The sequence below is a fragment of the bacterium genome (genome assembly GCA_026416715.1).
In the GTDB taxonomy this organism is placed as follows: Bacteria; UBP4; UBA4092; order JAOAEQ01; family JAOAEQ01; genus JAOAEQ01.
In genome coordinates, this window is the sequence record JAOAEQ010000001.1 from 173,014 (window position 1) to 230,684 (window position 57,671).

Genomic DNA, 57,671 nt, shown 5'->3' on the forward strand with positions numbered 1-57,671 from the left:
TTCGCAATCGCTACGAACCGAAACAACGATTTCAATTCTGCATACATCGGCTGAACCGCAGCAATTTCATCATATCGGTTCGTGAACTCTTGCACGAACTGTTGTGCGAGTGGCGATTCTTTTCCCGAACCGATAAGTTTCCCTTGCGTTGAAAAAAACTGTTGTTCAGTCAATAGTTGCACTTCACATTCGGCTAATCGCACAATTTCATCCCCTGGTTCGAACCTAACTTTTCCCGGGGTAAACCAGAAACGATTATACATCGTTAACTGCGGATTTCTACCGGCAGCTACATCTTGTTTTAATTTTTCAATAGCAATCGCGAATAAACTTTTGAAATCTTTCAGTTCAGTTATTGCGGTTCCGTTAGAAATCCGTTTGGTGAAATAATCTGCTGCCACCATAATCTGGGCGAAATGGGTGTTACGCGGAACTGACATAACTCGCACAGCTTGCGGCTCAGCGCCTATTTTCGGAAAGTCTTTCAGAATCTCTTCTGCATGCGCGATTGACGTTGTCTGACTGAACTGCTGACTAAACTGTCGGAATGTTAACAATGTTTCTTCCTTCGGGTCAATCGAACATCCCGGAGGTTCTGTATTTTTCCAAACGCTGCGGAATGCGATTACCAAATCATCTAGCTGCAATGCTGGAGCGGAACCCGTTGTTGTCCCGAATAAAATCACATCCTGATTTTTCTTATCGAGAATGAATCCGTCAATCCGCTTAAGTCCACCAAGTTGCATTAGCTCTGGTGATACCGAACCCGCTTGTAATTGTTGCTGAAGTACTTTTAGCGAAAGAGCAGTAATAGGTGAATTGGTTTCTTGTGCGATTGTATGAAAAGCGAATAATAAGCAGAAAATAGATATCAAATGTAATGAAAGACAGTGAGAACTTAAGAACTGAAAACGTGATGTATCAAAAAATTTCAGGTTCTTTCGTCCTAACGTTTCTCGGTTTTTACATTGGGGTTGACTTTGAAATGGTGCCATTTGGAATTATGGTGATTCTATCCGGATATATTGCTCGGTTATTTCTTTAACGATTCCAGCGATACTGGAATGGATACGTGCACCACGCGCTCCTTCGGGAATATCAGCAATACACTGCCCTTTACTCACTCGTTGCCCGCGTTGAACAATTGGCGCGCTGGGGGCACCAAGATGCTGACGTAACCGTATCGTAACCGATTTCGGTTGATATTCTGTTTCAATGAACGGAGCGGAAGATTGATATCGCGTTAACCCGAGTCGCAGGATAAGCCGTTTCAGCGGTGTTTGCCGTCCATTCCGAGTCCAACGCGGCTGTAAATCAGTGCGGTTATGCGGATTCGGAATTTTCTTTTCAGCCATGAGCTTTTTCAGCATCGCATTGATTTCGCGCGGAACTAAATCCATCGGGCAGGCGTATAAATCGCAAACTCCACATTCACAGCATAACCACGCTTGCGTAATAATTTCCGCTTCAGTATTAATTCCATAACTTACCCCGCGCATAATCATATGCGGCTGCAAGTTATGGCCAAGCAGATATCTCGGGCATAAATCGGTACACATCAGGCAGGTTTCGCATGCCGCTTTAATCTGCTGGAGCATCGCTATCGGTCGTTGCAATTTCCGTTTAACAACCACATTATCCGCAGGAAGGATAACCAATCCTTTCGTCGTTTTCGTTACCGGTGTATCGAGGTCGAACACGACTTTCCCCATCATCGGGCCGCCTTCCAGAACGATATCTGCATCATTGTTCATTCCGCCAGCTAGTCGGATAACTTCTCGAATTGGAGAACCGATAGGAACTCGAACCGTAACCGGCTTTTTTACATTACCAACGACGCTCAAATAGGTTTCGGTTACCGGGATATCTTCCAGCGCATAACTGACATTTAATAACGTCTCAACATTAATGACTACGACACCAACCTGCAACGGAATACCACTTTCTGGAACAATGCGACCGGTAACTTCATAGACGAGGATATGTTCATCTCCCGCAGGATATATATCCGGAAGTTCGAACACCTCAACGTCTGATTTCTGGTTAATCGCAAGGCGTAAAGTCGCGCAAGATTCTTTCTGTTTCTTTTTAATCCCGAAGGTGACTTTTTTCGCACCGGTATATTCTCTGATTTTAACCACTGCATCTACCAGCCGGTCAGCATATCGGCAGACCAATTGCGGGTCAACGTTAAGCAGCGGTTCACATTCCGCCCCGTTAACGATTATCCAATCAACTTTGGTATCGAGTTTAATGTGCGTTGGAAATCCGGCGCCACCAGCGCCAACAACTCCCGCAAATTTAATTTTATTAATCAGACTATTAACCATTAAAAATCAATCGTTGCATGCGTAACAATTATCATTCCGTTCTCTGCGAGAGATATTCTTCTGGGTTCTCGCGAGGTCTACTGCGAAATCATTCGGACATAATACATTTACAACAATCTCTTTTCACCTTCGAGTTTTTTGATTTCAGTAATATCCTGACTGACCTCAAGACACCCGAGATATTCACCGGTTTCATTACGCACCGCAAAATATCGGATATATATCAGTTTCCCGCCAAGGTTAATCCAAAACACGGCAGAATCACGTTTCCCGGATTTGAATTCATCTAGAATCTGGTTAACCACATGAAGACTTTTCTGCGGATGGCAGTTTTTAACATTGCGACCAAGCACTGCGGTCGTTCGAACGAAAATCCTATCTTTTGCGTTACTAAAATATTTCACTTCGTCGTTCTTATCAACGAACGTTATATCTACCGGTAACGAATTCAAGATACATTCAAGTTCTTCCGGAGATAAACTTCCAGTAGTAAATTTGATTGAACCGGCAGCTGGTTGCGAGACCGCAGCAGGTTTACCGGTTTCTGGTATCGCAAACGATATCGGCGATTTCGCGAGTTCGGGAGTAAAACAGCAATACCCGATTTCATCAAACTGCGTTCGGATTTCTGGCCATTCTGGCATCGAGATAACTCGTAATGCCGTCGGAAAAAGAACGTTATTCTCCTTATAGAAATGGCTGGATAGCATATCCGCTAATGCACGCGCGTTTTCACCGAGCTTTTCAACAAATTCCGAATAGTTCACCTGCGGTTGATTATCTACGATTTGATAGAGCGCTTTTTCAATCTCGCGAATCTGGTCATGTTCCTGCCACATGATCGCTGGCGGCTGCGTTATTCCATGTTTTTCGAGATATGGGAATAAAACATTCTCTTCCCGGAGATAGTGTTTCGCTGAATCTTTAAAATGAGCAATTAAATGGGTAACCTGTTGCATCGGTTCGGATGCAGCAGAGAATTCATTAACCTGATTCAGCTGGTTTGCGGTCTCCCGCAGTTTATTCGTATAATCCAGCAGGAGTTTATGCTCTTCCATCAGGATATATATCGGATGCCCAGGCGGCGCAATCGGTTTCGCTTGTTCCAACGATTCCTTAAATACTGCCAGATGTACATCACATAACCGCATGATTTCTTCTTTCGACATCCCTTCTTTTATCAACTCTTCTTCAATTTGAGCAATATCCAGCACATCGGTTCCTTTCAGAATCTCTTGAAATTCAGATTTGACTTGTTGCGGGTCAGCGCCATCATGCAGTTTCCTGATCAACTGTTTAATCTTTTGCTTCTTGATTTCTGGTATACCCATAGCACCCTCCTCTTAAAAGATATATTTAACCGTACAGTTCGCAGAAACTACAAAAATTAACAATCTTATAAACCTTTTTACACTGCATGCACTGCGCACTCTGCGGTTTACAATATTTTACAATGAATGACCGGAATGCCCGACATCTCGATGGCAACGGGTGCATGATTTCAGCGAGACTGGGCTCTCTTGAAACATCGAATGCGCAATATTCTGATGGCAGCGGATACAATTCTGCTGGATATATCTCAGATTACGCTCGGTGATTGTTAACACCTGCACATTCTTGAACGTAAACGCATACGAATGCCGGAATCCATTATCAGCTTTGGCGATATATTTTCCAATCAAATGATGTGGAACATGACAATCGTTACAGGTTGCGCTCCGATGCGGGGAAACTATCCAGCTATCATAATTCTCGCGCATAATATGGCAGTTAACGCATATTTCCGGATCGTTGAATATATAGGAATACCCCCGAGCGTAAATGAACGTATATGCCCCAACTCCTGTCAGCACACCAATAGCAATTATTGATAATAGTAACCACAAATTAAAATTTCGGATTTGATTCATCATTTCGTCATTGCCTTATATGCCGCTAATTCACTCTGTCGCGCAAAATCAATCGCATCTCCAAGCACACGAACGGTTTCTTGCGGGCTATGAAACCCCATACTATTCTCTGCGCTAACGAAATCCCAGCGGATATATGCGCGCCGATGTAGCTGTTGCGCTTCTTTCAGCTTTTCGATAGGAACCCCTTGCTTTTTCGCCAGGATAATCGCATCTTGCGCCGCGATGATTGCTTTTTCTGCTCGGGTTAATAAGCTGAACGTTCGGTCTTGGATTTCAAGTACACGAGCGCGCAGTTCTGCTTCATTTATCGGATGACAACTCCGACAGGCATTATTGAGATTTACGAGTGGCGTTCGAACCCAATGGTCAGAAATTTTAATCGCTCCCTGCCGCAGATACGGCATATGACAATCCGCACAGGCTACCTCCGCTCGCGCATGGATTCCGCTAGACCAGATTTCAAACTCCGGATGTTGCATTTTCACTAATGGTGTGCCGGTTTCTTCATGTTCCCAATCTTTAAACTTAATTTCATCATAGTATGCTTCGATATTATCAATCAGCAACCCTTTATCCCATGGGAACGTCAGATATTTTCCATCGCCTTTAAAATAATATTCGACATGACATTGCGCACAGACATACGTTCGCATTTCCTGCCGAGTCGCTTTCGTAACATCAATTCCACGACGTGACATCGCTTCAACAAACGCTGGTCGAGTTATTTTCAGCGCCATTGTTTTTGCATCATGACAATCCGCACAACCGATTGAATTCGATATGGTATATTGTGACATTAACTCTTTAACCGGCGTGGCATAGAATTTTTCTGCTCCTATAGTTTGGAGTAACTGCGGGATATTACTGCTTTTACAGCCATACAACTACCCGGTTTTTTATCTCCGAGCCGTTTTGACGATAGCATATCAGCGAGCGCATTCGCATGACCGCGATCTTCAGTATACTGAACTGAAAACGGATACCCAGCAAATAACCGTTTCAGTTCCGGATATTTATCCAGCCGCGAGAACGCTTCCGACCCGCCGTACCGGCCGTAGGTACTATAATACACCAGTTCGGAGGTTTTCATTGTTTTCATCAGCCCTTCATATTCTCGTGGGAAATTTTTACCCCAAATAGCCGAATCCGGTTCGTTCTCTTGGATATCGACCAGTTTAAAATAGGTTAATTTCGCTTCCTGCTTCCGGTTGAAAATGTTGATTAACAACGCTACTACTAACATCGTTAAAATTACGGTTACCACGAAAACAAACACGAGATATCCTACTTTTCTCATAGTATCCTCCGAAATTAAATAAACGCAAATTTTGTTATCTGAAATATTCTTCTGGTATCTCAATCTCAATCGCAATCAAACTCAGGTCTATCCACTTTCTAGAACCGACTCGTCCCTTATCCGCAGATATAGGAAACAAGATTTATTATGAAAATCAGATTTTAGTCCAGAATCCGCTTTAGGTATAGTCAAAATTCGAAAGAGAGATAATGTTATATCCAAAAAATTGCGTATTGTTCTGATTACGGAGAGGAACAAGAACAAGAGCGGCTTTAACCCGCTCTTGTTCCTCTCCGTAGATTAAACAAATGGTAACGAAGACTATCAGCCTGTTAACCTAATATATTTCTGCTTAACAGACATTGATAACCTTGCTTAAAATTGCCCGGTTTACATCGCGGGTCAACAGAAGTGTGACTCCGCGTTAAACACTATTTCGCTAGTTTCGCAGCGATTGTTGCCACATGTTTCCCTTGGAACCGCGCGCCAGCAAGCTCGTTCTCACTCGGGAACCGTTCACCCTTTGTGCCGGCAATCGTTGATGCGCCGTACGGTGAGCAACCGGTAATTTCATCATTACGCATCTGCCCTTGAAAACTATACGGTAGACCAACAACTACCATTCCATGATGTAACAGCGTGATGATGAAACTTAAGATAGTTGCTTCCTGCCCGCCATGTTGTGTTGCGGCACTAACGAAAATACTGCCGACTTTCCCGATCAATGCGCCTTTCGCCCAGAGTTGACCGGTTGCATCGAGAAACTGCCGCATCTGCCCGCAGATATTCCCGAATCGCGTCGGAGTCCCGAAAATAATCGCATCCGCAGTCTCGAGTTCATCAACCGTACATATCGGAACATGCGCGAACGATTTCTGCGCATCTACCGCACCCATCATCTGCAGAACTGCCGGTGGTAAAGTTTCCGGTACCCGACGCAAGACTACTTCCGTTCCTGGGACTTCTTTCGCCCCTTCAGCAACCGCTTCCGCCATCCGATAGGTATGCCCATACATCGAATAGAAAACTATCAGGATTTTCATAAGCGATACCTCCAGAAAACTTGATTAAACGCTAATATAACAAATTTCAACTATAGCATTATAAAATTGGTCTTCCTGTCTCTTGAATTTTTTGTACAACAGACAAAAATTCAACTTGATAGAATAACTTCAATTAAATAAGCAAATTACCCAAATTTTAATCTTATTTGGAATACTTAGTCTATGATTTATATCACATCATTAATTACCCTGAACTTGGTATAAGTCAATTTATTACAGTTAAGGCAAGCCACAAATAATACGTTTACTTCAAATATTTTTGAACCCATCTCCAACGACTATATGCAAAATTCATGCTGCGTTCATAAGCCTTATTAGCACGCAAGAAACTATAATTTCCTTCTGCAACTTTATCCGCATAAAATTTATCCTCTACTACACTTGAAATAATCGGTCTACAACGAGTAGAAGCAAGGTTTGCTAAGTAATCAGTATATTGTGCTGACATACTCATATCCTTACCATAATTTTCAGCCAGAGAATTAATATCAGGACTATTTAATAATCCCTGACAGAGTAATGCCCACAAGAGATTTCTGGCGCGATAAATAAACCAATACTTATTTGGTCCTCTCTCTTCAATTTCTCTTAGCAACCTATGCAAACGGAATTGTATTTTATAACAAAGTACTATTAAACGAACATCTGAACGCAAACGACCTTGATTGAAAACCTGATTGTAAGCCCTGTCATCTTCAAATATTCTACGCATATTAGATAAAGCTGCAATATTTCCATCACTTACCAAGAATGTTTGAGCAAGTTTTACTAATTGAATAGCTCTAACTTCTTCTGTAATTCCTTCCTCTTCCATTTCTTCGGGACTAAGATTTTGAAATGCGGCTTCTTGCCGTTCGTAATAGATTCCTAATTCATCTCTAAATCTGTCTTGCAGTTCAAGTTGTATTAAATCGTTTGCATGTAGATTCCATGGTTCTATAGGATTTTGACGATTATTATTTATAGTTACTGATGTTACAAATTCTTGATCTGCTTGTGTTATTATTTTACACGGTACAAAAAGTTTATTTAAAATCTCTCTGTTCTCTTCCAAACGCTTATTATCTTTATTATTGTCAATAAACTCTCTAAAAGTGGTTATGGTTTGAGCTCCGTTAAGAAGTCGAGGAGCAGTTATATGACAATGTTCATCTTTATATTCTACTTTTTCAGCATAGAGAGTAATTCCATTATGATTAAAAGTAAAAACTTCAGGGCGTTCTATATTATCTAATACTATATGTTTTAGAGCTTTAGAAATTGCACGATTTACAGCCTTACTACTTCCAAGACCGTATCTAATATTTCTTTCAAAAAAGCGTTGTCCCATTTCTCTATACATATCCAATAAATCAACAAGTCGTACAAAACTGAAGTACATCTTTTCATCTTTTGGTCCAACACGAGAAAGTATATCTTTTAAAGGTGTCTTATAAGTATATGTTCTTGTTATGTCTTTAACTGTCCCCACTTTACCTGTTACAGATCTAAATTCTACTACCATATTAACCTGTCTTCCACTGAAAAATTGATCGATCAAGTATTTCTTATTTTCTAGATCTTCTCGAAGTTTATCCAAGACTTCACTCAGTTTTGCTTCTTGGGGATCTCCAGTAAACACAAATCGGAAACAAACTTGTTCAATAATTGCTCTATTATCAACCATACAACTTCTAAGCTGAAGAATTATCTGATTTTTCTCAACATCAACATTAGGTGATGAAAAAATACGTTCCATACCCTTATCGATCAATCTTTGAAGAGAATCTTTAAATAAATGATATGAATTAGAATATTTAAATTGAAATAGATATAAATTACGCTTATTCTTATCAAAATGAAATCCATCGATACCATAATCATTTCCACCAAAAGCTATTTGATTAATAGCTTCTTCTCTTTTCAAATCAAATTCATGTTCAAGGTATACTAAACCAAAATAATCATTTTTCACTCCACCATGAATATTTTTTAAGTCTGAGTACGCTTGATCAATTAATCGATCGAGATTCGCCATATAAATTATCCTCCTATTGATTTCTCTTAAATCCTTAATTTATCAGATTACAAAAATTACATCTGATTTTTATTTTATAGCCTTTATATGTTCTAGAACCAGAAAAGATTGTTTATAATACTTCCTGAATTCATAATAATTTGCAGAATCTTAACTTATTTCTAGACTCTTTCTAAGCACTAACCGTCGGGCACGAGTAAAATGCCGGGCGGTAGTCGGTCCTTCCCCAGTTGGTCCGGCAATCGTGAACGAAGTCGGTCCATCAGCTTCATAACCGAGCGTTGACCCGCAATGCGTATTCGCAGCGAATAACGTGCATTGGATAGCTTTCGCAAACGCGGTTATCCGGTCGATATTCTTCGAATGAATTAATGCGGTATGCCGGAACCCATGTTCAACTTCAACCGCAACTCTGACTGCTTCATCGAAATCGGTAACGCGAACTATCGGTAGTATCGGCATCATCAATTCTTCCTGCACAAACGGATGGTCTTTGTTCGTTTCAACTATTATTAGGATAATCTCATCACTAACAGTTATCCCGAGTTGCGCAAGTATCAGTTTCGCATCTTTCCCAACCCAGTTTTTGTTCAGGGTATTATCCGGATTCAATACTACCCAAGCTAACCTATTCAATTCACTTGGCTGAAGTAAATATGCACCGTTTTTCTGCATTTCATCAATTAGTTTATCCGCAACGGTTCGGATAACAATCAGCTCTTTTTCGCAGACGCACGGCATGTTATTATCAAACGAACTCCCTTGAACGATATATTTCGCTGCCGATGCGATATCCGCAGTTTCGTCAACGATAACCGGCGGATTCCCCGGACCGGCGGCGATAACTTTTTTCCCAGCGGTCATCGCTGCACGAACCACACCACCGCCGCCCGTTGCCGCAATCATATTCACTTTCGGATGTTTCATTAATTCTGCAGAAGTGCGTAACGTCGGGTCCGCAACGGAAGTCATTAGATTCTCCGGACCGCCAGCAGCGACTATCGCGCGGTTCAACCGCTGCATCGTTTCAATGGTACAATTTTTAGCGCTCGGATGCGGATTGAATACCACCGCATTTCCTGCAGCAATCATGCTAATCCCGTTATTGATAACGGTCGCGGTCGGATTGGTTACCGGAGTTATCGCTGCAATAACGCCTATCGGTGAATAGAGCGAAAATTCCGTAGTTTCATCGCCGCTTCGCGAGAGTAACGGTAAATCTTCTACACCGGGAGTTTTAGTCGCAACCAGAACATTTTTTATCTTTTTATCCGCAACACGACCCATTTTTGTTTCCGCAACCGCTAGTTCAGCTAGCGATAACGCATTATCGAGCGCGCATTTGCGCATCGCAGCAATGATTTCTTTCCGTTTCTCGAACCCGAGTTTGATAAGCTGTTTCTGCGCTCTTGCCGCAGCTTCAACTGCAGAATCTATATCTGCAAAAACGCCGTCTTTTTGCAGCGGGCGAGTTGCGACATCGCTTCCGGTTCCTTGAACTGCAGAAACGATTTTTTCCTGCTGGATATTTTTTAAGACCTGGTTAACAATTCGGTTAAGTTCTTGTTCGCTAATAGCCATAATAGGTTACCTTTTCACTCGCTCCTATCGGAGCGTCTTTATTGTTGTCTTATCGTATCCAGCGCTTCTGCGCTGGGCTATGGTCATCTTGTTGCTACCAGAACTAAAAATTGACTAGTAATCTGAGCTGGGGCTAACGGGACGAATTGATAGTATCTGTTAAATCCATTCTAATTCGATATTTAATTCTTTTGCGGTATCGCGAGCGAGCGGTGTAACGATACTTCCTTTGCGAACCCTAATTTTTTTATCACCGCTACTCGCTGCGGATTTGATATCGTATTCAGTTATGATTTTTTTCTCCGGTCCTTTCCGTGGGATTGATTCTAGTATAGAAACTGTCTCTTCAGCGAGATCGTCTACCGGAACCAATCGGATACCATATTGGATTAATTTATCTAATTCGGTATGAATCGATTGGATGATTGCCGGAGCCATTTCCGGTGTTCCGCAACGCGGGCAGTTAGCCAGCATCGGGTCAGCGCCGTTCCGCGCTGCGATAATCGGTTTTTTATTAACTAATGCGGTATATAATAAATCCGTAACTAAGGTATCAGTTATCGTGGAAGCGAGTTTAATTGCGGTAGTCCGACTTAAAGTAGCTACCAAAACAAGCTCTTGCTCCTGAATAAACGATAAAACGTTCTCAGCCGGAATATCGGTTAAAACCTGATATCCGGTGGTTATGGGAAGAAGTTTATCGGTGCCGATAATTTTTTGTGCGGCGTGACTTAATAGAAAGGTAAATGTATATTTTTTCTGCTGCTGGAGTTGTTTGATTTGGTCAATTGCCGGAACGAGTCCGACATCAGACCCAGTGAAAATAACTAGGATATTCCGACCACCTGGGTTCGGGATATTTTCCGGTATATTCATCGGCCGGCTGGAAAGATATTTTTCTATTTCTTCCCGAACGATTTTAGCGATTTGCGTAGAATCGAATTCCATTAGAGAAAACTTAACCGCAGAGTTCGCAGAGAAATTCTCTGTTCGCGCTGTGGTTTATTTTATGATTTCAGCTACGGAATTACAATGGACGCCGGCAGCGTTGGCATCATCAGTATCAAGATGGAGTTCAAGCCGGAAATTCGGACTAACCCGAATGAGCACGTTATCAAATACAACTCCGGTTTCGCCCGGGATTCGAACTCGAACTACGTCCCGGTCTTTAACTCCAAACCGTTTCGCGTCATCCGGATGCATATGGATATGCCGAATTGACCGGATCACCGCATTGATATGAACCGACCCTTTCGGCCCGATAATAGTTACCGCAGCACCGCCTTTAACTTTGACCGATTCAGCGACCGGCGGGTCGATTCCTAACGGAATCGCATCCGTTCGCGCGAGTTCAACCTGTGTCTGGTCACGTTCCGGACCAAGGATACGAACCTCAGGTAACGCCCGTAATTTCGGTCCGACTAGCGTAACCACTTCTTTAGCGGCAAACTGTCCCGGCTGGGATAACTCGTTCCGTTTCGTGAGCGTATAACCTGAACCGTAAAGGATATCCAAATGTTCCCGGCTAATATGGATATGCCGAACGGAAACTCCAATTGGAATTCGTAACGGCTCTTTCACAACACGACTAACAGCTATCGGCTGGACAGACGGTTCTTCCGGAGCAACGGTGATACCGGCTTTCTGCAATTCCGCAATGACGCGCTGGCTGATAATATTAACCAGCGTCTCCCATTCCATAGAAAACACTGATTACACAGATTAAAAGAAATCGATTCCACCGCTCTAAAATCGGTGGTTTCATTCTCAATCTGTGTAATCAGTTTTTATGTTTACTTTCCGCTCGGTAGAATTTTATCCAGTTCCTGATGCGGTCGCGGGATAACATGCACGCTCACCAGTTCCCCGACGCGTTTCGCTGCCGCAGCTCCAGCATCAGTTGCGGCTTTCACCGCACCGACATCACCACGAACCATAACGGTTACATACCCGCCCCCGATTTTTTCTTTTCCAATCAGGGTAACGTTCGCAGCTTTAACCATCGCATCTGCCGCTTCGATTGAAGCGACGTTTCCTTTCGTTTCAATAAGTCCTAACGCTTCACCGACCATGGTATTTCTCCCCTCCTTTATATAATTTCGAATAAATCAAATATTAGCGAATATATACCGACTGACATCTGTTTGCGCGCAATTCGCGCTATATAATTCGGATAATTCGATTCTATTTTTTCGGTTTTTCTGATTTCGGTTGGAGAACATCCGGCGCTCCGGTTTCCTGACTGACTACCGGAACCGAATTGATTAACGGTTCAATCTGGTCATCCGGTCGTGGAATAACATGCGCACCAACCACTTTCCCGACTTTTTGCGCAGCAACAACTCCAGCTTCAACCGCAGATTTTACCGCACTCACTTCACCAACAATTTTAACCGTCGCTAATCCCGCCCCGGGAAAAGATATTTCTTGTATGGTTACCAACGCTGCTTTAACTGCGGCATCCGCAGCTTCTAAACTCCCAACTAAACCGATCGTTTCAATCATGCCTAGCGCTTGGAGTGCCATGGTCTTCCTCCATTAAACTATCGTTAATAGTTATCTTCGCTTAGCGGTTATTGTATAGTTCACGCTATGTGTGTAAAAAACAGCTGAACTGAACTTTGCAAACTTTATAAAATCTAGCGAGCTTTGCGGTCAATTTTTTATTTCGATATTACTATGCGTCGAACGACTTCTTCCGTTATTTTAGCTATTAAATCATTCGCATCTGTTTGGTTGGTTTCCGTGGTAACCGATTTCGCCTGGTGCCATAACTGCTGCTGTTTCTGCCGTAACCTTTCCTGCATCTCTTCGGTATCGCAGATACCGCATTCTGCACATTCCGCTCCTTTACACGTTAGAACCGGACCGGTTATTCCCATCTGCTGTCGAACCGCCATTAATTTTTCTACTTGCGGTGCGGTTAAAACTTTTTCTCCGCCAAGTTGTCGCGCCGCAAGACTGATTTTCGCAAAATGCTCTAATGATTCCATTTTATAATATGCGTTATAAACATCTTTTCCAACAGTTAACGCACCGTGGTTCGCAAGCAAAACCGCATCGCATTGTTTAATCAAATCGCGAATTGAGTTCGGCACTTCTTCAGTTGATGGAGTGCCATATTGTGCGAGCGGTATACTTCCGATAGTCAGGATTATCTCCGGAAGAACGCATTTTTCGAGCGGAATGCCGGCTACCGCAAATCCGGTAGCTACCGGTGGATGCGCATGAACAACCGCAGTTATATCCGGTCGTTCCATATATACAGCGCAATGCATTTTGATTTCTGAAGATGGTTTCAAATTCGGGTCACCAGCGATTTTATTACCTAGCATATCGCATTTGATAAGCTGGTCAGGGGTTAAAAACCCTTTCGATAAACCACTCGGTGTCGCTAGGATTTCTTTCTCCGATATCCGAATGCTAATATTGCCATCATTTGAAGCAACAAATCCTTTACTATACATTCGTCGACCGATTTCAACGATATCTAATTTCGCTTGGTATTCAGTTACCATATAGAACCCAAAAGTGGTAGAGTCCAAATAGTGAAAATTTTCCTAGCTTAACTTATTTTTCTTTGTTTATACATTTATTGAAGATAATCAGATTAAAAATAAACTTTAACGTAACCATATAGCTGTTGTCAAGAGCAAATGTAGGAAAACTAGCAATAAAATCAATCGCTTAGCTACGCTTGCGACAAGTTGTTTTCCTTGACGAACTCCGAACGGTTTTATGCATAAAATTTATGTAATTTACTTGACGGTATAACCGATTTTACCGTAGCATACTTGGTTAAACCATTAATATTGTACTATATATTGCAGTATTTAGAATATTAGGGAGAATATATTATGGAAATATTTATATTGGGTTCAGGTACTTGTGAACCGAATCCGAATCGAGGTCATTCGGGAATAGCGATTCGATTACTTGATGGACAGATTATACTATTCGACAGTGGAAGCGGAACAATTCAGAAAATGGCTCAGATGGGGTTAGACTATCGTCAGGTAGATTATTTATGTTATTCGCATATTCATGCTGACCATACCACCGACTTAATAACTTTTTTATTTGCCACGAACTGTTTACCCCAGAATCCGCGGGTGAAACCGTTGCATATCGTTGGGCCGAAAGGATTCCGCAAGTTTATCAAACAGCTGGTTAAATCATTTCCGCAACTTGAACCGAAATCGTATGAAATATTACTCCATCAGGTGGCAAGTAGCCGGTTGCGGTTCCCAAATTTCATCATTCGGACGAAACCGATGGCACATGGAGAACTTCCAGCGGTTGGATATCGGCTTGAATACAATCATAAAGTGCTGGTTTATTCCGGAGATACCGGATATTGCGATAATATCATTACATTAGCGCAGAATGCGGATGCGCTTATTCTGGAATGTTCTCTTCCTGAAGAATACGCTGTGGATACGCATCTGTGTCCAAGTTTAGCTGGTAAACTTGCTAACCTAGCTAATGTTAAACGTCTGGTATTAACTCATCTCTATTCGGTCTGCGACCGGTATCCGATTCTAGATCGATGCAAACAAGAATATTCAGGTGACGTACAAATAGCATCAGACTTAATGACCATTCAGGTTTAAGGAGGATATGTAGATATAATTACGGAGCGAACTTTGCGGTAATAGAAATTTTTTAAATTATGCGTACCTGGCGATTTTGGCTCGGAATCATTATCAGCGTGATATTTTTATATCTCGCATTTAATAAGGTTAACCTCCAGCAGATGTTCGGCGCATTTCGTACGGTTCAAGTATGGTATATCATTGGAGCTGTGGTAATTTATCTTATCGGACTGTGGATTCGAGCGTATCGCTGGAAGTTTCTGGTTGACCCAATTAAACTAATCCCCAATACCCGGTTATTCCCGGTGCTCATTATCGGATATATGGCAAATAACATTTTCCCGTTGCGAATGGGAGATGTCTATCGCGCATACATCCTGGGGAGAAAAGAAAATATAAGTAAATCGGCGGCGTTGGCAACTATTGTCGTCGAACGAATTTTTGATGGCTTATCAATGATTATCTTTTTAGTGGTTGGACTTTTAGCGCTGCAATCGCATCCGCTATTCACCCCACAAGAACAAACGATCATCTGGATGGTAACCATTATACTTCTAACGATATTATTCTTTTTCATCCTAATGATATGGAAACGGGATTTCGCCGAGCCTATGTTCCATGGGGTAAGCCGGTTTCTTCCGGCTCGGCTTGGGAGCAAATGCCAGCAATGGTCAAGCGCATTTCTCGATGGATTAACTGTTCTTAAAAGCGGAACGGTAGCAAGTATTGTTCTCGGATTATCAATCGTATCCTGGTTGATTGAAGCGGTAATGTATCTCCTCATCGGGTATGGGATGCAACTTGCGGTTCCTTATCATGCTGGACCGATTATTTTAGCAGTATCCAATCTCGGGATGATCATTCCTTCATCTCCAGGCGCAATCGGTACCTTTGAATATTTTTTCGCGAGAAGTGCAGCGTTATTTGCGCTCGATTCAACGGGTGCATTAAGTTATGCGATTTTAGTTCATGCGTTATGGTGGTTCCCGATAACCATCCTTGGTTTTATCTATATGGCTAGAGAACATATCTCATTTGCAATGAGGTCAACAGAAGAATGATATAAAACATGTTAAAAGTCAATCTGCTCCAGCGGATTAAAAATATCAAAACAATTCCTATGGAATCTGGTATTTGACTTAAGTAAACATGTGAATCAATTTAATTAATGGTACTGGGGGAATAAAAACTATGGCAATCAAGATTATAGACCATCCTTTAATTCAGCATAAACTAACGAATATGCGAGATAAAAATACCGGGTCGAAAGATTTTCGAGAATTAGTCGATGAAGTTAGCAATCTGCTAGCGTATGAAGCGACCCGGGAGATGGAAACGATACCTGTTGAAGTAGAAACCCCATTGAATATGTTCGCAAAAGGGAGAATTCTCGCTGGGAAAATGCCAGCGATTATTCCGATTCTCCGTGCAGGACTCGGAATGGTTGATGGTATCCTGCGGCTTATCCCCATGGCGAAAGTAGGACATCTAGGGATATATCGCGACCACGAAACACTCCAGCCGGTAGTATATTATAACAAAATGCCGAAAGATATCCAGGAACGGGACGTGTTTATTGTTGACCCGATGTTTGCGACTGGCGGGTCGCTTATTGCCGCCTGCGATTTGATTAAAGAGTTACGCCCGAAATCGTTGAAAGCGATGTGTATCATCGCATCGCCGGAAGCGTTATCCGCATTTGAAAAAACCCATCCGGAAGTAACGGTTTATACCGCAGCAGTTGATGAACGGCTGAATGAAAAGGGTTATATTCTCCCCGGACTTGGTGATGCTGGTGACCGGTTGTTTGGAACGAAGTAACCCACTAAGACTCTATGGCACCGAGAGAAAATATAATGTCGCATTATCAATTATCAAATAATTGTACTGGATGTTTTGGTGTTCGTGGTAAGATTTAGATTTAAGGATTAGCTTTTACTTAGCTCTTCGTCAATCAAACTGTGGAGTAACGCAACTTTCTTTTGAATTTCCGGAGAAGATTCTTTCTTATCTTTAATCTCGGTAATAACCTCTTTTGGTTCTTTTGTTTCTTTGATTTCTTTAGTTGGTTTGGGAAGAGTAGGTTTATGCGCCGGTTTCTCTGGTTCAGCCGGTGTCCCCTCTATTCTCTCACGAAGACTGAATAGTTCATCTGCTATTGCTAACGCGGTGAGAACCGCAACTCGAGATGTGGTTACTGTCCCTGATTTCTGGGAGATATCATGCATTCGCTGGTTAACAAACTGAACCAGTTGTTTCGCTTGGTCGATTTTACTCGGCGGAACTCGGAGCGTATATTCCTGCCCGGCGATTTGAACAACCAATGGCACGAAATCTTCTAACATACCAGAATTTCGAATATCACGAATGATATCGAAAGAACTGAAAATTCGATATATTCGCGCGATTCGTTTCGGTTTATTCGATTTCTAATGAAAATTTATCCAGAACGTTGAGCAACGATTCTATCCGTGATTTGATTTCTTTCCGTTCTGCGACAAGATTATTATATTCTTCTTCGAGTTTCGCCAGTTCTAACTCTTGCGATTTTGCGGTTTCCTTAGCTTGTTTTTCTAGCGTGGTAATCTGTTTCTGCAATTCTTTATTTTCTTCCGCTAATTTATCACGTTCACTACGGAGTTTTTTTATCAGCGCTAACATCGCCTGGATTTTCTCTTCGAGCGCAGCGAGTTCAGTTGAATCCATATTTTCTTGACGGATGAACTAAAGAACGAAAGAACACTCGAACAGCAATCGTGTACTACTCACGATTCTTTCTTTTCTCCGTTCTTTCGTTCCGACGTTATCACGTTATCTTATTTTGATTTCTAATGTTTCTATTAATGTTTGGAGTACTTGCTGGTTGAGCTGGTTCACTTCTTCATCGGATAACGTGCGGTCATCTGCACGATAGGTTATCCGATATGATAATGACCGAAACCCAGCCGGAATTTTATCTCCGGAATATACGTCAAACAGTTCAATCCCGGCAATATTTTCTTTAACCACTGATTGAATTAACGATGTGATTTGGATTGAACTAACGGAATTGGGAACCAATAACGAAACATCTCGAATTACTGCCGGATATTTCGGTAATGGCTGATATTGCCGCTGTCTTTTCGGTAAATTATATATTGCATCCAGATTAAGTTCAAACAAAAACGTCTCTTTTTTAATATCCAGTTTCCCAGCGATAGAATTTGCTAGTTGTCCAATTAAACCGATGCTTTGCTTCCCGACTTTAATCTCAGCGGCGCGTGTTGAATGGAGAAACGTTCGCTGAATAGCATGATAATTCAACCTGGTACTATCTATCTCTAATGCTTCTAATACCGATTCGATTACGCCTTTCAAATAATAAAAATCTGGATAGGTGAATGGTTCATTCCAACTTTGTCCGCTCAGTTTACGATACAGTACTGCTGCAAGGTTGGTTATCTGACGGTAAGGATTGGATTTCTTAATTGGAACATTCGTTTGCGGAGGATTCGTATCTTCTTCATAGACATAATTTAACTCAAATAACGCAACTTCATTTGCCCCTTGTTTGATGTTATCTGCAAGGTTGCGCAGTAAACTCGGGAGAAGCGATGTTCGAACGATTGATTGTTCAACGCTCATCGGATTTTTTAACGAGATGGCAGCGGTCGAATCCCAACCGAGTTTTTGCCATTCAATAGGGTCAACTAGGGAATGGTTAACCGCTTCATAGAATCCAGCGGATATCATCTGGTTCCGAATAACCCGTTCCGTTTTCCGATGGTAAGTATCGGTATACGGCATAATATGGATCACAGGAGTAGTTGTCGGGATACGATTATAACCATAAATCCGAGCGATTTCTTCAATTAAATCTATTTCTCGGGATATATCTCTGCGGAAACTTGGGATTCTCACCTGCAACGTATCCACATCAATAATTGTTGGCGAAAGCTGTAATCGAACGAGAATATCTTGAATTGCATCTAATTCTAATTTAGTACCTAGAATATGGTTGGTTCGCGAAACGCGTAAAGTAATACTTGTAGGAGATACGATTGGTTTCGGATAAACATCAATAATTCCTCGGGCGATTCGCCCCCCAGCTAACTTTTGAATTAGCTGGATTCCCCGATTCACTGCTGGAATGGTTCCTTCCGGATCAGCTCCGCGTTCGAACCGATACGATGCTTCTGTTTTCAATCCTAATGCAGAAGCGGTTTTCCGCGTTGAAACTGGATTGAAATATGCTGATTCAAGTAATATATCGGTGGTAGAGTTAACCACCTGCGAATTCGCTCCGCCCATAATTCCAGCTAACGCTACCGGTTTCTTCCCATCTGCGATAACCAACATCTCCGGAGTTATCAATCGTTCCTGTTCGTCAAGGGTTTTTAATGTTTCACCAGGGTAGGGAGTGCGAACGACTATGTTATGTCCGTCTAAACAATTTAAGTCGAACGCATGCATCGGATGACCATATTCCATAAGAACATAGTTGGTTACATCAACGACATTATTAATCGTTCGAACTCCAACCGCTGTAAGCCGTTTCACGAGCCAATCCGGTGATGGACCGATTTTAACACCGGTGATAACTCGAGCGCTATATCTCGGACAAAGCTCGGGAGCCAAGATAGTTACCGTTGCTAAAGTTTCTACCGGCGGATCACTTTCAATAATTTTTATTTCTGGTTCTTTCAATGGACTACCAGTTAACGCGCTAATCTCGCGAGCGACCCCAATAACACTTAACAAATCCGGTCGATTCGCTGTGATTTCTAACTCAAGAACAAAATCGTCGGAGTCATACGGATTCGAGGTTACTGAAACCACTTCAATCCCTGCGTCGGTTAGCTGTTCCGCTAATTGTTCCGGGGTTAAGGAAAAATCAACATATTCTTTCAGCCATTGAATCGTAACTTTCATAAATAATAATGATTATAAAAATCTTCTTAACGTTTACGGAAACACCTAATCACCGCCATCTGCGGGTTAATCGCCTGATATACTTAAAATTTAATAATATCACAAAATCCAAAAAAACAAAAATTTACCATTGTTTCTCAATGTCGCAAAGGTTCATTCAAGAAAAATATATTGCCAAATGCTGAACAATAAATTTCAGCATACATCTTTGACCTGCTGCTATAAGGTTTGAATTAATTCTATGGAAATCGCATCTAGCGAATCAACTATGATATCCGCTCGCGAAAAATCCTGGTTTCGTGTATGTTGATGCGGAACAATGATACATTTCATCCCTGCATCTTTCGCGGCGCGAAGTCCAGGGTTACTATCTTCTATTGCTACACAATTCGATGGCGGAAGATTCAATCGACTCGCAGCTAGGAGAAACAATGCTGGATTGGGTTTTCCTTCTTTAACCTCATCTCCACTAGCGATAACTTCAAATTTGTCCTTGATATTTAACCCGGTTAAGACCATATCAACATCTGTTCGAACTGAACTCGATGCGACGGCTAATCGAAACTTTGCGGCTAATAATCGTTCTAATAATGGCGATAATCCAGGCATTTCAACTAGATTTTTCGCTAAAATCGAATGATATGCTGCTCTTTTCTGCTGGGCAAACGTAGCATAATCTACCGGAATATGATATTGCCGTTGTATTTCAGAAAAATCATCCGCTAATTTCCGACCTATCATTTTCTGGAATTCTATCTCTGACAATTGGATATTCCATTGAGCCATAACCTGATTAATTGCAATCATTTGTAACGGTTCGCTATCAATAATAATACCGTCCATATCGAAAATCACAGCTTGGATCATAATCGTTTGTTACACTTTACTCCTTGTCTCACCAGAATTTATGTAAAGATAACAAAAAATCTCCAATATCCATAGTGTTATCTTTTCAGTATTAGCTAAATATCGTAGCGAAAGATAGTTAGTCTCGTCAACTTAAGCAGGATAAGTAGCTAAATCTCAAAAAATAAAGTAAAATAGAATGTTATGTTAAATCCAACAAATGACCTTTAACCATGGAACTGCCAATAACTGAAACACCTAATGAATTAACGAGCAATATCGATATCGCTGACCCGACAGGTATTGTTCGGCTTTTTCGACAAACCGATAGTCAGATTTTTAATGGATATTCAATTTATCCTGGATTAAACGATACGGAGATCCTGAATAGAATTGAAGTAGCAGTTGATAGAATTGTTCCCGTAGTAAAAGCAAAAAGAAAGAAAGCGATTGTTATTTCCGGAGCGGGAACCAGCGGTCGATTAGCGATGTTTATCTCACGAACGTTTAATCGGATACTCAAACAATCCGGTCATCCGCCGATATTCAATTATCTAATTGCTGGCGGGGATAAAGCGTTAATTCAAGCGCAGGAAGGAGCTGAAGATGACCCGAACCAGGCGGTAACCGATTTAACCTCGATTATTTCAGATGCTGAACTTGTAGCATACTTCGGAGTCACCTGCGGGTTTTCAGCGCCCTACATCGCCGGACAGTTGAATTATACTGCCAACCGTAAAAATATTTTCAGCGTTCTGCTCGGATTCAATCCGACAGAAGCAGCACGAAATGTTCCAATTGAAAACTGGGATAAAACCTTTCTCGATGTCGTCCATTCTATTCATCGGAAAAAGAACTGTTTAATTCTCAATCCCATTATCGGACCGGAACCGATAACCGGGTCAACGAGAATGAAAAGCGGTTCGGCAACCAAAATTATTTTAGAACTGATTTTTACTTTAGCGTTTGAAAAAAGTGGAATATTAGATAAAATACCCTATTCCAAAACTCAAATTCCAACTGTGAAATCTAAAATTCAATCTCTGCTTCAGCAATATGAAATCACGCGAACAGAAACCTATCGTGAGCTAGACGCAATATCCGCATTGGTGCATCGTGCTGGATATACGCTACGTAATAAGGGACACATCTATTATCTTGGATTGGCACCATATGCTATCCTGGGAATTATTGACGCGTCGGAATGTCCACCAACGTTTGGCGCAGAGTTCGATGATGTGCGTGGATTCATTGATCACGGTTGGTACGGGTTACTCGAAACCGGAAATGATTTAAGTGCGGTAGGTCCGCAGTATCGAATTGGAATTGAAGAATTTATTACACATAAATTACCGAAGTTAACACGACATGATACGGTTCTCTATCTCGGCGAAACGAAGATACCTAACCGGTTTGTTACCCTACTGAAAAAAAGCCAGGCACATAATGCCTATACTGGAGCAATCATTATAAATGGAACGGATAAACAGATTGCAGGAGTAGACACCCTGGTTACCCCACGACTTTCTTGCTCATCGTTAACCGCTGATGGACACCAAGCGTTTTCGGAATTTGCTATGAAACTAATTCTGAACGCCATAACTACTGGCGGCCATATTCTTGCTGGTAAAATCTATCAGAATCGAATGATTGATTTGAAAATAAGCAACAATAAATTATATTATCGGACGATGAATATTATCTCTGATATCATGAAGGTGAGTAAACGGAACGCAATGGAATGTATGTTAAAAGCGATTTATGGAACCAATCGTCTGACCGAATCGCAGAAAACTGCGCCGATATCCGCCCATATTAATGCTGCTACTGGTAAAGAAAAAATTGTTCCGACGGCAATGCTATTAGCGACGGGACGATTTAGCGTAGCGGAGGCAACCGCAGCGTTAAAAAAAGAACCGATTGTACGAAATATCATAAAGACGTATATTGAGAATAACTAGTCTCAGGTAAAATTTATATATACTTATATACTCAATGACATCTTTTTCGAAAACAGCTAGAGTGAAGGAGGGTTATCGTATCAGGTAGAATTGACGTTCATTGCGGATTAAGCCAAAGTTAAACCCGATACGTAGTTACTACCGCTACTACGTATACGTAACGATATATTGCGAACCATATTATATCGGGAGGAATAATCTATGGCAAAGTTAAGTGCGGAAACTAAAGTGGGGATATTAACGATTATCGCTGTTGGGATTCTTGTTATCGGGACATTGATGATTGGTAAATTTACCTGGTTTGGAAAAACCTATACGATAAAATTATACTTCGATTTCGTTAGCGGGATTGAACGTGGTGCTCCAGTTCGACTTGGAGGAGTCAAAGTTGGTATCGTCAAAGATATCCGGATTGTTCCGGAACATAAACCTGCGATTGAAGTCGAACTCCGACTCGCAAAAACCGCTCAGATCCATCGTGATGCACGAGCGTTTATTGCCACAATGGGGCTGATGGGTGAAAAATATGTTGAGATTTATGCCGGCTCACCGGGATCTCCACTTCTTGCCGACGGTGATAGCATTAATGGACAGAATCCGTTACAGATGGAAGATATTTTAGCTGCAAGTAAACAAATTAGTGAAGATTTAGCGAAAACCATTCAAGCGATTTCTGAAGTGGTAACGAAAGAAGAAACCAAACATTCGATTACCAACTTTATAACTCGGCTCGATTCGATTTCCGCAAAAATCGATGGGATTCTCGCTCGTAGGCAGGGAGATTTAGAAACCTTCGCTACAAACCTCAAAACATTGACTGAACAAATGAAACTGGTTGTTAGCGACGTTGATGCCATTATTAAGGAAAACCGAGCAGAAATCAAATCGACAGTAAGTGATTTTTCCGCAACTGCGGATACTATCCATAAGAACATTGACCGGATTATAGAAAATTTAGATAAAATCACGCAGCACATGAGTTCGCTCCTGGCGGAAAATCAACCGGAACTGAATGCAACGATAAAAAATTTCCGGTCTGCTTCAGATGATTTTAAAAAGGCAATGGAAAAAATCAATGCGATGACAGAAAAAATCGAATCTGGTCAAGGTACTATCGGGAAGCTCATTAATGACCCGAACCTTTACGAACATACTTCTTCTACGCTCGGGTCAGTTAAACAAGCAGCGGACGCCATAAAAGATGTCGCTGGGAAAACCGGTGATTTCTTTACCAACATTAATTTTGAATATGACCTGCGCTATTATGATAAGCTAGACCGATGGCGAAATGATATTGATATCCGATTTAATCCTAGTAAAGGAAAATATTATCTCGGCGGCGTCAGCGATATCGGACACGACCCGAAAGTGAATTTATTGTTTGCGAAATCATTAAATAACTGGGATGTTAAACTCGGCGTATTGGAATCGGAAGCGGCAGTCGGACTAGATTATCGCGCTTTTAGCGATAATCTGAAACTTGGTTTCAAAACGGTTGGGGTAACTGAAGAAGAACCGCGATTGGATTTCGATAGTGAATTACATCTTTTTTCATATTGGTATCTCGTGTTTGGTGCCCAGGACATAACGCGAGATGTAAAATCGAATGCTGGAGTAAAAATTAGGTACTAGACGACTGCTGCATGGAGAAAGCTATCCAGTAATGGTGTATCAATGTTTTAGGTATGCTGGGGTTTGTAACAGGTATGGGTAAGATACGAACCAAATTTGTCTGTCAGCAATGTGGCGGAGAAAGTTTAAAGTGGGTTGGAAAATGCCCGCATTGCGATGCCTGGAATTCGTTGGTTGAAGAATTCGAACCGTTTTCTGTAAAAACTGAATCGCGGGTTAGCCAGCGTTTTGCTGAAATAGAAGCTGAACAGGTTCCGGTTCGGTTGAATGAGATTTTGCAGGAACCACAGGAGCGATTGGAGACTAACATTAATGAAGTTGACCGTGTTCTCGGCGGTGGGTTTGTATTGGGTTCATTAGTATTACTGGGCGGAGAACCCGGCATTGGAAAATCAACGCTATTACTGCAATGCGGAAATGCGATTGCTGAACGTTATGGAGTAGTACTTTATGTATCTGCAGAGGAGTCGGTTAACCAAATCAAGTTACGCGCTGACCGATTAGGCTCGATTTCATCAAATCTTGTCGTATTATCGCAGACAAATTTAGATAAAATTTGTTCTCAGATTCAGCAGATTAACCCGAAATTGGTTATTGTCGATTCAATTCAAACTATCTATAATTCTGAACTCGCTTCTGCTCCAGGAAGTGTTAGTCAAGTTCGGGAATGTGCAACGCAGTTGATGTATTTGGCAAAAGGAACAGGAATAGCTATTATTCTGGTCGGGCATGTGACAAAAGATGGTTCTCTTGCGGGACCAAGAACCCTTGAACATTTGGTAGATACAGTTCTATATCTTGAAGGTGAACGGTTCCATCGGCACCGGATACTTCGTTCAGTTAAAAACCGCTTCGGATCAACTAATGAACTCGGGATATTTGAAATGCGAGAGAAAGGATTGATTGAAGTAACCAATCCTTCGGAGATACTTTTGTCCGAACGACCAAAGCACGCTAGCGGTTCAGTTGTGGTTCCGAGTATGGAAGGCACTCGCCCGATTCTGGTAGAGATTCAGGCGTTAACCAGTCCAGGATCGGGATTTGGTATTCCACGCCGGATGGCGACCGGAGTAGATGTACGCCGTGTTAGCCTTTTAATTGCAGTATTGGAAAAGCGGATAGGTTTAAATTTAGCCGGCAATGATGTTTTTGTTAACGTTGCTGGTGGGGTTAAGATTGAAGAACCGGCCGTAGATTTAGGAATCATTTTAGCATTAGCATCGAGTTTCCGTAACCGGCCAGTTTGCGCGAATTTAGTTGCGATCGGTGAAGTGGGGTTATCCGGTGAAGTGCGTTCAGTTAATTTTATTGATAAACGGATTCAAGAAGCTATCCATCTCGGGTTTACCGGAGCGGTTATGGCTCAAAGCAATCTTTCGGGGTTGAATTTAATATCCGAATTTACGGTGTATGGGGTTCAAACGGTTGCGGAAGCGTTAGAGGTTGCATTGATGCAGTCGTAAGATATAACTTCTCTACGTTAAATCTTAAGAAAGGAGGTGATTGAGATGTTCTTATGGGTTGTTCGAATATTATTTCTTGTAGGAAGTACAAGTGCAGTATTTTATCTTGTATATCAATATTATCATAATTTATATTATGCTATTATCTCTACCGTAGGAGCAATAGGGTTCGTGGCGATTATTATCGGATTAGAATATTTATTACGCCGTGCGCGAATCAAACAGCTTACGGTAGGAGTATTCGGTTTATTAGCTGGGCTTATTTCCGCAAATTTATTAGCATACGCATTATCATCATTTATTACCGACCGATTTATATCTCCATTACTTCAAATTTTATTAAATCTTGGGCTAGGTTATCTCGGGTTCGCCCTGGGAATTAAAAAAGCGGAACATATCAGCTGGGAAGATGCGGGTATTGTGGTAACCCGACCGAGCGGGGAGCTAAATAAAAAAATTCTTGATACCAGCACGATTATTGATGGCCGAATTGCTGACATCGCGGCGACAAAGTTTATGGAAGGTAAATTTATCATTCCACGGTTCGTGTTAAAAGAACTCCAATATATCGCCGATTCTCCGGATCCGATGAAACGGAAACGTGGTCGGCGCGGGTTGGATATCCTGAACCGTTTGCAGAAAGGCGATTTGCAAGTTGAAATTGTAGAACAGGATTTTCCGACCATCAACGAGGTTGACCATAAACTCGTCGAACTAGCTAAATCGATGCAAGCGAGTATCATAACGAATGATTATAATCTGAATAAAGTGGCTGAATTGCAAGGTATAACGGTATTGAATATCAATGAATTAGCGAATGCGTTAAAGCCGGTTGTGCTCCCAGGTGAAGAATTGAAAGTATTTGTGCTTCGTGAAGGAAAAGAATATAATCAGGGGGTTGGATATCTAGACGACGGGACGATGGTCGTAATAGATAGCGGAAAAGAGTATATCAATCAGAAAGTTGATGTTACCGTCACCAGCGTATTGCAAACCCCAGCAGGGAGAATGGTATTTGCGAAAATTGCCGGAGTTGCTGAATAAAAATTAGCTGGGGTAGCAGGCAGAAAGCAATGTATTAGGTTTCTGCCATCTGGCTTTTGGTTTGTATTATGAAAACAGCCGCAATAGTTGTTGCTGCGGGAGCGAGTACTCGGTTCGGGCGTAAAACCAAAAAACAGTTTTCGCTTCTTGCTGGGAAACCGCTTGTCGTGTACCCGTTAAGGGTACTTAATCACAGTCGGTATATTAATCGGATAATTTTAGTTGTACCTGCAGGGCAAATTAATCTAGTTGAACGTCAAATTCTGCAGAAAGAACGGTTCGATAAAATAACTGATATTATTGCCGGCGGTGAAGAACGAACCGATTCGGTTTGGAATGCGCTCCGATTATTGCACGAATCACAACTCCCGAACCGCAACTTGGAATTGGTTCTCATTCACGATGGAGTTCGACCATTTATCACAGAAAAAATGATTCGCGATACCATTCAAATCGCTCGGCGGACTGGCGCCGCTTGTATTGCAACGAAAATAACTGATACGGTCAAATTAGCTGATGCGAACCTAATTATTCAGAAAACGATACCCCGAGATAACCTTTGGTGCGTTCAGACACCGCAAGTATTTAAATTTACTCTCTTATTCGAAGCATATCAGGATGCGCGAAATAAAAATAGGAAATCTACTGACGATGCCGGGATATTAGAATATCGTGGTATTCCCGTAACTCTTGTTCCGGGTCCGGTAACCAATATAAAAATCACTACTCAGCAAGATATGGTTCTAGCAGAAACGATTTTGACAAGCAGGTGCCATTGATAAACCTAAAGGTAACCATTTAGATATCAGAAAATTTGAGCTTTATATATTATGAATTTTCGAATCGGTTATGGGTTTGATATACACCCGCTGGTTTCAGGGCGAGATTTATTTCTTGGTGGAATAAAAATCCCGTTCCATAAAGGACTCGATGGTGATTCTGACGCTGATGTCGTGATTCATGCTATAATAGATTCTATTCTGGGCGGATTAGGTGCCGGCGATATCGGCCGGATATTCGGTGTCGGAAAGCCAGAATTGATGGGGATATCGAGTCTGAAATTGTTAGAACGGGTTGTCCATCAACTCGAGCAATCGGAATATACAATTGGCAATATTGATGTAACGATTATCGCGGAAGAACCGAAATTAAGCGAATATATCGCAGCAATGCAAATGCAGTTACGGCAAGTACTACATCTATCTGACCCAACTGCAATCAATATTAAGGCAACCACCGCAAAAAAAATCGGACCGCTTGGTGCGGGTGAAGGAATTGCTGCTATTGCCGTAGTGCTATTAGAAAAAAGATGTCAGAAGTTAGAAGTCAGACATTACGAAAAAACAAATGAAAACTGAGTTCTAACCTCTGACCTTTTTAAGGAGCATCTTATGCCAGAACTAAGAAAAGACCCGGTTATAGGTCGGTGGGTTATTATCGCATCTGAACGCGGGAAACGGCCATCAGATTTTGGCGCTGAACCGGATAAAAAGCAAGCTGAATTCTGTCCGTTTTGCTATGGAAATGAAGATAAAACGCCGCCTGAAGTATTAGCGTATCGCGAGCCAGGAACACAAAAAAACGGTCCCGGATGGTGGGTGCGGGTTGTTCCGAATAAATTTCCGGCGTTGAAAATTGAAGGAGATTTAAATCGTGAAGGTGAAGGAATGTACGATAAAATGAACGGTATTGGGGCACATGAAGTGGTAATTGAATCGCCGGACCATTTTGCAAGTTTCGCTACATTAGACGAAAAATATATCCAAGAAGTCATCTGGGCATTTCGGGATCGATACATTGATTTAGCGAAAGATACGCGATTTAAGTATATTATTATTTTTAAAAATCATGGGAGCGCTGCCGGCGCATCGCTTGAACACACCCATAGCCAGATTATTGCTACCCCGATTGTGCCGAAACGTGCCCGCGAAGAACTCAATGGTGCACGAGAGTATTATGAGTATAAAGAACGGTGCGTGTTCTGTGATATTGTTCGGCAGGAACTGTCTTCAGGGATACGAATGGTTCTTGAGAACCAAGATTTTATTGCGTTTTGTCCGTTTGCAAGTCGGTTTCCGTTTGAGGTCTGGATCCTACCGAAAAAACATTGGGCGAATATTGAGCATTTAAAAAAGGGGGAGGTAACCGAACTGGCAGCAATCTTGAAAGGGGTATTAGGTAAACTGCGTAATGCGCTAAATGACCCGCCATATAATTTTATGATTCATTGCGCTCCATTAAGTGAACCGGAACTGCCTTTTTATCATTGGCATATTGAAATTATGCCTAAATTAACGAAAGTTGCCGGATTCGAATGGGGAACCGGATTTTATATCAATCCAACGCCACCAGAAGAAGCAGCTAAATATCTTCGGGAAACTGAAATCGAAGGATGATAAAAATATGAGAGGAGAATGAAAGAAAAATGTCGTGGGTTCACCGGTTCTTCCATTCTCCGATACATTGGAAAATATTTTTTAGTATCCTTAAAGATATATTCTCTGTGGACTAAGCGTATTCTGAGGTTAAATTTTGTTTCGTTTTTTATTGAGTTGCAAATTGTGCAACCATATCTCCAATTTGAGATGTTCCCGGGTCGCTACTTGCCGATAACGTCTTAATATATCCTTCTGTCATAATTTTAATAATCGCCTGTTCAATACGTTTCGCTGCATTCAATTCTCCAAGATGCTCCAACATCATTCCACCAGCGGCAATAGCAGCTAATGGATTAATCATATTCTTGCCAGTATATTTCGGAGCAGAACCGTGAATTGGTTCAAACATTGATACCCCTTGCGGATTCAAATTTCCTGATGCCGCAATGCCCATACCTCCTTGAATCATCGCACCTAAATCGGTAATAATATCACCAAACATATTCGGGGTAACAATAACATCAAACCATTCCGGATTCTTAACAAACCACATGGTGATCGCATCGACATGGGCATGATCCTGTTTTATATCCGGATATTCCGCACCAACCTCTTTAAATACCCGCTGCCATAAATCGTGACCATAGGTCAATACATTCGATTTGTCGCATAACGTTAATTTCTTCATCTTGTTACGTTTTCTGGTCAATTCGAATGCGTATCGAACACAGCGTTCTACTCCTTTTCGGGTATTCACATCTTCCTGAATAGCGATTTCATCCGGTGTCCCCTTTTTAAACACACCGCCCATGCCAACATACGCTCCCTCAGTGTTTTCACGAACCACGACAAAATCTATATCCGCAGGAGTTTTATCTTTTAACGGGCAGAACTGTTCCGCATATAACTTAATTGGTCGTAGATTGATATACTGGTCGAGTTTAAATCGTAACGTTAATAATATCCCGCGTTCTAAAATTCCGGTCGGTACTCCCGGATGGCCGATGGCTCCGAGATAAATTGCATCTGCTTGTTTAAATTCTTCAATAGCGGAATCCGGTAATAACTCGCCAGTTTTTAAATAATGGTCTCCGCCAAACGGATAATGGATTATTTCATAACTGAACCGTTCAATTTTTGATACCGCATTTAATACCTTCAACCCTTCATTAATAATTTCCGGGCCCACCCCATCACCTGGGATAACAGCTATTTTATACATTCTCTAACTACCCCCTCTTTAAATTTAATAATAATTTGAAATAAGCTAAATTCTCAATAAATATTCTATTAGATTTAGATTGAAACCAACTTCAACTTTGTTTTAGATATTTTTGTAACCTAACCTTCGGATTTCGTACCTGTTTTTATTTTAGTTATACTTCAACCAGTGAAAAGGTTAACTCTGCTTCCGCAACAATTTTATCTTCAACGAACGCATAGGTTTGCACTTTCCCGGTTCGTTCTTTGAGCCGTTTCACTTCAACTTCAAACCGCAACTGGTCGCCTGGAACAACGGTTTTACGAAACTTCGCATTATCAATACCAAGAATGTAAGCCAGTTTTCCCTCATTGTTGGATTTACTTAACATCAAAACACCAGCAACCTGCGCCATTGCTTCGATAAGCAGAACGCCTGGCATAACCGGATGTCCAGGGAAATGACCGACAAAAAAATGTTCATTGGCGGTAACATTCTTAATCCCAACCGCACGTTTATCTTCTTCTAATTCGAGGATTCGGTCGACCAATAGGAATGGATATCGATGCGGAAGAATTTGTTGGATGCGCGAAATATCGAGCGGCGCAACTACCGGTCGCGAAATTGGTGTCGGTTTGATGGTAATTCCTGCGGCTTGCCGTTTTGCCAGCTGACGAAGTCGTTGAACCAGTTTAACGTTAGACGCATGTCCGGATTTAACGACTATAACATGCCCCTTAATTGGCTGACCTAATAAATAGAGGTCGCCAATTAAATCCAATATTTTATGGCGCACAAATTCGTTTTCGAACCTTAATGAATCATTTAAAATCGTATCCTCACCGATAACAACTGCATTATTCAGGTTGCCTCCTTTAATCAATCCTTGCTGGCGTAAGGCTTCTACTTCATGCAGAAAACAAAATGTTCTCGCGGGAGCAATTTCAGTGGTGAATATCCCATTGTTAATAACAAAAGAAGCAAATTGTGATTTTAGGAGCGGATGTTGATATGATACCGTATAGGTTATTTTCAATTCGTCTGCCGGTAGCATAACGAGATAAACATCGTCGGAAAAGGTTAACCATAGTGGTTCTTTGAGTTGGAAATAACGTTTCGGTGCAGATTGTTCAACAATTCCAACTTCGAGTAATTTCTCTACAAACGGAATAGAACTTCCATCTCCGACCGGGGGCTCGTTTGCATTTACTTCAATCCGGAGATTATCTATACTTAACCCAGCTACCGCAGCTAAAATATGTTCTACTGTATGAACCTTAACCGAATCAGTTCCTAATGTGGTTCCCCGGGTAATATCAATGACATGGTCAATATCACAGGGGATTTCTGGCGCATGGTCTAAATCGGTTCTTACAAACCGTACCCCATAATTTTCCGGTGCCGGATGAAAGGTTACGGTCGTTTCGTTCCCCGTATGCAATCCGATACCGGAATATACCACGGATTGTCTAATTGTCCGTTGTTTTTCCATTGTGAATATTTCAGCCCCAGAGACATCAGGATCGCTGAAAAAGAAACTCTTCATTGTTTCTTTTTTCGTTGCGATTTTGCGCCCTGATGGCTAAGTTTCTGCTCCAATTCTTCAATTCTTTGTTCCAAAATTTTGATTTTTTCAACTAATTTTGGTAGTCGCTGGACATGCGCTTGAATTCGTTGTTCCTGCCGATGTAACCGTGCAGGAAATCCTGAAACACAAACGTTCGGCGGGATACTTTTCGTCACCCCGCTTTTTGCCGCGACCGTAGTTCCGGAACCGATTTTCAAATGCCCAGCAATACCAGCTTGTCCGGCAAGAGTTACCCGGTCACCGATTTCTACACTACCGGAAATACCTACTTGAGCAACAATTATAGCATGTTCGCCGATCACTACATTATGCGCAATATGCACGAGATTATCTATTTTCGTTCCTTTTTTTATCCAGGTTCTCCCTAACGCAGCACGGTCTATCGTAACGTTTGCACCTATTTCCACGTCATCTTCGATCAACACGGTTCCTAACTGCGGCATTTTATATTGCATCCCATTAGTCTCGGTATAGCCAAATCCATCACAGCCTATTACTGTTCCGCTATGGATCGTCACGCGATTACCAATACTAACCTTTTCCCAGATAGTTACATTCGGATATATTCTGGTTTGTGAACCGAGTTTGCTGCCTCTACCTATGTAAGTCCCGGCATAGATGATACTATGGTCACCAATCTGAACCCCTTCTTCAATCACGACATTCGGTCCGATATAAACATCGGTACCAAGTTCGACATTATGCGCGAGCACCGCCGTTGCATCTATTCCTGGAACTATAGGGGGCGAAGGTGGTGCAAATAATTCCATTGCTTTAATAAACGCTAATTTCGGCTGTGCACTACGAATTATCGGTCGAAATTTTAACTCCGCATTCTCCGGAACTATCAAAGCTGACGCCCGCGTATGTTCTACATCAGCAAAATATTTTGCGTTCGCGATAAAACTAAGCTGACCCGGTCCAGCTTCTCGAATTCCCGCTACACTATCAATAAGTGTGTCACCATCTCCTTCAAATGTTGCACCTAATTGTTTTGCTATTTCCCGAACGGTTTTTTGCATAAGTGTATTGTACCACTTTTCTCCTGTTTATTACAACGGAGACATATAACCAAAGTTATCTGCAATATTGATATCGTCTCGCTTTTGCTAAGAACAATTCAATTGCCAACATCAATGCTGCTTACTTGGTTTTCTTACTTCCCGTAGATGTTGCGGTCGTCGCAGATGACGTTGCTGCTGGAACAGGTTTACTCATGGAAGTTTTTGTCGTATCCGTCGCCGTTCCTGTCGTTGAGGCTATGGTATTTAATAGGTTCGTTATCCGCTCGGTTAAATCCATTTCTGGACGATAATACCGCACCGCTCGTTTATCTAGTATCAAGGTATATCCTTCCTGGTCAGCCAGTATCGTATAGATCTTATGTAGGTTAATCTCTAATTCTTTCGTCAGCTCTTCCGCAGTTTTATCTATTTTGGCTGATAGGTCTTCAATGTTATCACGCAGTTCACGTTCTGCAGATTTTATTGCCGCTTCTCGTTTAGCAATTTCTTCCGGTTTCAGAACACTCTTTTGTTTTCTTAAATCCTCTTTCAGCGCGCTAATCTGTTTATCTTGCTCCTGCAGTTTATCCCGCAATGGCTGAAATTCAGCATCTGCTTTCTTCTGGACGTCCCAAGATTTATATACTTTAAAAACATCTACGACCCCAATCTTTTGTTCTGGTTTTTTGCTACTTTCCGAAGCAGCAGTTGGTATCGCTCGCATCGTTGTATCCATCGGTTGCGCTAAGGCGAGTACTCCGATTGTCACCACAATGCTGGTTATCACAATAACTCGCATAAAATTGCTCATACCAATGTCCTCCTAACTCTACTTCGTATAGTTTCCCTGGGTAAATCGATATCAGATTTAGCTTTAGGTATGCATTAAAAGGTTGACCCGAACGTAAAATAAAACCCTTGCGTTTCGTCTCCAGATTGGGTATTGATTGGAATTCCGTATCCTAACTGGATAGTGCCGAAAAACAGATTGAACAGAATCCCAGCACCAACTCCATAGCGAACCTCATCGAAATTTACATCATCAATCTTACGCCAAACCCCTCCTGCATCAAGAAAAACTATTCCATAAATTCTATCCACTAGCGGACGCCGGAGCTCTACATTCGCATTGAGCATTACATCACCACCTACATTCACTTCCAAGACCTCCTGCTGGTCTTCATCAATATAGGTTACCCGGGGTGATACCCCGCGAAAATCATATCCGCGTAACGAATTCGCCCCACCGAGATAAAATCGATCCGGTAACGGCGCATCGTCAGTATCATCATAGGGGGCTATATATCCACCACGAACTCGTAACGCTCCGACAACTTGGTGCCCAAGTCGTTTATACCAACACGATTCACCATAATATTTTATATAATTATTATCGCCACCAAATGGACCACCAGCAATTTCAATATTCGCTACATACCGACTTCCGCGTGTCGGCCAGAGATAATTGTCCCGGGTATCATAAATGATTCCTGGGGTAATGCTATGTGTTATCGATTCAGTTGGTCCGACAATGCTCGGAATGATATACCCTTCTTCTTCTGGAGTTAAGGAAAATTTAACATGTTTTAATTGGGTAGTCAACCGCAAGTTCTGATTGATGGGATACGAAACAAACAAAGTTGCGCCAGTCTTTTTCTCCTGATAATCATGTGATGAACTTTCCGAATACACCTGATTCCCGGTTGAATCATATTCGAACGGAGTACTAGTTAGACTTCGCTCTAGACTTTCACGGAATATCGCGAACTCGGCCGTCCATGGCGTATCAAGAAAATAGGGATCACGAAAAGTTAAACTATAATCGGTTCCTTCTTCTGCGATTTCGGTATGAACCCGAACCTGTCGCCCAGTACCTAACAGATTTAGTTCAGAAATATCGAGGTATAACGCTGCTTTTTTCTCACTACTATATCCCCCACCCAGCATAATATTCCCTGTTTTCTTCTCGATTACCGCAATAGATAAATCCATTGTATCTTCCGCTACGGTCGGTTCTGGAATAATACTTACCCGATCGAAAAATCCTAAATTGTAAAGTCTCTGCTGCGATTTGAGGATTTCATTCCGGCTCATAACATCTCCCCGCTGCAAAGTTACCTCGCGTAATATTACCTTCTGTTTTGTCTTTAACGGAACCTCTTCCATTGTGCGGGATTCTTCTAGTTTAAATCCGAGAATATTTATTTCCCCGACATAACACCGCGGTCGCTCAAAAATGCTATAGGTAACGTTAACCGTATGATTGTTATCATCCAGTTCAAGTTGCGGTTTAACTTCCGTTTGAATATATCCGAGATTCGCATAATGTTCGTATATCCGAACGATATCTCTTTCGAGAATCGTCTGACTATATCGCGCTCCTGAACTCGACTGAACATACCGTTGCAACTCGTTCGTTGAAAATAATGTATTTCCAGCAATCGTAATATTCCTCCAGCTATATACTGTTCCTTCTTCGACCTTAAAACAGACTCGAACCCCATCTTGACCATGAACTGGTTCTGGGTCAAGTGCGGTCACTTTCACTCGGAGAAATCCTTCATCTTTATACAACCTTTCTATCGTTACACAATCGCTAGCGATATCTTCTGGATTATAATATCGGCGAACAATCCACCAACTTTTTCTACTTTTTAATTTTTTAAGCAACCGGTGAGTCTTTATATGTTCATTGCCGAGAATTTCAAGCCGGATAATTTTCTGCCGTTTATGTTCGGTTATCGTATAGCGGAGTCGGCAAGAATCCGCAGTGACTGGTTCAATGGTTCCGGTAACCTCAGCCTCAATTTCTTTACTATCATAAAACCGTTTGATTTTTTCAGCATAGTCATCCAAAGTATCTGAGGTTAACACCGCTGATTTGCGAAAACCGATTTCCGATTTTAATCGTTTTGCCCGGAACGTCTTATTCCCAACGAAAACGATATCCGTAACTATCGGATTCTCTTTTACAACAAACGTTATCGCTACACCATCTGGTTTTTTGACTACATCAAGCTTCACATCGGCAAAATAACCGAGCTGGTATATTTGCCGTAGGTCTTCTTCCACCGCTGACTGCAGATACGTTTGCCCAACGTTCGACTTAACCACACGTAAAATATCCTTGCGCCGAATATGATTATTTCCGGTGATGGTTATAGACCGAATCTGATCAGGAGAACTTATTTTAGCCCGCGCTACTGCGGTAGAAGAACCGAAAAAAAGAAAAACAACAAAACTGCATAGGCAAAATAAAATCTTTGCACAGGAAATTAATTTCTGTAATCCTTGACGGTTTCCCCAAGCGGCTAGTTGCGTGAACATTACTTGTCCTTATGTGAGACTGGAAGCTATTTCGATAGGTTTCGTTTCGACATTAAATATAATCTTGTCGTTCTGAACATCGGCGATAATCTCTCCGCCTTCTTTAAATCGACCACGGAGCAACTCTTCTGATAACGGGTCTTCAACATATCGTTGTAACGCACGACGTAACGGGCGTGCGCCATTAGTCGGGTCAAACCCTACAGTACCAAGAAACTCTTTTGCCGCTTCAGTTAATCGCAACGTCAACCCCTGTTCCGCCAATCGTTGTTTCATCTCGGTTAACATTAATTCGATAATTTTAATTATCTCCGGTTTGCCGAGTGGATGGAATACAACCACTTCATCCACCCGGTTCAAAAATTCTGGGTTGAACGTTTTTTTCAATTCGCCTATAATTTTTTCTTTCATTTGTTGATACGACGCTTCCGCCCCTGCTCCATGAAATCCTAATGTTCCTTTTTGATGGATTAATCGCGCGCCAAGATTCGATGTCATGATCACCACACTATTCCGAAAATCAACCGTTCTACCTGTAGCATCGGTTAATCTCCCATCATCAAGTACCTGCAACAGAATGTTAAACACATCCGGATGCGCTTTTTCTATTTCATCCAACAGAACTACACTATATGGTTTTCGTCGAACTTTTTCGGTTAACTGACCGCCTTCATCATGACCGATATATCCTGGTGGCGCGCCAACCAACCGAGATACCGCGAATTTCTCCATATACTCGGACATATCAATCCGAATCAACGCATCTTCATCGCCAAACAAAAATTCCGCTAAGGCCCGCGCTAGTTCAGTTTTTCCTACGCCGGTCGGTCCGAGGAAAATAAACGAACCGACTGGTCGTTTATGGTCTTTCAATCCTGCACGAGCTCGCCGAATCGCTCGCGAGATAACTTCAAGCGCTTCATCTTGTCCAACGATCCGGTGGCGTAACGCGTCGGTCATCCGCAATAATTTTTCTGATTCTTTCTCTTCTAGCTTAATGACCGGGATGCCGGTCCATTTCGATACAATATAAGCGATATCTTCTTCCGTGATAATATTTTCCCGCTGGATTTGGGCTTTCCGTTCTTCCCATTGTTTCTTTTCGACTTCATAACGAAGCCGAAGTTTTCGTTCATGGTCGCGCAGTCGTGCCGCTTTTTCATATTCCTGCGCTTTAATTGCATTTTCTTTTTCGATCCGAACCGATTCAATTTCTTTTTCTAACTCTTTAAAATCTGGCGGACGCATATGGGATTTCAATCTCGCGCGAGCACCAGCTTCATCAATCACATCAATCGCTTTATCCGGAAGGAATCGACCGCTAATATATCGGTCAGCAAGTTTCGCTGCCGCTTCAATCGCATCTTCCGTAATCGTTACATCGTGGTATTCCTGATATTTATCTCGGAGTCCTTTCAGGATGCGAATCGTATCATTGACCGACGGCGGGTCAACGATAACCATCTGAAACCGCCGTTCTAACGCGCCATCACGTTCGATATATTTTCGATAATCTTCCAGCGTCGTTGCCCCGATACATTGCAGTTCACCTCGAGCTAACGCCGGTTTTAACATACTACTCGCATCAATCGCCCCTTCTGCGGCACCAGCACCAATTAACGTGTGTAATTCATCGATAAATAAAATGATATCATCTGACCGGCGGATTTCATGCATAATCGCTTTCATCCGCTCTTCAAACTGACCTCGATATTTTGTTCCCGCGATAACCGCCGCTAAATCGAGCGTTAACAATCGCCGATTGCTCAGAATATCCGGCGCTTTTCCGGAGACAATGCGTTGCGCTATCCCTTCAACGATAGCGGTTTTCCCAACCCCCGGTTCACCGACTAACACGGGATTATTTTTCGTTCTACGACAGAGGATTTGGAGCACACGTTCAATTTCATCCTCCCGCCCGATAACCGGGTCAAGTTTATTTTCTCGAGCTAGTTCCGTTAAATCTCGACCGAACGTATCGAGCGCTGGCGTTTTACTTTTCTTTTTCGCTCCCGCCGCAGAAGCTGGGGTTCCACCGAGTAAACTTATAATTTGATTCCTAGCCGCATCGATGGTTATTCCAAATGCATCAAGCGACTTATATGCTATACCTTCTCCTTCACGAATGAGACCAAGCAGAATATGTTCCGTCCCGATATATGAATGCCCGAGGTTCTGCGCTTCTTCTCGGGCTAAATCAATTACTTTTCGCGCTCGGGGAGTATAGGGGACATCACCTAACGTTGGCACACTACTCCCGGGTTTTGCTAGCTTTTCGATTTCATGACGAAGTAAATCAATATCAACATTCAGCCGTTGGATTGTTTCAAATCCAACGCCACTGCCTTCTCGCAACAATGCGAGCAGAATATGTTCTGTACCAATATAATCATGGCCAAGCCGTGCAGCTTCTTCCCGGGCAATATGGGTTACGATTTTTTTCGCTCGTTCAGTAAATTCAGCACCATTCATAGGAAAACAAATTCGAAACAAAATTAAACCGCAGAGAATACATTTGGGGGGTATTCACAGCCTCAGCGAATTTGCCGGTATCAAGTTTGATTTTGTTTCGAATTTCGATATTTGAATGTCGAAATTATCTTTTTAGGTTATGTTAGTCGTTCTCGGATTAATTTCGCGCGCAAAATATCACGCATTCGGCTATCCAATTCTTTCCCAAACAGGCGCTGTAAATGTGCGGGTTGCGTGATAAACATCAATTCGTTTATCGTTACCAACGGTATATCAATCCACCCTAAGTTTACGCCGAGTCGTACCTGGGATAACAAATTGATTGTTTCGCGCGCGGAAATTAACCGTGCTTGTGTTAATATACCATACGCACGATAGACAATATCTTCAACTTCACTGCGCATTTCTTTCTGCAAATGAAACCGAGCAGTCTGTTCACGACCAATAATCTGTTTCACATAATTTTCAAGATTAGTAACGATGGTCTCTTCCGATTGTCCTAACGTTGTCTGATTTGATATCTGATATAAATCTCCATAAACTTCGCTTCCCTCTCCATATAATCCACGAAAAGTTAACCCGAGTTGGTTGATTGAATGCAGGATGCGGTCTATCTGTTTTGTCAATCCCAATGCCGGAAGATGCAGCATAGCAGATGCACGAATTCCTGTTCCAACATTGGTGGGACAAGCGGTTAAATATCCGATATGCGCGTGAACTGCATAGGGTAAATATTGCGATAATTCATCATCAACCGCGTTAATTTCCTGCCAGGCATTTTTTATCTGGAATCCGGGGTAGATACACTGGAGTCGCAAATGGTCTTCCTCATTAATCATCACACTAATCGCTTCTGTCTCGTTGATTACAACCGCCCGTTGTTTTCCACCTTTCGAAAGTTCCTGCGAAATCAGATGCCGTTCTAAGAGAAACTGCCGATCGAGTTTAGATGTTTGGTCAAGGAAGATAGAGTCCGCCGATTTCAATCGGTCAGTCTGTTTCATTGCTGCAAGAGCGAGTTGTACAATCTGTTCTAGTTCAGTCGAATTTGCTCGTTGCGGAAAACAATACCCTGCCACATTCCGAGCCAACCGAACTCGACTCGAAATAACCGTTTCGTATAACGGACCTACCGCAGCAAACCAAACAGTATGCTGACTCCGGGATATTGTCCTCGCCATATGATAAAATTTAAAACCAGAAGTTAGAAGTTAAATTTCAGAATTCAACCAAATCTGATTTTTGCTTTTTGCCTTCTGTTTCATTTTAGGTTTTTTTGATTCTTTAACAACTTCGCTGCATGGTCAGCAAGTTCCGCTAAATTATGCTGTTCAAAGACTTCCAGTAAACATTTTTGCGCTTTCTTCCAGACAGGATATAGCGGACATTTTTCGCTTCGGTCACAGCCCATGTTCCGAATTAAACAGCGATTTAAAAATATTGGTCCCTCAACCCCTTCAATGATTTCACGTAACGTTATCCGTGAAGCGGGTCTGGCTAACACGTATCCGCCTTTACTCCCTCGAACCGATTTAACTAACCCTTTCTTCGACAACTGCTGGAAAATTTTTATCATAAACGCCCGAGGGGTATTTTGTGCTATACATAAATCTTTAAGCAGCACTACCTTTTTATCGCGATACAATGCTAAATATACCATTCCACGAATCGCATATTCGCCCATTCGAGTTAATTCCATAATAGCTATCCCCAAAAATAATACGAATAAACCAGCATTCCACCCTATCGTTTCCGTGTATTATATTATATCATTTTATCAGGAAAATGGTAAAGTCAGAGTTATTGATATTAGTCGTTAGTTAAAAATATGGTTAGAAAAATAAGGTATGTGGTTAAAACTTAATTTCAACCTCTTATTAACGTGTAACTCATCAAGGAGTTCTCTATGCAATCGCTTCTCTTACATGTTTGCTGTGGCCCCTGTGCAACGCAGGTTATTCGGGTTCTATCGCAGGAATATTCCGTAACAGGATTTTTCTATAATCCGAACATTTTCCCCGAAGAAGAATATCAGCGGAGAGTAGCGTCGTTCCGCCGGTTAGCCGAACAATTCCATCTCCCCTATCAAATCGGAAATTATGATTATACTCGCTGGGAAGAAGCTGTTCAAGGATATACAACCGAACCAGAAGGTAAAACCAGATGTTCAATCTGCTATCGATTCCGATTAGAGCGAACCGCTCAACAAGCAATAAAGACAGGTTTTAGTCTATTTACCACCACACTCACGATTAGTCCGCATAAATCCGCTAGGGTTATTAATCCCATCGGACTCGACTTGGCGCAACAGTACCATATTTCCTTTTATCAAGCGGATTTTAAGAAAAAAGATGGATTTAAACAGAGTTGTTCTCTCGCAAAAGAATATAATCTTTATCGACAAACTTACTGCGGATGCAAATATAGTCTTCGCAAATAACCCCTATAATACACTACACAAGTATATACAAAATATATACCAATCAAGATTGAACGGCATCTATTTAGATTTGTTATTGATATTATTATGGTTAGCTAGTAAAGTCCTATATTCAGACTTTGACTAAATATTAGATAATCAGCGGTGAATCAAATATATTTGAAGTTATTCGTATAACTCAAACCAAGAAACCCCGGTCACCTGAACAAACCCGGTCATGATAATCGTATAATCTTGTTGGCTGCCGGTAAGCGAGCCCGTATGGCTAACTTGAATTTGGTATGGTCCGACCTCAACCGGAGCATCGATAACTATTTGTTCAACATTATCGAGATGATTCGGTCCAAGCGTAGTCGCTGCTTTCGCTGGATTGGTTTTGTCTAACTGATACGGATATCTAATCGTAGTCGATGGTGTGACAACCATCAAATCTAAATCGTTTACTAACGTTGGAGTTGCGTCATCTAATCCGCCGGTGTTCGCATTCCCCGCAGGGTCAGTCCAGACCAAGGTAACTTTAATCGGTTGGGTTCCATCGCTTATACGGGTATACGTTTTCGGGGAACCAAAATAGGTATCATTAACAATATATTTATTGTTGATTGCGGTCGTTGCATTCGCAACGAGTAAATCTGCTGCACCACGGCCATTAAGTAATCCCCAACCGAATCGGTAGTCCGGACCGGCAGTGTTGCCAGCTTCAAAAGCAGTATGGATCAGAATCGCTTTCATTTCAGCAGCTGTTGGTCGTGCGAGCGCTCCATGCTGCTGACGATACAATTGGGTTAATAATCCGATAGTTCCGGTAACCACTGGAGTTGCATGAGACGTACCGGAATTAACTAAATGGGCATAATCGTGGGTGCTATAAGTCGAATAAACATTGATTCCACTAGCGCAGAGGTCAGGTTTAATTCTTCCGTCATCAGGAGGACCCCAACTACTAAAAGTTGTCATCCGAATTGAATCCGTTGAAAACGGGTCGGCTAATATATAATATACCGCTCCGACAACAATAACGTTTTTCGCTACTGCTATTCCCTCGAGCGTATCAAATCCACCGCTATCCCAGGCATCACTTGAATGGATACAATAAAACGTATGAACTGGTGTAGGCCATTCATCTCCATGATAATGGGCGCCACTGGTGCCGACATCAGTCCGGTCATTTCCGGCAGCACGGCAGACGATTATATTGGTATCATAAACGATATCATCTACTTCAGCAGATTCAACGATATATTTGCCAAATAGATAATCTTCAGTTAAATTGACGGTCGTATCGCCAAACCACCACCAATCCGTAGTAAACAATCCCGATTCGGGATGCCATCCTCTCACATAACCATACGAATGGTTCGAAGCGATTATCGTTAGCGCAGCTGAACGCAGTTCAGGAAAATCATTGTTCCAATCATAAGCCCATAGTGTTCCTTCATACGCCATACCGAGCGTTAACGGTTCTGTCGCTCCGTTGCCAACCATTGTTCCCGCAACATGGGTCGCATGACCTGACATACCCGCCGGCGAATCTTTCTGGATAACCCGGCTGGTAGCAAAATCATAATGTGTTGCACGAACTGACCCTTCATCCCATTCACCGAGGATGACCCCTGCACCGGTTAGGTTATATCCCGCATCTCCACCCGGTTGAATCTGGTCGATATCGGACGTATCTGCTGCTTTCCGGTTGAACGGGATTTTAGGATTCGGGGTCAGCCAGAGTTGATATACCGCATCTTCATTCGCAAGTTCAAGAATTTGCTTTTTGGTTAGATAAACCGCTTGTTGTTTAGAACCGATACTACCACAGGTATCATTAGATAATTTCATATAAACCTTATTTTTTTCTTCTGCAGTAACATCGGGGTAGAAATAGATTATTACGGCAAGTTTATCCTGTTCACCCATCATTGTAAGTCTTTTTTTAATTCCATATGCAAGTTTATCCTGTGGGTCGATATTCCCGACCCCATATACGAAATCTAATGATTTTACTGTAGCTAAATTTTCTTTTTTTACGGTAGCAAAATAAGCGTTAACTGGAAGATATTGATGGAGGATAACTTCTAATTCTGTTAGTTTTTGCTTCTCTGCTATACTGAGTGGTTTCGTAAATTGGATTATAAGATGCCCCCGAGCTCCAGCTATGGTTGCTGAAGATGTTCGTAATTTCAGATCTAGTTGCCGGCCTCCAATATAAACCAGATTTTCCGAATAAACGATACCTGCGCCGACTATCATCAACATCAACACAATCATTATATAACTTTTTCTAAAGTGGTTCATAATCGTATTACTCCGATATAATACATATTTTTTATAATTATTTAACAATAGCGCATAATCGGTTTTCTGTCAACAAAATCAGCGGCGGTTTGCCTGATATATTTTTTGTATTTTCTCTGGTTATCGCTTTATTTTGCATAGCATTTTCAAATTGTGATATAGTTAAAAATGATATTGCTCTATGCTAATCTATTTAGTCTGAAGAATGTCGAAGGATGTAACCTGCGCTTGGAGTTATGAAAAAATCTTACTTAGTTTGTACAAGTTGTAAGTCGACTTATTCCATTACCCGAGCTGCACCCCGATGCGACGTCTGCGCTGAACCGCTCGAAGTAAGGATTCAATATTTCAAATCTTATCAACCCAGAATCAAGCACGGCAATCCCCTTACCCAGACCATCCTCGACCGCTATGCAGATTTTTTTCCTTTTACAAAAAAAATACACCATACTCTTTCTTTGCATGAAGGATACACGCCGTTGATTGAGCATAGTGAACTTGCAAGCGAACTTCGGATTCGCCGTATCTTATTCAAGAACGAAACACAAAATCCGACTTGGTCGTTTAAAGATCGTGGAACGGTTACGGGACTGGCACATGCAATCAGTTTAGGATATAAACGAATTGGAACGGTATCAACCGGAAACATGGCCGTATCAGTTGCAGCGTATGGTGCAAAAGTTGGACTCGAAACCATTATTTTAGTTAGTGCCTCGCTCCCGCTAGAAAAATTGTATCCGATTGCGATATATAATCCGACGCTTATTAAAGTTAAGGGAGACTATAGTCAGCTGTATTTCGCAAGTTTAGAACTCGGGAAAAAGAAAAGAATCTATTTCATCAATTCCGATGTTCCCTTTCGGGTTGAAGGGTCGAAAACAATTGCGTTCGAACTCTGCGAACAGCTGGAGTTTAAGGTTCCAGATTATGTCGTCGTTCCAACCAGTTCTGGCGGGAATTTCCGCGGGATTCTTAAAGGATTCGAAGAATTCAAACAAGCGGGATTCATTGATACAATTCCGATAATGGTCTGTGCGCAAGCTGCGGGTTGTTCTCCAATCTATAACGCTTTCAGTGCTGGGAAAGAAACCATATCTCGAATTAAAAACCCCGATACCCTATGCCATGCGATAGATAATCCATATCCACCCAGCGGCAATGCTGTACTCCGAAAATTGAAAGAGCATAACGGAATTGCGGTTGCGGTTTCGGATGAAGAAATTCTAAACGCGCAGAGAACAATGGCTCAATGTGGGATATTCGGTCAGCCGGATTCTGCAGTTCCATTGGCTGCAATCGAAAAAATGCACCGCGAGAAGAAACTGAAACCGTCGGATACGATTGTTGCTATTGTTACCGGTAGCGGGCTAAAATATTCCGCAGTATTGACTCACCATACGATGAATATTCAGTCCTGTAAACTCGATAACCTTGACCAATTTTTTTCTCGCTGCAGATACCCGCAGATGGCATAGATTCATCAAACAGCAAACTCCAGAGTCTGGCGTTTATTTACCATCTTAATACCATCAACAATAAATTAGATTACTGCTTTCGAAAACTGTTTTTGTTTGCTCTAACGCTTTTTGTGGAATATCGCGATTCTCGCTACTGTATTTTATCTTTTGCACTCTGCGAGCGGATATATCTGGAGTGGATACGGAATTGAACTGATCAATTCCGTTTCCACACCGCTTTCCCCACGAAAAAATGGGTTAAATCACACCACCATTACTGGTGGGTTAACTCTGTCAAGATTCATCTTGAGATAGCAAAACCCGAGGTGCAAAAAATTAGATCGTTATCACGATAGATTTTAGGGACAGCATAGGAACGGACGAAGCTAATTTCAATATTTTCTGTGTTCCATCTTGATTGCGAATCCGAATCTGTTGAATTCTAATCGGCTTCCCAAACGATTTAATCACTTGGAGTTTCGTTTTTCCTGTTTTGGGAACAAAATGTATCCACGCCCAAAACTGCGGGAAAAAAATCGGGAGTTTAAATTCTGCTGTCCCCTTTTTCGCATTTTCTTTCCATATTTTTGGACTGAGTTCGAGCGTCTGATTTGGAACATCAAGGGTCGCTCCGGTAAGGGCATTGAGAATATGCCAAGTTGCTGGGCAGGTCATATAACTAACCAGAAATCCTTGTTGTCCCTCCGGTGCATAATAGTTTAACGATTGATTCCATGGGCTATGATTCTGTTCCCAAGCGACCTTATATACCCGTCTGATAACATCAAGTCCGGCATCAACATATCCTTCGTAAATCGCTTCACAACCGAAATAAGGTTCATGCTGAATAATAAAACAATACCGAGTCGCACATCTCCCATCCGGAGTAACTTCCATCGGCGGCACTGGGTAGAATTTCTCAAGATGCATTTTGATGATATGTTTCAACCCGGTCTGGATATATGATTTCGGTAAGGTGTTTCCGAGTCCAGCGAGTTGGGTTAGCCAATCACCTGCAAACTGCGCAATAAACGAGTTCGGATTCTTCTCGCCGGTTATCGGATTATATTGTTTAATAAAATATTTTCCATTCCAGAGCAGGTTAATAACCTGCTTTTGAACTAAAGCAAATCGTTGCTCGTATCTTTTTTGTCGTGTTGTATCGTGCTGAATCCTTGCTATTTCGATTGCGGTTTTCAGCGCACCGAGATAACAGCTTGCTGTGTAAATAAACGCACCGGGAAACGGTTTTTCATAGTCATAGGTTGACCCGCCTTCCGGAATCGAATCTTCGTCTTTATCCGCTGATTCTAACCAATCGAGCGCGCGATAAATATGCGGTGTCATACGATTCAAGAACTTCGCATCTCCTGTCCAACGATATTCTTTGAACACCTGCATGATAAACGAACAGCTTAAATCCGGCCAGTCGGTTATCCCATAACCGACATTCGCATCCCCGATAATCTCATGGATATTCCCATCGAAGTGGGGTATTCGGCCATCTGGTTGCTGGCATTGAGCGAACAGTTCTAACTCGGATTTATTCTGTTCCGGATAAAACATCGCCATAACCGCATGGGCTGCCATTCGCTGATCCATTGTTCCAAGCGCACCGCCCATATCTACCGGACTCTCCAGTACTGCGAATCGTTTATCTTTCGTAAAAATAGTATTGGAAACCATCGGGAAAACCGTATTGATAAGCTTTAGTTTCAGCCAGTAAGGGAGACTAGATTCGAGAATGAGATTCTGCCATTCTTGCGTTTGCGCAAGAAACTTCTGCCGATGGGTATAAGCATATTTGGCTAATGATTTTATATTCGAAAAATAGTTCTGGTAATAATGTCCATTATCTCGGTTATCTCGTTTGGTTATGCAATGCGGCATATACCAGCAGAAAATGAAATCGATCGTTTTTGTTTCCTTTTTATGAAGCGTAACTTTGGTACTGAGCGTTCCTGCTGGACGACTAAAGCATAACTTGTCGCCATCTCCGATTTCAGCCCGCTGAATTTCTCCGGTTTCCGCAAATTCTTCCCAGAACGGAATAACCTCGGATGTCGCATCCCAGGCCTGGCAATAGGAGAATCGAACATCATTGTTCTTCTCGGTAGCCAAAAGATATTCTCCAACAACATTTTGTCGGTTCGTGATATACTTTTGTTTGGTTTTAAATAGGAGTCCGGTTAGCGTTTTATACTCGAATAACTCTTGGTAATTGGTAGAAGTATCTTCCCATTGTTCACCCTCATTTTTACTTCCGCCACGTCCAAGGCAGTTCTCAAATGAAAAGAGCAGTGACGTTTCAATCTTATGTGATGTAGGGTTCGATAGTGTAAAAGAAAAAATCACCGTGGGTAAACTCGAATTCTTCGCATCGGACGGAATAAGAAACGAATAAGTGTGGAGTACAACTTTTATCGGGATAGAGTTATCCTTAACCGTCAATTCTGCTCGAGGGAATAATCCGAGATAATCAATTGTCTTTACGGTTTCAACGTTTGTATATTCCCGAACGATATTATACGGTTGTTTGACTCGGAGTAATTTCGCTTGTTTCTTTTTCCCATCGTTAGTAAATAACCCGAAAAATGAACCGCATAAATATGGTATTGGCCGGTCCCAATTATGATTAAACGTTATATTACCAATAGCGCCGTTTGTGAACAATTCGAATTTGCCGGTTCCGATACCGCCGAAGGGAACTCCACTTTGCCATCGAAGTTCGTTTTCTGCATTCTGAATCACACCGGTTCTAGGATTAAACCGCGCACAATTCGGGGTAATAAGTTTCAGGGTTCCGGCGCAATCTACATCATAATACGTATTCCTTTTAATCAACCGGAGATAATTTACTTTCGCATTATCAACTCGCGCTTTAAATTCAATATCTAAGGTATGGTTTTTAACTTCGGTTCTAACCTGTTTAACCAACGCCTTATATTTCCCGACTACTGCGAAAACATCAAGGTTTTCGAGCATCGGTTTCCCTTGAATAATCACATCGAAAATCCGTTTTCCCGGTTCATCGAAAAATAACTCAGCAAAGCCAAGTTCAACCGTATACATTCCGTTCGGTAAATCTACCAGATGATATCGAAACTCGCGCCCGAAACGCTCCCCTTGGAATAAATGTTGATGCTCGGTTCCCGCAATTTTTTCGATAATGGTGTATGCATTAGTATCACCGATAACCACTCCTTTTATCTGTTGCATCATAGACCCTTTCTTTAAAGTAAAATGGTATGCATCAAATAGTTAAATGTTTATTGAATAATGCGAGAGGGAAAATACCGATTCCTGCTTTCGCTGGGAAAACTATTAGCATTGTTTTATACCGCTAATAATACGCGATATCTTTTTTATTTTCATAGGTAAGGAGAGAGGTTATGATTTTTTATTGGATTTAGTTCCCGGAGCAAGAAGTTTCCGCACCGCATTGAGCAAATCCCCGGGTTCAAATGGTTTCCGAATAAATCCGGTTGCGCCTGCTTGTTTAGCCATTCGTTCATCTTCTTCAAGTCCTCGAGCGGTGAGAACCAAGATTGGTATCTGGTAAAATATTTTATGTTTCCGCACTTGTTTGATTACCCCAAACCCATCTAGTTTCGGCATCACAATATCAGTGATAATCAACTGCAATTCATCGTGATGAAGTTGATCGAGTTTCAGTAGTCCGTCGATTCCGTCGATAGCATTGATAGGTTCATATCCCTCCAATTGCAACGTGAATGAGACTAAATCTCGAATGGTTGGATTATCATCTATGACCAAAATCTTTTTTGCCATAATATTTTGAATGCGTTGCCTTTCCACCGAACGTTATTTTTTGAACTTTCTCGGGTCAATATCGAAATACTCACCGAGTTTTGTAATTACATGTTCAATTTGCGATTGCACCTTCTCCGCCACCATTTTCCGTTCCCTATTATCTCTCGCTTTATTCAATAACTCCATCATCCCTTCAACGAAAAATAATGGCTGGAATATCTCTTCAATCGTTTCGCGGTATTTCCCAGTCGGCATTCCGCTTAGTACCCCAGTTAATCCGAGGAATTTCGTGGCAACTTCAAGTCCGGATTCGGTTATCAGGAGTTTTCTCAGTTCGGTATCGTGCTGGCTTCCTCGCATTTTCAGAACCGAAACTACCCGATGTATCTTACTCTCGATTTCGACAAACCCCAGATAAATTATGGTATCCGCAATGACCGCATATCCGATATCAGAAATGTTCACCGCACCAGCAACCTGTGGTATCTGATTTAATAGCACTGCGGTTACCCCGCTATCTTCCAGCAGTCGAACCAGAACATACATATAATCTCGCAAATCGTTTACATCACGCACCGCAACCGCGAAATCAGATAGACTATCCACAACGACCCGCTTGACTTTTTTTTCTTTAATAATCTGGTCAAGGCGCAAAAACAATTCTTCTACACAGAGACTAATCGGAACCACATGTTCGATGGTTAGGAGTTTAGCTACATTTGTTCTAGTTAGGTCTAATCCAACAATCGGGAGATAGCTCAGCATTTTATCTGGCGTTTCCTCTAACGTTATATACAAACTCGGTTCATCGGATTTAATTCCTTCCGCAAGGAAATGCGCTGCAAATAAGGTTTTTCCGGATCCGGCAGTACCAGCAACTAACGTTACGCTATTAGCTAATAATCCGCCATGGAGCATGGTATCGATACCGTCAATTCCTACCGGAACCCGAGAGGCGGTTTTAAGTTTTTCAATCGGTTGTATTCTCGATTTAACTTTTGGACGCGGGAATATCCGAATTCCATCATGAAAAAATTTTAACGGATGCCGTCCTGGCAGATGGTCATGCCCGCGCGTTTTTCGAACTTCAATACTGCGGAGATTCTCTCCAATACCACTTGGCGCAGTATTATATAATCGAACTGAAGCATCTACTACATATTCTTCAAAATAGATTTTATTACTTTCCGCTTCTTCAAGTTCCTTCGTCAGAAAAACCGTTAAGCCACGTTGTTTAAGTTGGTTTTGGAACCGGAACAATAATTCACGCTGTTCAACCACGTCCGGAGTAACTCGGACGAAATGAGAAACACTATCGAGAAGAATCCGTTTCGCACCGAGTTGAAATATCGCTTCATGCACTTCGCTTGCAGTCGGACCAGGAAGACGGTCGATACTCTGTTGCATTTCACTCGGTGAAGTATGAATAACCTTCATTTTCCCTTGCAGTTCAAGGTTTTTCAAATCCCAACCGAACCGTGCGGCATCACGATATATCTGTTCCGGAAACTCTTCGAACGTAACAATTACCCCCGGCTCGTTATAGTGGACAGCGCCATTTACTAAAATCTGCATCCCGAGATTTGTTTTCCCTGACCCGGGCGGTCCTTCAATCAATATACTACTTCCGGAAACGAACCCACCGCATAAAATCTCATCTAATCCCGGTACACCGGTTTTCATCAGTTCAGCCATAATTCGCTCCTAACCCGATTCCTGCTTGTACAGGAATGACGTAACACTTAAAATATAATGCTCGTTTTATCCCCGGTTGCCCAAGCGCCTTTTGCCATTCGGCGAAACGCTCCAGGGTCATCAGAGTTTGCTTCTCCCTCTTCAAACGTTATCTTTTTTGCTAGATAAAGTTCAACCAGCGCTTGCGTAAAGGTTTGCATTCCCGCTTCTTTATTCTGAATCGCTTGATAGAGTTCTTTCAACTTTCCTTCCCGGAAAAGTTTGGTGACAATAGGAGTATTGATGAGTACTTCAACCGCAGCAACTCGACCGCAACCATCGGCTAATGGCACCAACCGTTGTGCAACTACTCCAATTAAATTTAACGCTAGCATCAGTCGGATTCGTTCATGCTGTTCTGGAGGGAAAAAACTCATAATTCGGTCAATCGTTTGCGTAGCATCAGGGGTGTGCAGCGTACTTAAAATTAAATGACCAGTTTCAGCGGCATGAATTGCGGTATAAATCGTTTCCTTATCTCGCATTTCACCGATGAGGATAACATCCGGGTCTTGCCGAAGTGAAAATTTTAATGCATCGTAAAATGAGGGGCTATCTTTTCCAATTTCAATCTGACTAATTACACTTTTTTTGCTTGTATATAGGAATTCAATTGGGTCTTCGATGGTAATAATTCGGCGTGAAAAATTTTGATTGATATATTCAACAATTGCCGCCAGCGTAGTTGATTTTCCAGAACCAGTTGGACCTACCATTAACATTAATCCACGCCGTTTCTCCGCTAACGTTTTAATTACCGGTGGTAACTTTAGCTGGTCAAAATCAAGAATATCGTTTCGAAGACAACGAATCGCAATAACCGTCGTTCCTTTTTGATGGAACGCATTGATCCGATACCGATAATAGGGAGGTAACGAATACGCGAAATCAACTGCACTTTCATTTTTAAATTTCTCTACCAATCGGGTTGGAGCAATTGATTCGAATATTTCATGGACTTGCTCAGCAGATAATGGTGGTGTATCTAATGGAACCAGCTTACCATCAATCCGGTAGGTTGGCGGCGTTCCTTCCTGTAGATGGAGGTCAGACGCGTTTTTTTCGCCCATTTCTGCTAAAAGTTCATTAATGTCTATATTCATAATAATTCTTTCACCAACCAGTCCTATGTTTTATAAAAGGTCTGATAAGTACCTACCGTAAGCGTCTCTGTTCATTTATCCATTATTATACCATACCTCCAAAGTGGAGGTTTGATTTATCAAACCCATCTCTTTCGAGCTCACCTTGGTATACATCAATTAGGTTAGCTTCGAAATCGAACTCTTAGCAATGATATTATCCAGCGGAGAATAAGCTTTAGTGAAACTTTTGATTTTCCCTGTTCTCGGTTGATAAACGTTATCGGAATTTCGCGGATTCGGTATTTTTTCTTAACGCAATAGTAGAGAATCTCTTCGACAATTGACGGACCCGGAGAAATCATACTCTCCCACGGAAGCGATTGAACCACCTCTTTTCGGAACGCACGAAACCCACTGGTACAATCAGCAAATTTGAGACCAAGAATCCAGCGCGAAACATGGTTCGCTACCCAGCTGTTTAGTTTCCGATGCCAGCTCCACCCCACCACATCGCCTCCTTGAATATACCGGGAACCGATAACAACATCCGCATCTTGAATCGCATCGAGAAAATCCGGGATAAATATCGGCTGATGTGATAAATCGCCATCCATTTCAATAATAACATCGGTATCCAAGTTTGCAGCATATTGAAACCCAGCAATACCCGCATAACCGCGACCACGAGGCGGACCACGGTGGAGAACCTTAACCCGACCGGGATACTCGGCAGCAAGTTCATCAGCAATTTTATCGGTACCGTCAGGCGATTGGTCGTCAACAATCAGTATCTGGATATCCAGTTTCAACTGGAGAATCTGCTCAACTAACGGCCGTAGATTATCTTTTTCGTTATAAGTTGGAATGAAGACAGTCGTTTTCAATGATTATATAATGATTCTTACTCTCGTCCTAATACCGTTTTAATAGCAATTTCTATTTGTGAAACATCAACTTCGGTATTTTTACACGGTCCTTCCGGTCGTTTATTCGGAAATCCAAGCACCGGAATATACGGGGCAACATCGCGAATTCCGGAAACCAAATCGCGTTCGCAGGCGATAGCAATAATCGTTTTCGGTTTCTTTTTTCGAATCATTTCCCGAGCGACATCTCCGCCACCAGCAGTGAACATTTCTACTTGATATTTCTCTTTAAGTGCTCGTAATTGCTGGAACATTTCGCGATTCAAACAGCGCGGTAATAGAATCAGTAATTGCGTATGGTCAATTGGTTTCCGAAGTGAACTGGTTAGGAGATTATGAACTTTCAAGAAAGAATTAGTAACTTTATCTCTAGAAAATCCGACCCAGTTTGCAAGTCGGGTTGACCAGGGAAGTAACATCCCAAGATAACTCGGGTTCCGGATAAGTTGAATGATAACCGGAGATTCCGTGGTTACTGCAAGCACAAGAATACATAAACACAGGGCAACAAACGCAACGAGCAGATAAATGACCACGGTACCAAGTTGAACAACGAGTGTTCCGAATTGGGCTAATCTCGGTTGAATCAACCAATGAAATAAAAGCAAACCTAGACCGAGTATAATCAAACTCAAAATAGAAAAAGAAATAAATAATCCTTTACCCGATTCGGTTATTCCCGGGTTAGATTTTCCATCCCAATCCAGCCATTCATCACCAAGTTGTCGATCGCTAATTTCTGGTGGTTGCGGTAGTTTCGATTCTGGTCTCATTGCGTAATATTATATATCACTATTATAGAAGGTAGAAGATTAAGTTATCAAGTCCTATACTTAAAAATCCAAAAAGTAATAGTATCCCAGTCCATTACGTCGCTAATGGCAAGACGGATTATCGACCTACTCCTAGGGCATGATTTTTGGAGAAAATCAAACGAAGGTTAATCTGGTTCCATTCCGCTTGACAACCTAACTAATGTTAGGTATAATAGAATTGAACCAACCAATCCAAATGTCAAATTTAAAAGCTAAATTACTAGTGTGTCAATGAAAACAGACTACGGGCGGGAGTGAATCTGTTTTATGCGGATTCGCCTGAATATGTAACTGGGCGAATCAATGACTTCCTCCCGCTTGAAAAGATTCTCCCATGCAAGAGCTAACCGACCGACAACAAGCCATTTTAAATTATATCAAGCAGTTTATTCGGAAAGAAGGATATCCGCCTACGGTTCGTGAACTCGCTGAGAAATTTGCAATGAAATCATCGAGTATGTTCGACCATTTGAATGCATTGCAACGAAAAGGATTGGTGAAGCGGGTATCGCGTAAATCCCGCAGTCTGGAGGTAGCCGAGTTTATCGAATCGAAGCGATCGTTGGCACCGGTCCGTGAGATTCCGCTTCTCGGGCGAGTATCTGCAGGAAAACCGTTATTTGCGATAGAGAATCTTGATGGAAACCTCTGGCTGGATACATCCTGGATTAAAGCGGAAAAAGTGTTTGCCTTGAAGGTAAAAGGAGAAAGTATGCAAAATGCGCATATTCTTGATGGCGATATTGTTATGGTTCGGGTGCAACATGATGCGGATAACGGTGATATTGTGGTGGTTCTTCTCGGGGACGAAGCAACGGTTAAACGGTTCTATCGGGAAAATGGGCGGATTCGTCTTCAACCGGAGAATCCAAATATGGAACCAATTATATTGAATTCAGCTTCTTCTGAATTTACTATATTAGGAAAAGTCATAGGCGTATTTCGGAAATTCTAAATCTTAAAAATCGGGTCTCGCAATGACCGCAAAGAAAAAAAATGAATCTTTGCGTGTGTTGCGAGAAATGTAGTTTTGACATTTGGCATCTGACATTCTTTGCGTATGCAAAGCTATATTCTCCATATTGATATGGACGCATTTTATGCCTCGGTTGAACAACGGGAACGTCCTTGGCTCCGTGGGAAACCAGTTATTGTTGGAAATCACCCGAGTGGACGGGGGGTGGTTTGTGCAGCGTCATATTCTGCGCGCAAGTTTGGTCTCTATGCCGGAATGCCGTTAACCCGGGCGAAACGGTTGTGTCCTCAAGGTATCTTTCTGCCGGTGCGAATGGGATTATACGAAGAAGTTTCGATGCAGATTATGTCAATTTTGCGACAATACTCGCCGTTAGTCGAACCGATTTCGTTAGATGAAGCGTATGTAGATTTAACAGGAACAGAACGATTATTCGGTCCCCCGATTGAAACCGCCAAACGAATTAAACTCAGGATTAAACAGGAAATCAAATTAACCGCATCGGTTGGACTTGCTTCCAATAAATTTCTGGCGAAAGTCGCTTCTGAATTAGATAAACCGGATGGATTTGTGGTTATCCCGCCGGAACAGGAAACAGAAATCCTCTGGCAACTACCGATTGAAGTTATCTGGGGTGTTGGTCATAAAACAGAAAAGAAACTCCGCGAGTTAGGGTTTGATACCGTTGGCAGTTTAGCCCGAGTATCACGGAAGTATCTGCAATCTCTGTTGGGTAAACCGGGGGAAACTATCCATAAACTCGCTTGCGGAATTGATGACCGTAAAGTTGACCCCAGTCTGAAAGAATATATCAGTGCGCATCGACCCGGAGTCCGTGAACGAACCAATCCGGAGCTCGAACTTGCATTGCCGAAATCGTGCGGTCATTCGGTCACGTTCGAAAAAGATTATACTGACTGTGTGCCAGTCTATGCGATGCTATTAAATCTTGCTGAAAAAGTCGGGTATCGGCTGCGGAAAATGCGTTTGGTAGGAAAAACGGTTACCGTATGTATCCGGTTCGCAGATTTTTCTACATTCGCCCATGCGAAAACCCTTGAGTATGAAACGAATCAAGGGTATCAGATTTATTCTTGTGGATTAGAACTACTGCGAGAAATGGGAGTTGTTATCACCTCGCTATCCAAGAGCGAAACTAATCAGCCGATACGGTTCAAACAACCAGTTCGATTGATTGGCATTTCGGTCTCCAACCTGACCCAAGATAATGAAGAACAACTATGGTTATTCGATCAATCACCTTTTGGTGGAGAACGAGGACGACGACTATATAAAGCAATCGATACATTACAGGAGAAGTTCGGCGAGAGAATTGTTTATCGGGCAAGTCTGCGGTATCCGGAAAAAACGGTTTACCAATGGAACTGAGAAATCAAGTACGAATAACCAAAGGTAAATCCAAATATAGAGTAGGTGGTAGATGATTCCTTTTACCTCAAAGTTCTTATTCGTTACTCTATATTCTAATGTATTAGGTTGCTCATATTCTGATATGATAATACTCGATTCTCTATATTCAAGTGGTTGATTGATATCCAATTGTACCGTATGAATATTGCAAAAATGTTTGGTTCGAAGGCAAGTTATTTTTATTTAGGAGTAGTAGCGATTATCAGTTGTTTGTTCGGGGTAATCCTTCCCGGAAAATGGTTTCTTCCGCTACTCAATACTCTCGGAATATATCCTTTGTACGTTTATAATCTAAAAGAGCAAAGATACACCCGCGGGTTTATCCAGATGCTACTCTGGGCGGGAGTAATGTCTATTACCGTTATTCTATTGACCTATTATTTCAATCCGACGATTCACGCGAAAATCCTTCGCGGAGAAGCATATCGGAACGAGATGTTCTCTTGGATTCGGACTGGTGTCGGAGAAGAAAGTTCGCCGAGCCAATTCATTCCGAAACAGCTGATGCATTTTATCCTGTTTTCACTTTTAACCATTCTAACCGGCGGATTCGCCGCGTTATTCTTCGGTGCTGTTCTGTTAAATTATATGAATTTTTATGTCGGCAGTCTCTTTCTCCATACCACGAACCCTTTTCTAACCATTTTATTTTCCTGGCAACCTTGGGCAATTGTTCGGGTTGTTGGATATATTGCAACCGCTATAGGATTATCCGAGTTATTCTACAGTTACGTTCTAAACCGCCAGCAACGAATCGAGATAATTAAAAAGTATTGTATCTGGGGAGTAGGACTCATTTCCCTTGATTTACTCCTTAAAACCCTCCTTGCACCAACCTGGCAGAAAGTCTTACAGAAGATTATTTCAGGATTCTAGTCTGGTTTCGCTACCAAGAATATATAGTAAGAAAGTGGGCGGGTAAGGGTTGGATACTTCAATCTCTTGTTATAGGAACGTGAAGTTTTTCTCTCGGAAAAGAGCAATACAGATATCAACGATTCGCGCGTCATAAAGGATATGGCAATTTTTTGCAATTTCATCTAACGCTACTTCAACACCGAGCATCGGACGATATGGACGATTTGATGCCATTGCTTCAACCACATCTGCAACCGCAATTATTTTTGCTTCTAATAAAATTGCTTCTTCAGGTAACCCTTTTGGATATCCGGAACCGTTCAGCCGTTCGTGATGCTGGAAAACTATCTGTGCTACCGGCCAAGGGAATTCGATTCCTTTCAAAATATCATATCCACTCTCCGCATGAGTTTTAATTAAATTAAATTCTAGTTCCGTTAGTTTTGTCGGTTTCGTTAATATTTCTGCAGGAATATACATTTTCCCGATATCGTGGAGTATTCCAGCAACGCGAATCCCCTCGATTTGTTGGGAAGATAATTGTAACGCTTGAGCGATCGCTACCGCCAATTTTGCTACGCCACGCTGATGCCCCGCAGTATATGGATCACGTTTTTCTACGGTCTCGGCAATTGCACCTACCGTCCCCTCCAATGCACGTCGTACCTGCTCGAAACTATTTCGCAATGCTACTTCCGCTTGTTTTCGGTCAGTAATATCCTGTAAGAAACCAAGCGACCCGGTTCGCTTACCGGTTGCATCAAAAAGATGAATGGAAGAATCTGATAACCATCTTGTCTTCCCGGTTTTAGTTGTAATTTTATACTCCGCTCGCCATTTCTTATATGCTCCATTTCGGGCACGTTGCGATACTATCTCTAGCGGCAATCCCGTATCTTCACCATATACTATTGTCTCTTGAATTAATGACCGCCAGATTTGCGGTGTTATTTCCAGTGTGGTATACTCAGTCAGCCGCTCTATTCCCTCTCCGATAAAAATATATCGGTTAGTAATATAATCCAGTAGGTACGGCACCGCATCCGCTTGAATTAATGCCTGACGATATAGTTCGTGGGTTTCGCGCTGTTTTTCTTCAGCTAATTTTCGGTCAGTAATATCTTGGAGAAAACCGAGGAATCCGGTAACATTTCCTTGTGCATCGAATAATTGGATTGCTGAATCAGTTAACCATTTCGTTTCACCAGATTTCGTTGTAATCCGATACTCCGCACGCCATTTGTTTATTTTTCCAGCGCGCG

48 protein-coding genes and 1 pseudogene (2 of these 49 only partly in view) are annotated in these 57,671 nt (G+C 41.9%); 15 read left to right on the top strand and 34 right to left on the bottom strand.

The annotated features are described in order from the left end of the window. The 14 genes from N3A72_00705 to N3A72_00770 form a co-directional block, all read right to left on the bottom strand. On the bottom strand, positions 1-995 hold the 5' portion of the coding sequence (locus N3A72_00705) for a DUF1598 domain-containing protein (GenBank protein MCX7918130.1). The gene continues 403 nt to the left of window position 1, outside the view; only the first 995 of its 1,398 coding nucleotides appear in the window; the start codon lies at positions 993-995; the stop codon falls past the left edge of the window. A 6-nt stretch (positions 996-1,001) separates the two neighbouring features. Continuing rightward, positions 1,002-2,330, bottom strand: coding sequence for an SLBB domain-containing protein (locus tag N3A72_00710; GenBank protein ID MCX7918131.1), 1,329 nt, complete (start codon positions 2,328-2,330; stop codon positions 1,002-1,004). A gap of 107 nt (positions 2,331-2,437) precedes the next feature. Further along, a complete protein-coding gene (locus N3A72_00715; GenBank protein MCX7918132.1) occupies positions 2,438-3,661 on the bottom strand; it encodes a DUF438 domain-containing protein in 1,224 nt (407 codons plus the stop codon). Positions 3,662-3,778: 117 nt separating this feature from the next. Further along, on the bottom strand, positions 3,779-4,240 hold the full coding sequence (gene nrfH, locus N3A72_00720; GenBank protein MCX7918133.1) for a cytochrome c nitrite reductase small subunit: 462 nt from the start codon (positions 4,238-4,240) through the stop codon (positions 3,779-3,781). After that, on the bottom strand, positions 4,240-5,127 hold the full coding sequence (locus N3A72_00725) for an ammonia-forming cytochrome c nitrite reductase subunit c552 (GenBank protein MCX7918134.1): 888 nt from the start codon (positions 5,125-5,127) through the stop codon (positions 4,240-4,242). Before N3A72_00725 ends, nrfH begins: the two co-directional genes overlap by 1 nt. Further along, positions 5,079-5,540: an ammonia-forming cytochrome c nitrite reductase subunit c552 gene (locus N3A72_00730; protein MCX7918135.1), complete on the bottom strand. Its 462-nt coding sequence runs from the start codon at positions 5,538-5,540 to the stop codon at positions 5,079-5,081. The genes N3A72_00725 and N3A72_00730 overlap by 49 nt, the downstream gene beginning before the upstream one ends. Positions 5,541-5,971: 431 nt before the next feature. After that, a complete protein-coding gene (gene wrbA, locus N3A72_00735; protein ID MCX7918136.1) occupies positions 5,972-6,583 on the bottom strand; it encodes an NAD(P)H:quinone oxidoreductase in 612 nt (203 codons plus the stop codon). A 265-nt stretch (positions 6,584-6,848) separates the two neighbouring features. Beyond that, positions 6,849-8,621 carry an AIPR family protein gene (locus N3A72_00740; protein ID MCX7918137.1) on the bottom strand — a complete coding sequence of 591 codons (1,773 nt, stop codon included), beginning with the start codon at positions 8,619-8,621 and terminating at the stop codon, positions 6,849-6,851. Positions 8,622-8,771: 150 nt separating this feature from the next. Then, positions 8,772-10,202: an aldehyde dehydrogenase EutE gene (locus N3A72_00745; protein MCX7918138.1), complete on the bottom strand. Its 1,431-nt coding sequence runs from the start codon at positions 10,200-10,202 to the stop codon at positions 8,772-8,774. A gap of 159 nt (positions 10,203-10,361) precedes the next feature. After that, complete coding sequence (locus N3A72_00750) at positions 10,362-11,150, bottom strand: hypothetical protein (GenBank protein ID MCX7918139.1); 789 nt, start codon at positions 11,148-11,150, stop codon at positions 10,362-10,364. 54 nt (positions 11,151-11,204) lie between these two features. Continuing rightward, positions 11,205-11,903, bottom strand: a complete 699-nt coding sequence (gene pduL / locus N3A72_00755) for a phosphate propanoyltransferase (protein MCX7918140.1) — start codon at positions 11,901-11,903, stop codon at positions 11,205-11,207. 92 nt (positions 11,904-11,995) lie between these two features. Further along, entirely contained in the window at positions 11,996-12,274 is a 279-nt protein-coding gene (eutM, locus tag N3A72_00760) for an ethanolamine utilization microcompartment protein EutM (protein ID MCX7918141.1), read from the bottom strand. Positions 12,275-12,386: 112 nt separating this feature from the next. Then, positions 12,387-12,728 (bottom strand): BMC domain-containing protein, encoded by a 342-nt coding sequence (locus N3A72_00765; protein ID MCX7918142.1) that lies wholly within the window; start codon positions 12,726-12,728, stop codon positions 12,387-12,389. Positions 12,729-12,865: 137 nt separating this feature from the next. After that, positions 12,866-13,720, bottom strand: coding sequence for a class II aldolase/adducin family protein (locus N3A72_00770; protein ID MCX7918143.1), 855 nt, complete (start codon positions 13,718-13,720; stop codon positions 12,866-12,868). 339 nt (positions 13,721-14,059) lie between these two features. Between N3A72_00770 and N3A72_00775 the strand changes: the two genes are divergently transcribed. The 3 genes from N3A72_00775 (at position 14,060) to upp (ending at position 16,618) form a co-directional block, all read left to right on the top strand. Beyond that, complete coding sequence (locus N3A72_00775; protein ID MCX7918144.1) at positions 14,060-14,815, top strand: MBL fold metallo-hydrolase; 756 nt, start codon at positions 14,060-14,062, stop codon at positions 14,813-14,815. A gap of 59 nt (positions 14,816-14,874) precedes the next feature. Next, a complete protein-coding gene (locus N3A72_00780; protein ID MCX7918145.1) occupies positions 14,875-15,858 on the top strand; it encodes a flippase-like domain-containing protein in 984 nt (327 codons plus the stop codon). Positions 15,859-15,988: 130 nt separating this feature from the next. After that, positions 15,989-16,618: a uracil phosphoribosyltransferase gene (upp, locus tag N3A72_00785; GenBank protein MCX7918146.1), complete on the top strand. Its 630-nt coding sequence runs from the start codon at positions 15,989-15,991 to the stop codon at positions 16,616-16,618. A gap of 107 nt (positions 16,619-16,725) precedes the next feature. On the opposite strand, the gene N3A72_00790 is transcribed toward upp, so the two are convergent. The 4 genes from N3A72_00790 to N3A72_00805 form a co-directional block, all read right to left on the bottom strand. Then, a complete protein-coding gene (locus N3A72_00790; protein ID MCX7918147.1) occupies positions 16,726-17,142 on the bottom strand; it encodes a cell division protein ZapA in 417 nt (138 codons plus the stop codon). Between the two features lie 73 nt (positions 17,143-17,215). Further along, a complete protein-coding gene (gene zapB / locus N3A72_00795; GenBank protein ID MCX7918148.1) occupies positions 17,216-17,503 on the bottom strand; it encodes a cell division protein ZapB in 288 nt (95 codons plus the stop codon). Positions 17,504-17,608: 105 nt separating this feature from the next. Then, on the bottom strand, positions 17,609-19,708 hold the full coding sequence (pheT, locus tag N3A72_00800) for a phenylalanine--tRNA ligase subunit beta (GenBank protein ID MCX7918149.1): 2,100 nt from the start codon (positions 19,706-19,708) through the stop codon (positions 17,609-17,611). Between the two features lie 219 nt (positions 19,709-19,927). After that, positions 19,928-20,575: an HAD family phosphatase gene (locus tag N3A72_00805; protein ID MCX7918150.1), complete on the bottom strand. Its 648-nt coding sequence runs from the start codon at positions 20,573-20,575 to the stop codon at positions 19,928-19,930. A gap of 212 nt (positions 20,576-20,787) precedes the next feature. Between N3A72_00805 and N3A72_00810 the strand changes: the two genes are divergently transcribed. From N3A72_00810 to galT, 7 genes and pseudogenes are all read left to right on the top strand, one after another. After that, the gene (locus tag N3A72_00810) at positions 20,788-22,515 is read left to right on the top strand and encodes a hypothetical protein (GenBank protein MCX7918151.1); all 1,728 of its coding nucleotides are present in this window, start codon (positions 20,788-20,790) and stop codon (positions 22,513-22,515) included. A 201-nt stretch (positions 22,516-22,716) separates the two neighbouring features. Then, a complete protein-coding gene (locus N3A72_00815; GenBank protein MCX7918152.1) occupies positions 22,717-24,147 on the top strand; it encodes an MCE family protein in 1,431 nt (476 codons plus the stop codon). Between the two features lie 74 nt (positions 24,148-24,221). Further along, a complete protein-coding gene (gene radA / locus N3A72_00820) occupies positions 24,222-25,610 on the top strand; it encodes a DNA repair protein RadA (GenBank protein ID MCX7918153.1) in 1,389 nt (462 codons plus the stop codon). 243 nt (positions 25,611-25,853) lie between these two features. Beyond that, positions 25,854-26,654: pseudogene (locus N3A72_00825) on the top strand (TRAM domain-containing protein). Between the two features lie 68 nt (positions 26,655-26,722). Continuing rightward, positions 26,723-27,433, top strand: a complete 711-nt coding sequence (gene ispD, locus N3A72_00830; protein MCX7918154.1) for a 2-C-methyl-D-erythritol 4-phosphate cytidylyltransferase — start codon at positions 26,723-26,725, stop codon at positions 27,431-27,433. A gap of 51 nt (positions 27,434-27,484) precedes the next feature. Next, a complete protein-coding gene (ispF, locus tag N3A72_00835) occupies positions 27,485-28,012 on the top strand; it encodes a 2-C-methyl-D-erythritol 2,4-cyclodiphosphate synthase (protein ID MCX7918155.1) in 528 nt (175 codons plus the stop codon). 33 nt (positions 28,013-28,045) lie between these two features. Then, positions 28,046-29,050 (top strand): galactose-1-phosphate uridylyltransferase, encoded by a 1,005-nt coding sequence (gene galT, locus N3A72_00840; protein ID MCX7918156.1) that lies wholly within the window; start codon positions 28,046-28,048, stop codon positions 29,048-29,050. 148 nt (positions 29,051-29,198) lie between these two features. Here galT and N3A72_00845 read toward each other — a convergent pair whose 3' ends face one another. From N3A72_00845 to N3A72_00880, 8 genes are all read right to left on the bottom strand, one after another. Then, complete coding sequence (locus tag N3A72_00845; protein MCX7918157.1) at positions 29,199-30,254, bottom strand: 3-isopropylmalate dehydrogenase; 1,056 nt, start codon at positions 30,252-30,254, stop codon at positions 29,199-29,201. A gap of 154 nt (positions 30,255-30,408) precedes the next feature. Then, entirely contained in the window at positions 30,409-31,725 is a 1,317-nt protein-coding gene (gene lpxC / locus N3A72_00850; protein MCX7918158.1) for a UDP-3-O-acyl-N-acetylglucosamine deacetylase, read from the bottom strand. A gap of 50 nt (positions 31,726-31,775) precedes the next feature. Next, positions 31,776-32,843 carry a UDP-3-O-(3-hydroxymyristoyl)glucosamine N-acyltransferase gene (lpxD, locus tag N3A72_00855; GenBank protein ID MCX7918159.1) on the bottom strand — a complete coding sequence of 356 codons (1,068 nt, stop codon included), beginning with the start codon at positions 32,841-32,843 and terminating at the stop codon, positions 31,776-31,778. Between the two features lie 121 nt (positions 32,844-32,964). Further along, entirely contained in the window at positions 32,965-33,636 is a 672-nt protein-coding gene (locus tag N3A72_00860; protein MCX7918160.1) for an OmpH family outer membrane protein, read from the bottom strand. A 74-nt stretch (positions 33,637-33,710) separates the two neighbouring features. Next, positions 33,711-36,152 (bottom strand): outer membrane protein assembly factor BamA, encoded by a 2,442-nt coding sequence (gene bamA, locus N3A72_00865; GenBank protein ID MCX7918161.1) that lies wholly within the window; start codon positions 36,150-36,152, stop codon positions 33,711-33,713. Positions 36,153-36,161: 9 nt separating this feature from the next. Continuing rightward, on the bottom strand, positions 36,162-38,624 hold the full coding sequence (locus tag N3A72_00870) for an ATP-dependent Clp protease ATP-binding subunit (GenBank protein ID MCX7918162.1): 2,463 nt from the start codon (positions 38,622-38,624) through the stop codon (positions 36,162-36,164). 137 nt (positions 38,625-38,761) lie between these two features. Continuing rightward, complete coding sequence (locus N3A72_00875) at positions 38,762-39,805, bottom strand: protein arginine kinase (GenBank protein ID MCX7918163.1); 1,044 nt, start codon at positions 39,803-39,805, stop codon at positions 38,762-38,764. Positions 39,806-39,885: 80 nt separating this feature from the next. Further along, entirely contained in the window at positions 39,886-40,323 is a 438-nt protein-coding gene (locus tag N3A72_00880; protein ID MCX7918164.1) for an Rrf2 family transcriptional regulator, read from the bottom strand. Positions 40,324-40,530: 207 nt separating this feature from the next. Here N3A72_00880 and N3A72_00885 point away from each other — a divergent pair, with 207 nt between their 5' ends. Next, entirely contained in the window at positions 40,531-41,064 is a 534-nt protein-coding gene (locus N3A72_00885) for an epoxyqueuosine reductase QueH (GenBank protein ID MCX7918165.1), read from the top strand. 165 nt (positions 41,065-41,229) lie between these two features. Here the strand turns inward: N3A72_00885 and N3A72_00890 are convergent, their stop codons facing one another. After that, positions 41,230-43,353 (bottom strand): S8 family serine peptidase, encoded by a 2,124-nt coding sequence (locus tag N3A72_00890; GenBank protein MCX7918166.1) that lies wholly within the window; start codon positions 43,351-43,353, stop codon positions 41,230-41,232. A 236-nt stretch (positions 43,354-43,589) separates the two neighbouring features. Between N3A72_00890 and thrC the strand changes: the two genes are divergently transcribed. Then, entirely contained in the window at positions 43,590-44,828 is a 1,239-nt protein-coding gene (gene thrC / locus N3A72_00895) for a threonine synthase (protein MCX7918167.1), read from the top strand. 318 nt (positions 44,829-45,146) lie between these two features. Here thrC and N3A72_00900 read toward each other — a convergent pair whose 3' ends face one another. The 6 genes from N3A72_00900 to N3A72_00925 all read right to left on the bottom strand — a co-directional run bounded on the left by N3A72_00900 (position 45,147) and on the right by N3A72_00925 (position 53,102). Continuing rightward, positions 45,147-48,032: a GH116 family glycosyl-hydrolase gene (locus tag N3A72_00900; GenBank protein ID MCX7918168.1), complete on the bottom strand. Its 2,886-nt coding sequence runs from the start codon at positions 48,030-48,032 to the stop codon at positions 45,147-45,149. Between the two features lie 168 nt (positions 48,033-48,200). Next, positions 48,201-48,602, bottom strand: a complete 402-nt coding sequence (locus N3A72_00905; GenBank protein ID MCX7918169.1) for a response regulator — start codon at positions 48,600-48,602, stop codon at positions 48,201-48,203. Positions 48,603-48,635: 33 nt separating this feature from the next. After that, entirely contained in the window at positions 48,636-50,279 is a 1,644-nt protein-coding gene (locus N3A72_00910; GenBank protein ID MCX7918170.1) for a hypothetical protein, read from the bottom strand. Positions 50,280-50,326: 47 nt separating this feature from the next. Then, positions 50,327-51,421 carry a type IV pilus twitching motility protein PilT gene (locus tag N3A72_00915; protein ID MCX7918171.1) on the bottom strand — a complete coding sequence of 365 codons (1,095 nt, stop codon included), beginning with the start codon at positions 51,419-51,421 and terminating at the stop codon, positions 50,327-50,329. A gap of 164 nt (positions 51,422-51,585) precedes the next feature. Further along, the gene (locus N3A72_00920; GenBank protein MCX7918172.1) at positions 51,586-52,287 is read right to left on the bottom strand and encodes a polyprenol monophosphomannose synthase; all 702 of its coding nucleotides are present in this window, start codon (positions 52,285-52,287) and stop codon (positions 51,586-51,588) included. 17 nt (positions 52,288-52,304) lie between these two features. After that, complete coding sequence (locus N3A72_00925) at positions 52,305-53,102, bottom strand: DUF116 domain-containing protein (GenBank protein ID MCX7918173.1); 798 nt, start codon at positions 53,100-53,102, stop codon at positions 52,305-52,307. A gap of 376 nt (positions 53,103-53,478) precedes the next feature. On the opposite strand from N3A72_00925, the gene lexA reads away from it, so the two are divergent. From lexA to N3A72_00940, 3 genes are all read left to right on the top strand, one after another. Further along, positions 53,479-54,099, top strand: a complete 621-nt coding sequence (gene lexA / locus N3A72_00930) for a transcriptional repressor LexA (protein ID MCX7918174.1) — start codon at positions 53,479-53,481, stop codon at positions 54,097-54,099. 105 nt (positions 54,100-54,204) lie between these two features. Further along, positions 54,205-55,509 (top strand): DNA polymerase IV, encoded by a 1,305-nt coding sequence (gene dinB, locus N3A72_00935; protein MCX7918175.1) that lies wholly within the window; start codon positions 54,205-54,207, stop codon positions 55,507-55,509. A gap of 180 nt (positions 55,510-55,689) precedes the next feature. Continuing rightward, positions 55,690-56,427, top strand: a complete 738-nt coding sequence (locus tag N3A72_00940; GenBank protein ID MCX7918176.1) for a hypothetical protein — start codon at positions 55,690-55,692, stop codon at positions 56,425-56,427. A 69-nt stretch (positions 56,428-56,496) separates the two neighbouring features. Here N3A72_00940 and N3A72_00945 read toward each other — a convergent pair whose 3' ends face one another. Next, a protein-coding gene (locus N3A72_00945; protein ID MCX7918177.1) for a PAS domain S-box protein crosses the window boundary here: on the bottom strand, positions 56,497-57,671 show its end. The gene runs 3,709 nt beyond the window's last position; 1,175 of the gene's 4,884 nt are visible here — the last part of the coding sequence; its start codon lies off the right edge, out of view — the gene reads right to left on this strand; its stop codon occupies positions 56,497-56,499.

Bases quoted from the DNA above. Each gene is read 5' to 3' on its own strand.
- N3A72_00790 (MCX7918147.1), bottom strand. From the start codon at position 17,142: ATGTTAGAAGATTTCGTGCCATTGGTTGTTCAAATCGCCGGGCAGGAA.
- N3A72_00900 (MCX7918168.1), bottom strand. From the start codon at position 48,032: ATGATGCAACAGATAAAAGGAGTGGTTATCGGTGATACTAATGCATAC.
- galT (MCX7918156.1), top strand. From the start codon at position 28,046: ATGCCAGAACTAAGAAAAGACCCGGTTATAGGTCGGTGGGTTATTATC.
- ispF (MCX7918155.1), top strand. From the start codon at position 27,485: ATGAATTTTCGAATCGGTTATGGGTTTGATATACACCCGCTGGTTTCA.
- N3A72_00775 (MCX7918144.1), top strand. From the start codon at position 14,060: ATGGAAATATTTATATTGGGTTCAGGTACTTGTGAACCGAATCCGAAT.
- N3A72_00770 (MCX7918143.1), bottom strand. From the start codon at position 13,720: ATGGTAACTGAATACCAAGCGAAATTAGATATCGTTGAAATCGGTCGA.
- N3A72_00880 (MCX7918164.1), bottom strand. From the start codon at position 40,323: ATGGAATTAACTCGAATGGGCGAATATGCGATTCGTGGAATGGTATAT.
- N3A72_00890 (MCX7918166.1), bottom strand. From the start codon at position 43,353: ATGAACCACTTTAGAAAAAGTTATATAATGATTGTGTTGATGTTGATG.
- lexA (MCX7918174.1), top strand. From the start codon at position 53,479: ATGCAAGAGCTAACCGACCGACAACAAGCCATTTTAAATTATATCAAG.
- lpxC (MCX7918158.1), bottom strand. From the start codon at position 31,725: ATGGAAAAACAACGGACAATTAGACAATCCGTGGTATATTCCGGTATC.
- radA (MCX7918153.1), top strand. From the start codon at position 24,222: ATGGGTAAGATACGAACCAAATTTGTCTGTCAGCAATGTGGCGGAGAA.
- N3A72_00730 (MCX7918135.1), bottom strand. From the start codon at position 5,540: ATGAGAAAAGTAGGATATCTCGTGTTTGTTTTCGTGGTAACCGTAATT.
- eutM (MCX7918141.1), bottom strand. From the start codon at position 12,274: ATGGTCGGTGAAGCGTTAGGACTTATTGAAACGAAAGGAAACGTCGCT.
- N3A72_00925 (MCX7918173.1), bottom strand. From the start codon at position 53,102: ATGAGACCAGAATCGAAACTACCGCAACCACCAGAAATTAGCGATCGA.
- upp (MCX7918146.1), top strand. From the start codon at position 15,989: ATGGCAATCAAGATTATAGACCATCCTTTAATTCAGCATAAACTAACG.
- lpxD (MCX7918159.1), bottom strand. From the start codon at position 32,843: ATGCAAAAAACCGTTCGGGAAATAGCAAAACAATTAGGTGCAACATTT.
- N3A72_00780 (MCX7918145.1), top strand. From the start codon at position 14,875: ATGCGTACCTGGCGATTTTGGCTCGGAATCATTATCAGCGTGATATTT.
- zapB (MCX7918148.1), bottom strand. From the start codon at position 17,503: ATGGATTCAACTGAACTCGCTGCGCTCGAAGAGAAAATCCAGGCGATG.
- N3A72_00715 (MCX7918132.1), bottom strand. From the start codon at position 3,661: ATGGGTATACCAGAAATCAAGAAGCAAAAGATTAAACAGTTGATCAGG.
- N3A72_00765 (MCX7918142.1), bottom strand. From the start codon at position 12,728: ATGGCACTCCAAGCGCTAGGCATGATTGAAACGATCGGTTTAGTTGGG.
- N3A72_00815 (MCX7918152.1), top strand. From the start codon at position 22,717: ATGGCAAAGTTAAGTGCGGAAACTAAAGTGGGGATATTAACGATTATC.
- pduL (MCX7918140.1), bottom strand. From the start codon at position 11,903: ATGGAATGGGAGACGCTGGTTAATATTATCAGCCAGCGCGTCATTGCG.
- thrC (MCX7918167.1), top strand. From the start codon at position 43,590: ATGAAAAAATCTTACTTAGTTTGTACAAGTTGTAAGTCGACTTATTCC.
- N3A72_00845 (MCX7918157.1), bottom strand. From the start codon at position 30,254: ATGTATAAAATAGCTGTTATCCCAGGTGATGGGGTGGGCCCGGAAATT.
- bamA (MCX7918161.1), bottom strand. From the start codon at position 36,152: ATGTTCACGCAACTAGCCGCTTGGGGAAACCGTCAAGGATTACAGAAA.
- N3A72_00740 (MCX7918137.1), bottom strand. From the start codon at position 8,621: ATGGCGAATCTCGATCGATTAATTGATCAAGCGTACTCAGACTTAAAA.
- N3A72_00915 (MCX7918171.1), bottom strand. From the start codon at position 51,421: ATGAATATAGACATTAATGAACTTTTAGCAGAAATGGGCGAAAAAAAC.
- N3A72_00860 (MCX7918160.1), bottom strand. From the start codon at position 33,636: ATGAGCAATTTTATGCGAGTTATTGTGATAACCAGCATTGTGGTGACA.
- N3A72_00870 (MCX7918162.1), bottom strand. From the start codon at position 38,624: ATGAATGGTGCTGAATTTACTGAACGAGCGAAAAAAATCGTAACCCAT.
- N3A72_00745 (MCX7918138.1), bottom strand. From the start codon at position 10,202: ATGGCTATTAGCGAACAAGAACTTAACCGAATTGTTAACCAGGTCTTA.
- wrbA (MCX7918136.1), bottom strand. From the start codon at position 6,583: ATGAAAATCCTGATAGTTTTCTATTCGATGTATGGGCATACCTATCGG.
- dinB (MCX7918175.1), top strand. From the start codon at position 54,205: ATGCAAAGCTATATTCTCCATATTGATATGGACGCATTTTATGCCTCG.
- nrfH (MCX7918133.1), bottom strand. From the start codon at position 4,240: ATGAATCAAATCCGAAATTTTAATTTGTGGTTACTATTATCAATAATT.
- N3A72_00710 (MCX7918131.1), bottom strand. From the start codon at position 2,330: ATGGTTAATAGTCTGATTAATAAAATTAAATTTGCGGGAGTTGTTGGC.
- N3A72_00875 (MCX7918163.1), bottom strand. From the start codon at position 39,805: ATGGCGAGGACAATATCCCGGAGTCAGCATACTGTTTGGTTTGCTGCG.
- pheT (MCX7918149.1), bottom strand. From the start codon at position 19,708: ATGAAAGTTACGATTCAATGGCTGAAAGAATATGTTGATTTTTCCTTA.
- N3A72_00940 (MCX7918176.1), top strand. From the start codon at position 55,690: ATGAATATTGCAAAAATGTTTGGTTCGAAGGCAAGTTATTTTTATTTA.
- N3A72_00805 (MCX7918150.1), bottom strand. From the start codon at position 20,575: ATGATCCAAGCTGTGATTTTCGATATGGACGGTATTATTATTGATAGC.
- N3A72_00810 (MCX7918151.1), top strand. From the start codon at position 20,788: ATGGAACTGCCAATAACTGAAACACCTAATGAATTAACGAGCAATATC.
- N3A72_00905 (MCX7918169.1), bottom strand. From the start codon at position 48,602: ATGGCAAAAAAGATTTTGGTCATAGATGATAATCCAACCATTCGAGAT.
- N3A72_00750 (MCX7918139.1), bottom strand. From the start codon at position 11,150: ATGGAATTCGATTCTACGCAAATCGCTAAAATCGTTCGGGAAGAAATA.
- N3A72_00885 (MCX7918165.1), top strand. From the start codon at position 40,531: ATGCAATCGCTTCTCTTACATGTTTGCTGTGGCCCCTGTGCAACGCAG.
- ispD (MCX7918154.1), top strand. From the start codon at position 26,723: ATGAAAACAGCCGCAATAGTTGTTGCTGCGGGAGCGAGTACTCGGTTC.
- N3A72_00910 (MCX7918170.1), bottom strand. From the start codon at position 50,279: ATGGCTGAACTGATGAAAACCGGTGTACCGGGATTAGATGAGATTTTA.